Consider the following 57,671-nt stretch of genomic DNA (forward strand, 5'->3'; position numbering starts at 1 on the left):
GTGCCCCGGAGACACCCGGTCGTACTTCCGATCCGGCTAAGTCGTGCACGCATTCGAACGTGCCACAAGCGACTTCTCGGGAGCCACGGGGCTAAGCAAGCATGTGCGCCACAGCAGCAGCTCACTGTCGCGTCCGAACCGGCGAGGCCACCCAAGCCCCCCGCGCACTACCTGTCCTGCCCGGAATATAAGGGTCCCACTCACCACTCCCCTACCGTCTGGCCGCTGATGCCGGCGTCCGGGCAGATCGTTCAGACCCGGCCGGCGGAACGGCACGCTCACCTGGCACTGAAAGTCGTGGCTGGCAGGCTTGCGTCCCCGACACCGCTATTGCCCCTGAACGCACGGACTGCAGAAGGTGACGGAATTTCCTCAGAGCGAACGGCAGTAATGAAATCAATAGAACCATTGGATCCGGCTATCCGTCGCGGAAAAATGGAACCATTGAAGGCAATACGGGCAAAGCTGGGAATGATTCGGGCGTCTTAGACCCTTGGCAGCATCCGCCACAACCGCTGGCGCCAGTGGCAGTAATGGTTCCATTATCTTCGTTGGAAGCGGGCCCGCCGTCCGACGGCCTGGACGCGTGCACTCCTGAAACGGAATCACACAACAGTCGGGTCGGGTAGGAACCAGCCAAGGAAGTAATGGTGCCATTACTGGCTTTTGGTTCTTGGCCGGCCGCTACACGCGCGCCTATGGGTGGAGGCCTTGGAAGAATAGCTGTTAATGCTGGAATGCTGTCATTACCGGTTTTGCCTCCAATGGTTCCATTGCGTCCGCGAGGCAGCCCCGAGGTGCCACGCCTGGCTGGTAATGGAAGTATTGACTCCATTGCTTCCAGGGATGACGATACAGCGTGACGTTTACGCCTTACCCCAAGGTCACAAAATAGATCCATTGATTCCTTGAGACGCAAAGCCAGTAAGGGAACCGTTAGTTTCAATTCAGGTAATGCATGCCACGGGGTCGGCCGACAGCAGTGGATCGGGCAGGGAGGAACTTAAGGAACCTTTACCTCCAGAGCCCGCAACCGAGCCGAGTAGCTGAACCCAGGTGACTTGCGCGGCCGGGCTTGTGTTGGCGGAACGGACACCATGGAAACAATGACAGCATTGGAGGTGTTGCCTTAAAAGCTTCCTTTAATGGACTTACTGCCATATCGGTCTGCGTTGTCCTTGCTCCTCTTCGCCGAGGCGTCGCTGGCAATGTCCCTAATGCTTCCATTGCTTCCATCCATAAGTCTTTGGAGTTTCTGCGGTCACAACGGCAATGGAAGCATTTACTCCTTTGCTTCTTCGCGGCAGTTGATTCGGTCGGACGAACTGGATGCCCACATGATCCTAGGCCTGGAAATTGATCCGTTAGTTCCAATACGCGCAGTGCGGGCATTGGAGCCATTGCTTCCAATGCCCGCAATGCATCCTATACCGTTGCCCGACAGCGAGCCGGCCGGGCGGGAAGCAAAGGAACCGTTGCCGCCATTGCCGGCAACGACACTGGAGCCGGTCGGGCCCTCGGCACAACCAGACGCGAGCTGCTGTCGATGCAGTCCGAGCCAAGGATGCATCACCGAGCTGGGCTGTGTTGCCTCCAATGGTTCCTTTAATGGCTTTGCTGCCCCGTCCGCCGGGACCACCGGCGTCAATGGTTCCATTTCTTCCAACGCATTCACCAGAGGGTTGGGAAGTAATGGAGGAAACGGAGGCAATGGAGCCACAGGCGGTTCGCCGCCAGAGGCGACGGGCGACATGCCCGCCTTGTCGCCAGCCCATGTGTGGAAGCAACACCGCCAATGGATGTAATGCCATTAAAGGAAGCATTTACACCATTGGAAGAAAAGGGGTGTGTCGCAGGCGTGTCTTCCGGGCATGCGCGGGGAGCACAGCTAGGGTTAAGGGCAGTCGGTGCTGGCTCGACGCTCTCTCGGCAGAGGTGAGCTTTCCGCACCCTGAAACCAGAATTTGGCTATGGAAGGTACTGAAACCATGCCGGCAAAAATCGTCGCCATCTGCAACCAGAAGGGCGGGGTCGGGAAGACCACGCTAGTGACCGGACTGGCCGAAATGTTCTCCCAAGTGCTCGAGCTGCGCGTCCTGGTGGTCGATGCTGATCCGCAGTACAACGTAACCTCGGCCTTGGGGGTCGAGCAGCCGGAGTTCACCCTGAACGATGTCCTGGCGGGCGACCCGGACAACAACCAGAAGATCATGCCCGGAGTGGCCGCTGAGGCCGTCATGCTTGCCGGCGACGCCTGGCAGCCCCGGTTGGCCCGGGATGAGTCCTTCCCGGCCCTGCACCTGATCGCCGCGGAACGAAACCTCGCAACGCGCGAACGGGATTCGATGATCGCCCGAGAGCGGCGCCTGCGCACTGCGCTGAAGGGCATGGTTGACGAATTCGACATTGTCCTGATCGACTGCCCGCCGTCGCTGGGCCTGTTGACCGTGAACGCCCTGACCGCAGCCACGCACGCGCTGCTGGTGACCGAACCTCGCGTGTCCTCCGTGGAAGGCCTCAACGAAATCGCGACCACCATCGGCGAGGTCCAGGAGAACCTGAACGAGGACCTGGTCCCCGCCGGTGTGGTCATTAACAAGGTGCGCAGGGGCCGCAGCGACCAGATGCACTGGATCGAACAGGTCCACGAAAAGTGGGGCGATTTGGTATTGGACCCGCCACTGCCGGACAGGGAGTTGTTCTCCAAGGCACAGGCGGCCGCAGTACCGCTGAGCAGCTACGGCTTTGCAGCCAATGCGTTGCGTAACGACCTGGAGAAGCTGGCCCGGACGATCTGGGATGGAGTCCAGCTGTGAGCCCGGCCCAACCGCCTGTGGCCCGCGGCGGCAGTGACAACCCGCTGGCCAAGTTCAAACGCGGCGGCCTGAAGAAGGCTGCCGGATCCAGCGTGGTCGCCGAGATGATCAGCTCCCCGCAGCCCGAGCAGCCTGCCGCCGTCGTACCTGCCCCGCAGCCGCCCGTCCAGGCCGCCGACGCGGCACCCGCTGCGGCACCGGCATCCAATGCTGCCCCTGCCTCCGAACCGGCGCCCTCCGTCTCCGCTACGGTCCTTGCCGAGAGCCCACCGGTCCCGGGCCCAGAGGCGCTGCGTCCGGGACCGGAAACCCCCCAGGCCCGCGAGGAACAGGCTCCAACGCGACCGTCGCCGCAGCCGGTCCAGGCCCCGCCGCACTCCCAGGTCGACGTCCCGGCCAAAGTGTCTCCGAGCGGACAGTACGACGCTGCGGCAATTGCCGGAGCACACCTGCCGCCGGCCCAGCCCATCCAGCCAGCGGCTGCGGGATACCTGCAGCCGGTCCAGGCCCCGGTCCCGCAGTATGCCCCGCCCGTGGCCGCGCCGGTTCAGCAGCCCTTCCCGGCAGCTGTCCCGCAGTACGAACAGCCGGTGACCGCCCAGGCGCCGGCGGCCGTCCCGGAACAGCCGGCACCCCCGAAGTCGAAGAAGACCAGCTTCCACCAGCCCGTGGGCTCCGGGGACAGGATGCGCTCGACCTACAACGCCACACGGCACCTGACGAAGTACCTGACCATGTCGGAGTTCATCTGCGCCGCCGTGGACAAGATGTGCGCCGAGCTGGAAGAGAAGTACAACGACGGCGAACGCTTCGACGCGGACCCCGGCGCTGTCCCCAAGGGACGTCCGGTCGGTTCTTGAGACGGACTCCGAATGCAGCAGGCCCCGGCAGCCGTCATGGTTGCAGGGGCCTGCTTATCGGTTCCGACAATACGCTTGCGGCAGGAGAGCGGATCGACACCTGCACCGGATCCCGGGTGGTATGCATGACCGGATGATGCTAGAAGTCCATTTACTCGGCGGCCAGGCCGGCAAGCTCGGCCCACTGCAAGATACCGGGCTTCGGAATACGAAACCGTTCCTGTTCATTTTTGAAGACGGCAACTTATCTACGACAATCGGCGGTCGGTCCCGGCCCTTCCGTGTTGGCGGGCTCAGGCGGTGGGAGACACCCCCTGTTTCCGTCCACAAGCGTAGGTCAGGAGTCCGAGGATGCGGACTGCGTCCGAGCGTGTACACATGTGTAGCAGATCAAATAGATCGAGCCCGACAGCGTGCCAGTGGTGCATCGAAGACACGGCCAAGAATCACCCGCGTGGTGGGACGCCTAAGCATCTGTCTCCCTGAACAGCCCCTGGCCGCTGTGGACGCGCAGTTGGGAATTTCGGCCGCGATGGGTTCAACGGCCTCCGGATGGATTTATCTGCATTGCGGGGAACCATCTTTCCGGAGATGAGATGAGCAGGCAGAGCCTGTTAGGAGCGTTGGTGACACATATGGAAGTGTTCTGCATGGCTGGAAGCATGAGCCCGGTCAGCGCGTGGCCGTTGTCCCGGAGGAGTCGGAGTGGGCAGACAATGAGTGGATTTTTCGTGGATTTCCTGTTCCGCGGCGCGTAGGGTGGAGATGACGGAGAAGGGGAGCGTGAGGACCGTGAGTATTTCCACCGGGATCGGTGCCGCCCATGCGGGCACCGCGCGGTTGGGCATCCGGGAGATCGTCCGCCAGCTGAACGGTGCCCTTGGTGCCACCCTGGTTGCGGCCCTGGCCGGGGCCAGGGACCCGAAGATCAGCTACAAGTGGGCCCGGACCGACGGGCCCGAACCCAAGCCCGAGGCCCAGGCGCGCCTGATGCTTGCCCACCGGGCCTGGACTGCGGTCTCGAGCGTGGAGGGGGAGCACGTGGCCCGTTTGTGGTTTGTCGGGGCCAACCCGTGGCTGGGGGAGATCTCCCCGATCGAGGCCATCAGCCGGCTCGAGGCCAAAAAGGTCATGGACGCCGCCGCGGCCATGACCGATGACCGGTTCGCCGGTTGAGGCGCACCTGCACCGCGACGGGACTGGCCCTGGTCGACACCCGGCTGGAGGGGTACCGGATCGCCAAGAGCTCCTACGGGCCGGTCAGCCCGCGGCCGAGGCCCGCTTCCCCGGGCGCCGACCGGTCCGGCTGGTCGCGCTTCGACACCCCGGGCAGCACCATCTATCTGGCTGGGGATAGGCGCACCGCGTATGCCGAGACCCTGTCCATCACCCGGGTCGGGAACCGGTTCCGCTCCGCGGTATCCTTCGCCGCCGCCCAGTTCGGCATCCCCGAGGCCGAGGCGCAGGCGCTGGTCGAGGAGGACTGGACCCGCAACGGCAACATGGTGCCTGGCTGGCTGCCGGCCAGCTGGCGCGAGGGGCGGCTGATGTACCGGCTGCGCATGGACGGCCCCGCTTCCTGGGTTGACCTGACGGCGGCCGAGTCCGTCGCGGCCCTGAACCGCCACCTCGGACCGGCCTTCGACGAGGAACTGAACATCCCGCAGATCACCCTGGGTGCCCTGACCGGGGAGAACCGTGAAGCCACCACGCTCATCGCCCAATGGATCCGCGAACAGGTCCTGGACGACGGCAGCTATGCCGCCGGCGTCCGGTTCCACTCCAAATTCGGCGGCGGCACCTGCTGGGCCTGGTGGATGCGCCGCACCGACGACGGCCTCGGCCCCGAACTCGTGGAGATCATCGCCGAGGACGAAATCCACCCCCGCGACCCGGATCTGGACTACGTCCTCAAGCTCTACGGCGCCTCCTGCCGCTGACCGCGCATTGTCGAGGGCCAAGGCGTCCGGTCCCGACGCAGACGGTCTTTCTGTGCCCGTCCGGGGCTGAGGACCGTAGGGTCTACCGGGCTGTGGTCGAGACCGGGGTGAGGGAGAACCAGCACTGGCCGGGGCTATACTCGCCGACTTCAGCGGTCACCCGGAATTTGTCGCCTGCGCCCACGTAGGACGGGATGTTCTTGCCGGTGAAGTTGAGGTCGAACATGCTCACGTCCTCGTACCTGAACGCTGGGCCCACGGCGGTTTCCGGCCCCGCGTTGCCCGGGCCGAGAAGGATGTCATACCGGGTCTTGTATTCCGCGTGATTTTGCATGTTCACGATGGAACCGTCGAACTTGATTTCCCGGCCCTCGTACTTAGCCGCGAAATCCGCCATCGAGGGATCGCAGGAGTCGGCCTTCAAGAGCGCCGCGAACTCCTTGCTGTTCTTGGCGGTGATGACCTGGTCGGTTCCTTCAGACGGGGTCGGAGTAGGCGACGGGGCGGGTGCCTCGTCCACGGTCACCGCCTCGGTCGACTTAGCCTCGGCCGACTCAGTAGCGGTGCTCTCGGCACTGGTCTCGCCCCTGTTCTGGGCGGCGGCGATTCCGATGCCGCCGGCAGCCAAGAGCAAGAGAACGGCCGCCGCTCCCGCGAGGGTCCGTTGCTTCGCGGGGGCGAGACCCCGGAACACGTACCATGCCTTCGACAGGAACGTCTCGGGCTTTACGCGCCGGAAGTTCAGCGTGGTCTGCAGAGTGCCCTGGGCCTGGTCTACGAGTTCCCAGCCGCTCTCTTTCTGCGCCTTGGCAATCGCGCGGTTCTCCATGCCGCGCACTGCCCGGACGGACATGTACTCGTATTTAATGTCGCCCGACATCCGGCTCCCCGACCCCTTAACTGAATTCACTGAAGCGCCCTGGGCCTGATGGAGACTCTCGCTATGTGGTTCCTACCTCCAGGTCGCAGTTGGCTTGATCAGCATAGAACGTGTTCCCGACCTCTCCAGGCAAGACCCGTCGAGGTAGCCGAAGAGCCGCAAACGGCAAAAGCCGGCAGGAAACCTCGGGAATACTTGTCATATGCGCTGTTATCGGCGTTCCAGGTCTGATCGCATGTCCGGGCGGTGTTCAGATGGGATAGTCGTGGGCGGGCGCGGTGACAACAGGGCTCAGGCAGAGGGCTTCGCTGCTCCGGACTGGCTTCGGAAGCAGGGCGGCTGCATGTGGCAAAGCCCGGTCAGGAGGTTGGTGAGCCGGGAGCGGAGGGGATGTCTTGTGACAGGACCTGGACCAGGGTCGGATAGGAGGTCTGGGTGCCTTCACGGGTTGCGGCGAGGGCGGCGGCCCTGACGGCGAAGACGGCGGCCTCCTGCAGTGTCGTGCCGGCGGCGAGCCGGCTGGCGATTGCTCCGAAAAATGCGTCTCCGCAGCCTGTGGTATCGATGGCTTCGACGGGTACCGGTTCGACGATGACCGGTCGGCCTTCTCCGGTGGAATCAAGCACGGCGGCACCTTGGGGGCCGAGGGTGACGATGGCCCGGGGCAGGCCCAGCCGGCGGAATTCCTGCTGCACGGTGTTCCAGTCGGGGTGTTCGGGGAGCGGATGTTTGAGCAGGTTGGATGCCTCGTGGCGGTTCACGAGCAGGATGTCGGTGTCCCGGAGCAGATCCTGCGGGACTTCGGTGTAGGGCGAGAGGTTCAGGATGACCGTTGTGCCCTGGGTTTTGCCCGTCCGGGCCGCTGCCTGGACGGTGGGCATGGGAATCTCCAGGGACAGGCACAGCACTGCCGCATCCGCGAAGAGGTCTTCGGCCTTGAGGACATGGGAGGGGAGCAGCCGGGCGTTGGCGCCCGGGGAGACAATGATGGTGTTTTCGCCGCGGTCATCGATGGCGATCAGCGCGGATCCGGTGGCGGTTTCCGGCATGATGCTCACATGGGAGGTATCGATACCGTGCCTTTGGGCTGCGGCGGTCAGGGATGCCCCGTGGTCGTCGTCCCCGACTGCTCCGACAATTGAGACCGGGCAGCCCAGGAGCCGGGCGGCGGTTGCCTGGTTTGCGCCCTTTCCGCCCGGGGCCATCCTCAGCTGCCCGCCCTGCACTGTCTCACCCGGGCTGGGGAGCCTGGACGTACGGACCGACAGGTCCATGTTGAGGGATCCGATGACCAGCACGGCTGGCGGGATGGCTGCCTCGTGCATTTGTACTCCGTATTCGTCGTGGGGCGGTGGTTTCCGGTCAGGAGGAGCGGAGCGCGGGCTGTTCCGGGGCGTGTTCTTGCATTCCGCCGTCCCGGGGCCTGTCGGGGAAAGGTACTGTTTTTGTATTTCCGATGGTTTGGGCGGTGAGCCGCCGGGCGGACAGGAACTGCCAGATGCCCGCGGCCATCATGGCGGCCAGCGCCAGGGCCGTGAAGATGCCTCCGGCGGCTGCCACGGTCGGCGTTACGTTGAACGTGAGGCCTTCCCACATCTGCACCGGAAGGGTCTTGAGCCGGACGTCGCTCATGAAGAAGGCGAAGACGAATTCGGTGAACGAGGTCAGGAACGAGAACAGGAAGGCCGAAAACATGGCGGGCCTGAGCAGCGGGATGTAGATGTCGATGATCCGCCGGCCCAGGGACGCCCCACTCATCCGTGCCGCAAGGTCAAGGCGCCAGTCGAATCCCCGCAGTGCGGTGCTGATGACCAGGGTGCTGTAGGGCAGGGCGAGCACGACGTGGCCGATGGAGATTCCCGCGTAGGTAAAGGCCACGCCCAGCGACACGCTTTCGAAGTACAGGCCCAGGGCCGGGACGATCCAGGGAATGACCAGCGGCGCGATGAGCAGCGCGAACAGTGCGCCCTTGCCTTTGAACTTTCCGCGGGTGAGGGCCGCCGCGGCGAGGGCGCCGAACACTACCGACACGACTGCGCTGATGAGCGCGATGAGCAGGCTGTTCAGGGCGCTGGTGGTCCACACCTGGTCGGAGAGGAAGGTCTTGTACCAGCGCAGGGAGAAGCCCTGCGGCGGGAACGTCAGCAGTTCGGTGGTGGTGAAGCTGGCCCCCAGGGAGATCACGAGCGGGATGGTGAGGAACACCAGCAGCAGCACGACGGTGGTGCGGGAGAGCACGTAGCCGGCCCAGGTGAAGGCCCTGGTGCCGCTGATGAACGAGGTTACCCGCTGAACGGGGGAGGAACAGACCAGCGTGCACCAGTACAGGCTCAGGCGGGACTGGCCGGTCCTGGCGGCATCCCGGTGGGCGGGAGCGCCGTAGAGGCTTTGCATGACGCCGAGTCTGTTCAGGGCGAAGAGGAACAGCAGGATCACTCCCAGCAGCAGCATGCCCAGCGCGGCGGCCTGGCCGTAATCTCCCAGCAGCTTGATCTGGTTGGCAATCAGCACCGGCAGCACCGTGTCCTGGGGGTTTCCCAGCAGGGCGGGCGTGGCGTAGTAGCCCAGTGTCATCATGAACGCGAGCAGCATGCCCGCCAGAATCCCCGGCACCGCGGCCGGCAGAACGGCGTAGAGGAATGCCTGGAACCGGTTGGCGCCCATGAGCACGGCGGCCTGTTCGATCCTGGCATCGGAGCCCCGGGTGGTCGAATACACGACGAACACGAAGAATGGCAGGAGTATGTGGACCAGGCCGAGCACCACGGCCCCCAGACCGGGGGCCAGTCCCTGGCCCGGGTCAAGGAAGCCGAGGAATCTGGCGCCGGCGGTGATGGGGCCGGTCGGGCTGAGGCCGATCATCCAGGCCAGGACCCTGACCAGTTCGCCGTTGGTGACCAGTGGAATGAGCAGGAAGATGCTGATCACGGCCTGCCATTTCTTTCCCCAGCGGTCCATGGCATAGACCAGGAACAGGCCCAGCACGGTCGTGTAGAGCGTGGCGTACAGGGCGAGCACGAGGGAGTTCTTCAACCCGCCGGTGTAGGCGGGGTTGGTGACGGACTCGGCGTATTTTTCGGCGGTGAGCTCCGGCAGCCACAGGCTCTGCCGGACCATGTAGAACAGCGGCAGGATGAAGAACAGGAGCAGGAAGAGCGTCGGTGGGATGGCCGCCCATCCCACCGACGGCTTTTTGGGTGTGCGCATCACTTGGCCGAGTACCACTTCTGCCAGCGGTCATAGACGGCGTCATAGTTTGCTGCCCACCACTGGGCATCCATGTTGCCGGCCACTACGTCTTTATTGGCCGGGTTTGATTCCAGGTTCTTCGCGATGTTTTCCGGGATCATCGGGTAGGCCTTGTCATTGGCCGGCGACATGCCGGGGAAGGCCTCGGCCAGGGCGGCCCCGGCCTGGGCGCTGGCGGCGTAGTTCATGAACTTCATGGCATTTTCCTGGTTCGGTGCCGTCTTCAGCACCGCCCAGGCCGTTCCGCCCGAGAGGGCTCCCTTGATGGTGTAGTCCACCGGCTGGCCCTGCTTCCGGGAGGAGGCGATGCGTCCGTTCCATCCCTCGCCGATGACGGAGGTGCCGCTGGAGAAGTTCTGGGTCTGCTGGGCGCCGGAGTCGTACCAGACGATGTTGGTCTTTGCCTTGAGTTCGTCGAGTTTTTTGAAGGCACGGTCCACGTCCAGCGGGTACATCTTGTCCCAGCTGACCCCGTCGGCCAGCAGGGCGATCTCCAGCACGGACTGGGGGCTGTTCCACAGGCCGCGGGGACCGGGGAACTTCGCGGTGTCCCAGAGATCGGCCCATGAGGTGGGGGCGGTCTTGATCGACTCGGTGTTCCAGGCCAGCACGTTGGCGGAGTACACCGACCAGAGGAAGTATTTGGAGGCGTCGGCCTCGGAGAAGCCGTTCTTGTCCACGACGGTGTAGTCGATCGGCTGGTAGAGATCGGCGGCTGCATTATCGGCCAGTGCGGTGGAGGTCGAGACGACGTCCCACTGCTTGGCTCCCTGGACCTGGGCCTTGATGGCGCCCTGGGAGTAGTCGTAGCTCTGGGAAACGACCTTGATGCCGGTTTCCTTCTCAAAGGGTTCGTACACGGCCTTGGCCATGGCGTCGTGGTAGGCGCCGCCGCCGTCGACCACGGTGACCGTCTGGGTCTCGGTGGAGCCGCTGCCGGAGGCGGGGGCGCCGCATCCGGCCAGGACCAGGCCGGCGGAGGCGGCGATGGCGATGCTCGCCCATGTCATTCGTTTCATAACCATTCCTTCTGTGAGGGAACCGGAGCCTAGGCGGCTACGAGTCGCAGTGAATCAAGGTCAAGGGTCAGTCCGATCTCCTGCCCGGGCCGGTAGCCCAGGGCCCTTCCGGAGGGGGCCGTGGCGATGAGGGTTTCGTCCCCGATGCGTACCTCGCACCGCCAGATGCCGCCCATGAACGCGACTGCCGTGAGCGAGCCGAGCAGGTGCCGATGCGGATCGTCCGGGCCGGTGACGGCGGCCATTTCCGGCCGGACGGCCAGGAAACCGTCACCGTCGGTGCAGGTGTGGTCGGGCGTGGCGGGCAGGCGCAGGGCCTGTCCGCCGTGCGCCAGCTTCGCCTCGAGCCAGCCGGCCCCGGGGAGCACGGTGCATTCGAGCAGGCTGGTTTCACCGAACGCGGCGGCCACGTAGGCGTTGCGGGGATTGCGGTACAGCTCCGGCGGGGCGGCCACCTGCACGATCCTGCCGCCGTTGAGCAGCGCCACCTTGTCGCTCATGGACAGGGCCTCGTCATGGTCGTGGGTGACGTAGATGACCGTTGACCCGGCTTCGAGCTGCAGCTTGCGGATTTCGAACTGCAGGGCTTGGCGCAGGTTCCGGTCCAGGGCGCCGAGGGGTTCGTCCATCAGCAGGACACGGGGTTCGAAGACCATGGCCCGGGCCAGGGAGACCCGCTGCTGCTGTCCGCCGCTGAGCTGGGACGGCAGCCGGTCGGCCACATGGTCCAGGGCGACCAGCTGCAGGTACTTCTCGACCCGGGCGCGCCGGTTCCGGGTGTTCAGGTGCCGGATCCGCAGCGGATAGCCCACGTTTTCGGCCACCGTGAGGTGGGGGAAGAGGGCGTAGGACTGGAAGACCATGCCAAAGCCCCGCCGGTGGGCGGGCACGTGGGTGAGGTCCCGGCCGTCGACCTCGATGGTGCCGCCGGTGAGGTTCTCCAGCCCGGCGATCGCGTTGAGCAGGGTTGATTTTCCGGATCCGCTGGGACCGAGCAGGGTGACGAACTCGCCGGCCTCGATGTCCAGATCCAGGTGCTCCAGCACGGTTGTCGTGCCGTAGCTTTTCCGGGCATTCCGGATCCGGATGGAGGCACCGGCGGGTCGCCGGGAGGTGGCTGCCCGTTCGGCCATGACCTGGGCCATCACAGGACCTGCTTATCGATCGGCAGGTCGATCAGGGGTTCGCACCCGTCCCCGGTGATGGCCACGGCCATGCTGCGGTTGACGAATCCGACGTCGGGGACGCACAGGCACGGGACGATGTGGAAGGTCATGCCGGGTTCAAGGACCAGGTCGCTGCCCGGGCGTATCTGGGCGATCTCGTTCTCCCACCAGCCCGGCGGGTAGGCGATGCCGATGGAATAGCCGAGCCGGCAGACCCGGTACTGTTCCAGGCCCCGGGCCTCGTAGAGCTTTTTGGCAAAGTGGTCCGCCTCGGAGGAGACGACGCCCGGCTTCAGGAAGCCCAGGATCTCCGACTGGACCTCAACCACGGCATCAATCACGCCCTGGGACCGGCCGCGGTCCTGCCCGTAGACGAAGGTCCGTTCCACCGGGCACTGGTAGCGCCCGTAGCTGCCGGCCATGAAGAAGGTGACCACGTCGCCGTCGGCCGGCTGCTTGCCGTCCCAGTGGCTGTGGGCCCGGGCCGACCCGGGTCCCACCGGCAGCGACGGGGGGTCGGCCAGCAGGGACGCGCCGGCCTCGAGCATGGCCGCAAACGCTGCCGACACCGCCTGGGTGTCCGTGGCCCCGTTCCGGACGGCGTCGGCCTGGGCGTAGACGCCGGACGCGGCGATCTTCCCGGCTTCCTTCATGAACCCGATCTCGGTGGCGGATTTGATCCGGCGCATGCCCTCGATGGTCTCGGTAATCGAGTCAAAGGCCTCGGGCCTGATGGCCGAGAGCAGTTTCTGCACGGTGTCATAGCTCATGGTGGGCCGGTTCAGCTCCAGCCCGAGCCGGCGCACCCCGGTTCCGATCAGCCGTTTGGCCGTTTCGCCGATGATCAGGTGGGCATCCTGGTCGTCCCGGTAGGAGGACCAGGCCTTGCACCAGGACCGCTGCGCCCAGTGCTCCTGCCAGGTCATTTCGATTTCCCGCACGACCAGGACCGGTTCCTTTTCGGCACAGAAGATCAGCGCCTGCGGCGAGAGGAAGCCGCCCAGATCCACCCCGGTCAGGTAGTGGATGCTCAGGGGCGAGGAGATGATCGCCGCGTCAAAGCCGGCCCGAAGCATGCGCTCCCGGAACCGGTCCCTGCGCCCGGCCAGTTCCGAAACCGCGGTGATGGCCTCATACATGGGAGGTCTCCTTCTGTGCCGCAGCCTCCCGGACCGGCGTGCCGTGGCCGCCGGCCAGCCAGGTGATCAGCGAGGTGAAGATCGTGCGGTAACCGTGCCAGTCGGAAAAGTCCTGAGGACACCAGTGCGGTGAAATATCGCTGGTCCATGCCGCCGAGCGCCCCCGCCCGGCCCCGCCGACGACCAGCAGCGGGTCTCCGTCAATTTCGGCCAGCACCTCGGTCCCGGCCTTGGCGGCCACCTTGTTGTACCCGAGCAGATGCGGCCACGGGCCTGCGGGCAGCACGGACAGATCCAGGCCCAGCGCCTGTTCCCGGAGCAGGACCGGACGGACCCCGGCAGGGCGTTCGGCCCGGTCATCGAACCGCGAGATTTCCACTGGAAGGACCCGCTCAACCGCCGATCCGGCGTAGAAGGCCTTGGCCTCGATGCCCTGAAAGCTGAGGTACCCGCCCATCATGGCCAGCCCGCCGCCGTTGAGGGTCCAGTCCGCCAGCAGCTCCAGCCGGTCCGGATGCCGCTGCGATGACAGCCAGGTATTCAGGGGAAGGAGCAGGCTGTTGGCGCCGATATCCGAAAGAATCACGACATCGAACCGGTTCAGGGCGTCCATGTCCCGGGGAAAGCTTTCGGGCACCTCGTGGCCGGGCATGAACGTCAGGTCAATGTCCGATCCTTCCAGGGCCTTCGCCAGCGGCGCATGCCCGGTGTGATAGGTGACGCTGGTAAACGAATCGAAGCCTTTGTAGTGGGTCGAATTGCTGATCCACGACTCACCGGCCAGCAGAGCTTTAATCATCATCATCCTTGAATCGTTGCGGTGTTCCGGGGAGAACCCGGAGGTCTTGCAGGTCGTTGGGGGCTACGCTACGTTTATGCAAAGCGCTTTGGCAAGAGGTTTTGCAAAGCGGTTTGCAAACAGCCTGCAACCGAAAGGAGGGGGACCCGGATGGTGTCGATTGCCGATGTTGCCTCCTTGGCCGGAGTGAGCCCCACCACGGTTTCCCATGCCATCAGCGGCAAGCGGAAGGTCAGCGACAAGGTCCGCCGGCGTGTGGAAGCTGCCATGGCAGAGCTGGGCTACCTGCCGCACCGTGCCGCGCAGAACCTCGCCCTGGGCACCACGCGCATCATTGCGCTGCTCGTGCCCGATATCGGCAACGAGTTTTTCGCGGTGCTCGCCAAGGGAGCCGAAGAGATAGCCAGTTCGCGCGGCTACAACATCCTGCTGTGCAACACCGGATTTAACCACGAACGCGAGGTCCTCTACCTGGAGATGCTCCGGGGCAGGGCCGTGGACGGGGTTATCTACGCCGCCGGGGCCGAGATGACGGGCCGGGAACTGACGCGCCTGCTCGGAGCCATCCCGCTGGTCCATGTGGACGAGGAGATCGAGGACTCCCAGACCGTCGCGGTCGTCTCGGACAACACCGCCGGCGGACGCCTCGTGGCCGACCATCTGCTGGCTCACGGTCACCGCCGGGCCCTGATCCTGGCCGGGGAAGCCCATTTGATCAGCAGCACCCAGCGGGTGGAGGGTTTCCTGTCCGTCTGGAACCGGGCCGGCGGGTCGGCAGAAATCAGCCGCGGCACGATGACCATCGAGGGAGGAACCGCAGCCTTCCGGCAGCATAGCCGCGACATCCTGGACAAGGACATGACGGCTGTTTTCGCCATCAACGACCTGATGGCCCACGCAGCCATCCAGGAACTGCGCTCCCTCGGTCTGCGCGTCCCCGAGGACGTATCCGTTGTCGGGTTCGACGACATCTCCCTGGCCGCGCGTTCGCATCCGTCCATCACCTCCGTCCGTCAGGACATCACGGGACTGGGAGCGGCCGCAGTCGAAGTCCTCCTGGATTCGCTCGAGCACAAATCAGCGATGGAGCCCCACCGGGAAGTCCTGCCCGTCACGCTGGTCATGCGGGAATCGTCCGGCCGGTCACGCACCGGGCCCGGCACCGTGGCAGCGGCCGCCGGAACCGCCGACGCCTGAGCGTCATCCCCGGCGGTCCGCAGTCCGCCGTTCACCGCCGCCAACCATAGGAGAAAACCCGTGAGTGTAAAGATCCAGCACATCGTGACCGGGGAGCTGGAAAGCTCCCTGCCCGTGTCCCTGCTCAACGCGGGAGCGCACCCGGACCTGCCCGTGGAGGAACGGCGCCCCTTCGGCTGGCGCACCGACATCCGGCGCCGCAACGGCGACATCACCGAAGGCGTCATGGTGCCCGTTCCCGTCTGGCTGATCCAGGGAACCGACCAGGTGATCCTCGTCGATACCGGACTCGGGGACATCGACGAGGTCTCCGAGATGCAGAGCCGCTACGGCGTCGACTTCGTCGCCTCCCGCAGTGACGGCCAGGACCTCGTCCAGGGACTGTCCCGGCACGGGGTTACACCGGAGGACGTCGACACCGTCATCCTCACCCACCTGCACTTCGACCACGTCGGCAACAACGAACTGTTCCCCAACGCCACCTTCATCGTCCAAAAGGACGAACTGCCCCAGGCCGAGGAACCCCCGTCCTTCTGCATGTTCTACTACCCCGAATACAGCTACAAGATCGACGCGGTCCGCGACCGGCTGCAGATCGTCGACGGAGACCACCGCATCAACAATTCGGTCCGGCTGGTCAAGATCGGCGGCCACACCCCCGGCTGCATGGTCGTGATGGTCGAAACCGACGCCGGGACCGTGTGCCTGACCAGCGACGTCATGTACAACTACCGGAACCTGGAACTCAACTGGCCCATGGGATCATTCTGGGACCTGCCCGAACTCATGAACGGATACGACCGCATCCGCAAAGAAGCGGACATCATCATCCCGGAACACGACTGGAAATTCCGCGAACTTTACCCCACCGGCGAAATCGGATAGCAGCCGCTCCACCCCGCGGATTACTGGGACTGCCCGCAATAGTATGCGCATGCGAATGCGGGCAGGTCCAGACCCCGGGGAATTACTGTCATATGCGCCGTTATCGTTTGAGAGCCGCTGCCGTTGTTCTGACCTGCGTTGACCACGAGCCCCATCCCCAGCGCTGTTCCTAAGCGGTAATGCTATGGAAGGTGATTGGCAGGCAGCCGAGGTGCAATGATGCCTGTTTAGTGCCGGGCGGGTCGAGCATGGATGGAAATGCCTGTAGCGGTACTAATGTCCGCCAGCTTCTTCCGGGTCCTCGCCGAAAGCTTCTCCCCTTCCCTTTTTCAGTCGAAGTTTGCCGGCGCTGATCGCCCGGTGAATCTGGTTTGCAGTCCGGTATTTGGCGGCATCGAATTGGCCTTCCACCAGGTCTCTCATGAACCGGAACCGGGTGCGGGACCAGAGCGTGATGACCTGTTCGAAGCCAAACGCCGGGAAACCGGATTCGTCGGTGGGATCGGGGGATCCGCTGGGGTCTCCTCCGAGCGATTGCAGAAGTCCCCGAAGCTCCCGCATATCCTGGGCCGAAGAGCGAAGACGCCGGACCGCGCGTTCTGCTTCCTTGGCTTGATCGGGGGCTGCTTTCGACACTTTCACTACGAACCCCTCAAGGGCACTAGCGGATTCGATATCCGTCAGGTCGCGCACTTCGTCCATGAGACGCAGGTGCTCACTGGAGCTCGGTTCCCAGCCGAAGTGCCCGGTCCTGACATACCAGGCGAAGTCGCGGGTCAATTGGGCATGCTTTTCGGTTGCGGTCCGAAGCTGGCGCCCTACGGTCAGGAGCCTGACGGCATCCCATCCGCTTTCACCGTACGTGGCTTCCAGGATCATTCCGGTCATTGGCATGACCGCCGGCCCGTTCTCGGCAAGCTCAGCCTCCATGCTTGCCCGGTCATCACTCCATTGGCTCGGCGCATCCAGCCCGGCTACCCAGTCAATAACATCAATGGCTCGGGGGCGAAGCACCTGCTCCTCCCCGGTGTTGGAGGCAGGAACCGGGGACATCGGCTTGGTGACGTCGAAAAGGATCGCGACGGGTGGGACACGCAGCGCCCGGGAAATGGCCAGAAGCTCGGTAACAGTGAGGTCATCACGGCGGCCGTTCTCGATGTTCGCAATGACCGACCGGGACATCCCCGTATCCTCTGCCAGTTCTTGCGCCGACAGCCCTTCCCGCTTGCGGAATGCAGCAATCCGGCGCCCTACACCCTGCACTTTTTGTGTCATGAAAACACAATATACCAGCTTTTGTGTCTAAATATACACAATATGCTAGAGTGCTCCAGTGAAGTGCTGGGAAGCAGGAAGGGCAAGGATCGTGCACGGCGAAGGTCCGCACGTATCGCATCGTGCAGGTAAGTGGAGGGCATGAAGGACAGGATTGCCGCCCCCGGGGCCATAGGTGCCTGGGGAGATGAAAGCATGCGGACCAGCAAAGTCTCTGAGCCCATGTACCTGCTGGGAGCAGCTCTGGCAGATGAGGCAACGGCCGCCGAAGCCCGCGAGGCTATGCGCATGATCCATAGGTCCGGCCCGAAACTGCACTGGAGGGACCTCGACCACAAGGCCAAGCTTCAGTCCGTCGAGACCATAGCCTCGTTGAGTCTGGACCACCTCGTGGTCGTCGCCACTCCCTTGGACCCAAAACGGCAGGAGCGCGCTCGTGCCAAGTGCATCGAACGGCTTTGCTGGGAGGTCGAAGACCTGGGAGGATCACAGGTGATCCTCGAGGCTCGCACACCATCCCTAAATGCCCGCGATCGCAATCTGATTCCGAAACTGCGCGGCAAGAGTGCCTTGCCGGTGAATCTGCGCGTTGACTGGCTGCGCGGGTCGGAGGATCCCATGCTTTGGGTCGCTGACCAGGTGCTCGGCGCTTACGGAGATGCCGAGACAGGAGATGAGCGGTACATGTCAGTCATCATCCAGGATGTCCTGGTGTCACGCATAAAGCTCTAGGCAGCGCGAAGGCCAGGTCCCGTCATTACCGCGCGGGGGTCCTGGCCTCACTTCTTCCATCCCGCAGGAAGGAAGCTCGGTAGTAAGCATAGATGTCTGCCATCCAAATAGCAATCCTTCCGGTAACAGGCCCTGCTTGAGGCCGTTCCGTAAAGCCGCATTTCTACACCGGACGTTGATGGACGGCCGCCCGTCCATAATCGGATACCCAACTCGATGGAATAGCTTCGAGCCCCCGGGTGGTGGAGGGCACCTGGTGCGCCTTCCACGGGCAACTGGGGGAACGAGCGCCAGACATATGCGCGGTTACCAGCGAGGCTGCAGGCTTACACTGTAGCTTTTCTGTCCAGCAGACATGAGCTACGGGAGTTCGCTGCAGCATCTGGACGGCGCCGGCGCCTTGTCCTGCCAGCCTAACCCGATGGCACGGCGCTTCGGATGCCGTAGCGGCATGATCCGCCATCCCACCGCCGGTCGAGTTGGCCTGACCGATGTGCTTTTGCGGCAGGTTACGCGGCGGACCGGAGCCTGCTGCGGCACCCGATAACCTGACAGGAACGGCCGGAGGGCCGGGGTGAAGGAGACGGGGAATGAACAGGCAGGGCCTGCCGGACCGGGTGGTGATGGGGCTGCCGGTCCTGGTGTGCGGGGACTACCCGGATGGTGCGAGCCTGGAGGCGGGCCACTACTACGCCGACGGCGGCAACAGGTTCTGGGACCTGCTCTACGATTCGGGCCTGACCACCGAGGCGCTGGGCTGGGAGGATGACGGGGTTCTTCCGGAGCTGGGGATCGGCCTGACCGACCTGAACAAAGCCGACGCACACGGCGCCGGCCACGTGCGCCTGGCTGCCCTGGTACGGGCGGGCCGGCCCGGGTGCGTGGCCTTCAACGGCAGGAACGTTGCCGAAGACTTCATCCGCCAGGCAGGCACCGGCCGGCGGGTCGAGATGGGCCTGCAGGACTGGGGCATTGCCGGGGCCAGGGTGTACGTTCTGCCCGGCAGCTCGGGTGCGGACACCCACACGCGCCTGGTCGGCAGGGACGGGCTGGTGCTGGACCGGCCCGGGTGGTGGGCCCGGCTGGCAGAGCATCTGGGCAGGCGCAGCGACGGACAACGGGAGTAATCCGCCCGGCATCGACAGCAACGGCCGGCCGCGGGAGGCGGCCTGGAAAACCCGGCTGGCCGGTTCCTGCCGTCAGGGTGCAAAAACGGTCAGGAGCACGGTGGCTGCTGCCGGGATCAGTGTGGCCAGCAAGGCGGCCAGGGCGCCCAGAGCCCAGGCGATGCGCCGGCGCCGGGCCGAATCCACCAGCTGCTGCAGTCCGGCGAAGCCGCGGTGCAGGGCGGCGGTTTCGGCAGGGACAGGCGGGTTCCGGTGCCAGGTTCCCGGCAGGCAGGCCGCCGCACCGATCCGGGCCACCTGTACGGGGTCGAGGACGGGTTTGCGCCGGGTGAGCCAGCGCAGCAATTGCCGGTCCGTCACCACGGCCACCCCGGCCGGCTGTTCGCGGACCGTTAGGGTCTTGGCCCCAACAATGACCAGCACCCCGGTAACCGCAACCGGTTCACCGGCGGCGGCAGTCAGGAGCCTGGCTGCGCGGCTGGCCTCGTGTGCGGCGTTGGGGATGTGGCGCTGGCGGTGGCCGGCCACCATTAGCGTGTTGCCGGCGACCCAGACGGACTGGTTGGCATGGTTTTTGGTATTGAGGGTAAACACCCCGGCCGGACCGATCACTACATGGTCGATATCGGAGGTGCCGGCACCGACCGGCACGGCGTGCAGCACCGTCCAGTCCGGACCCAGCCGGGCCAGGATTTTGCCGACCCGGATTTCTCCCAGCGCGCCCAGGTACCAGGGGCGGCTGTCCGGGCCAAGCGGATCAGCGCCGAAGACCCGTCCCAGCCGGGACTGGGGCCGGTCCCGTTCGTGGACGGCCAGCAGCTCGCTGATGACCGACTGCCCGGGTATCCGCTCCTGCAGCGGCGTACTCCCTCCGCTGGCATCCGCTTGAGGTCCTCCATCTCGACCCGCAAAGGCCGGGTCATCTCCCGGGGCAGGGTTGAAGGTCATCGATTGCCGCCTGATCGCTGATGCACACGACCGATCCTAGGCCAGCCTCAAGCACACCCCGCCGAACACGGTGCCGAAACCGAATCTCCGGCAGCGTTAGAGCCTTGGCGTTGGCATTCACCTGCCGGATCGGCAGACTAATCGGCGAGGGACATATGTGCTGTTATCAGCGTTCCTTACATCCTCCCGTACCTTCAATGGCGTGAGGGGCGGGAATAGAGGGGGCGTACAAGTGGCGGGGATTGCCTAGTTTGGTGACGACCGATTCATGGTCAACGCTTCCGAGGCTGGCGTTTTTTCCTCTTGCCGCCGGGAGCTCGTGAAGTTGGCCTCCGTGCCGATGGTGGTACTGCCCTGGTTCTGCCTTCAGCCCGCCTCAGGCCTAAGGCGGTCACAGCTTCATCGAGTGCTGGGTCATCCTGCTCAGGCCCGTTCAGATAAAACACGCCCATGACGTCGCCGTTCTCGTCGAGGTGGACGCCCAACGCTCGGTCTGCCTTGAGCTGATATTTCTTCAGACGCATGTACACGTCGAGACGCTCCAAGGACTCGTCGTGGCCGCCGGCCGATGCGCTGACAAAGAGTAGGGCGTGTCCCCAGTGGCCGACGAATTCCTGGACAACCGAGTGAAACCTACGATCCTGTCTGGCGTCGTTCACTATCTTGGAAACGTTTGCAGTGAGGGTTGCCTGTCCCTCGCCGGAGAGGTTGAGCAAATCGGCGCCGAACCGAAGCCAACCGGGTTTATGGTCCTCATCCAGAAACTCAACCAGCTCCTGAACTTGGGAAGCGTCGCGGCGCTGAGGCTTGGGAGCCGGCGTAGTCGAAGTACCGTCAGTGTAGTAAGCCCAGGCATCGAGAGGGTCCGTAAAAGTTCCTACGCGGCTTGGCTTCTGGCTACGGTAGCGCGCCCGGTCCTTGCCGGAGGGGCGTCCGGACAACGGGTATCGGGCGTGGATCTCGTCCGGGTCGGGTTCAAAGTACAAGCCGCCTTGGAGGAACCACATCAACAGGTCGAGTTCGTCTGACGCAACGAACAAGCGTGCGGTGGCGGGATCAGTTCGACGCCGCAGGTAGAGCAGGAACTGCGCGGGGAAATCCAGCAGTTCGCGGATGAGGATCAAATCATGCATGGATACAATCCACGGCATTGTCGGGCCTGTGAGGATTCCGCCCCGGACGAGGGTATCGGCAGCGATGGCCAAGGGCCCGAAGTCTTCCAAGCAGACAACGACTGTATGAACTTCCCGGACCGTCGATAAATCCAGCCACTTGCCGTTGGCCCGCCATATTCCGCCGTTGGTAAGGATCAGCTCCTCAAGCCGCTGGGCCTGTTCCGTTGCGGCACCGATTGTTTTCCTGATGTCTTCGGTAACGCGCTGGACATTTCCGGTTCGCGCTTTCTCGGACAAGGCCCCGGCTTTGACCTCCAGGCACACTGCCACATCGTCGAGGACCAGAAGCCCGTCGCTTTCCACGAGCTGCCCTGCATTTTTGGGGTCGGTAGCATCTGCGGACAAGGTGCTGACGTCCGAGCCGGCAGGTGCGGTCAGGTACTTCAGGGATTCATAGGTGGGTGAGGCCAGCCCGAATAACTGTGCCAACTCTCTGGCTGCCAGTTTCTCGACCAGATTGTCCCGCTGCCGGCCGTAGCTCTGCCAAGAGTTTTGCTTGGTCCTGAGGCCCGCCTCGAGACGAGGCCTTACCATCTCGGCGCTGATGCCGGACTGGAGTATCGTGTGGTTCCCGTCGGCGTCTCGCAAAGCGGCGATCTGGCTTAAACTCGTCACCCCGTGGATCAGCTTAAGGATCTCTTGCGCGGGATCGGCAGTGGCAAAGGGCCTGCTAAACGTGCGGAGGATCTTGTCGATCTTCTCCACGGGTACGCTGCAGTAGTGGGTCAGGTCTCCGGCTGTGAAAGTTGATGATTCAGCGGGGCTGTTCAGGGCAGCGTGGAGTGATTTTGCAAGTTCCTCGCGTTCTTGTTCGGTCGGATCGGTCTTCGATTCCATCAGATCGTGGATCCGACCCAGCGAATGGCGCAACGGGTCAAGTGATTTCTGGTAACACTGCTGAATCGCTTCGGCCACCTGCTCGACGTCCGATAGATCGAAGCCAAACTCCCGGTTGAGAAGTATTTGGATGCCGCTTGCTCCGAGAATCTCTCGGTTGATTACCCGGCTGACTCTTTCATAATGTCGCCCCCGGACGACGAGGTCATGGGATACCAACTGGCCGGCGAGATCGCGCAACGGTCCAAGCTCAGGCTTATCTCGCATCGCCTTCGACAGCATTATTCCAACGAGCACTATGTCGCGGGCATGACGGGCCAGTTGGGAAACCAGCGCCTCCGTGGGCTTCTCCGGCTTGGTGTCCGGACTGAGACGCTGGCCCAGGCTGAGGGCCACTATGGCCACAACGTCAATCACAGCCGGAAGCTGTTCCGACTCACTTTCTCTGTAGTCATCAACTGTCATCGGAATTTCATGCCTGCGGACAAGCTCAATGACATTCAGCAGGTCCTGTCCGGCCAGTAGCCGGACCATTGCCTCTACAGATTCCCCAACCACTATCGGTGCTTGGGCTATAAACTCCTCCCAAGAATCGGCGGGGGTGAAGTGTCCGGCCAACCTCTCCACCCGGGCCATGAATGCATCCGCACCGGCAGGTCCCGGGACAACGACCTGCCGTGGTTGTCTGGGTCCGTCTTGTGTCATTTGGTGACACCTAGCGGTGGCAAGTCAGCGATGATCCGGGTGGTCTCCATACTTACTGTGACGACTTTCCTGAGTAAATCGATGATGTACCGGGGATTGCCCACCTCATCACGCCAGTCGTTCGGGTCGTTGACGATGCCCGAGGCCTTGTCCGTTTTAACCTGATAGCGTTCCATGATCCATTCGATGGCTGACCGAGATCCGAGCATGTACCTGTAAGCCTCCTCAGGGATGCCGGAAAGGGTGATGTGCTCGTTGTAGACGATCCGGCTGCGGTCTTTGCCCCTGCCGAAGCTCATCTTCCTGACACGATACGGGTCCTGCACCTTGGCCCCTACCGGCGTTTCGTCTAGTGGATACGGTTCAGCCTCTTCGTAGCCGATGTGCAGGGCTGCAAGCTCGCGACCGGCAGCGGTGAAAGCTTTGAAATCAGTGTTCGTGCCGACTTTGGGGATGCGGGGTAACATTTTCTTCAGATCTGCGGCGAAGTTGCTTCGATAGTCCGGGGAATGCAGGATTCCATAGACGTAGTAGAAGATGTCGTCCTTGGTGACAGCAGAGCCATAGCTTTCGCGGTAATCGGTGAGTGCCCAATCGGAAATATTATCCAGTCGCCGGTATCCGCGGTGGAAACCCTCGGAGCCTGACAGTTCGCTCAATAGATCGTGTTCGTCTACTGGCACCGCGATGTATGTATAGCGTGAGAAGAGCTGTGCCGCATCCATGAACATACCAACATCCGGGAGTGCGTCCACGGCGATGACTGAAAACGGCGTCCTTGGTGTAGGAGCAATGACGTAAAGTCCAATGTTCTCTAGGTCGGAAACGGGAAAATTGCTGGGCAATTTGTATACCATGTCGTTGAATTGCCGGTCGAAGTAGACGCGCTGCTTGTTGAATGGGCGGTACATCGAGGTCCGCATGGCGTCCTGCCGGAACTCGTATCGGGTGCCGCGGCCGATCTGTACCTTGTCCGCCCGGTTCCAACTGAAGTTGGCGGGGTCGAGGTTGATGAACGCGTCAACGGTGAGCGAGGGATCCGCGGCCCGGGCGGACTGGTAGTCACGAGACTGGGTATTGAAGAACTCGATGGACTGGCGGACGTTCTCTTCGAGCTTTGATTTGGAAGAGTTGTAGACCCAGGCATCACGCGCCGTTGCCAGACCGCGCGAGTAGGTAGCAAAGATGCCGCTGTTGCCTGCTGTCTTATCCCCAATCGGGGTGAAGGTTTCAAAGGAGGTGTTGCGCTGGTTGATCCAATCGCCGTCGGCGTTGGGTGCAATGGTCTGCCAGTCGATGGAGGCGATGGTGCTGTTGTCGATCATGGCGAGCTTGTCTTCGCGGGTGAGGTAGTCGCCGATGTCCCTGTAGCGGATGGCTGCTCCGGTGCTGGTGCCAGGTTTCTTCACGAGCAGCATGATGGCGACGGTGTTGCGGCTGCCCGAGGCGAAGATCTTGCCGCCTTCTTTACGGGAGAGTTCGCCGGCGGTGCGCTGGTTGCCGCGGAGATTGTAGATGTAGATGGAATGGAATTCGTCGGCGAGGGTTTTGCGGAGGCCGTCGGCGGTGTTGGAGTCGATGTAGCCGCCGTTGGAGACGTAGCAGATGATGCCGCCGTGTTCGGAGCCTTCGATCCGGTTGGAGGCCCAGCGGATGGCGCGGATGTAGGAGTCGTAGAGCGAGTTTTTGTTGACCGCCGTCGACCGGGCGGCGTAGGTGCGGCTGATGGATTCGTCCAGACTCGGGTATTTCAGGTTGGCGTTCCCGTCATTGCCGCTGGTCTGTCCCACGGAGTAGGGCGGATTGCCCATAATCACGCGGATGTCGAGGGCTTTCTGGTGGGCGGCGCGTTCGTTGTTCTGCGGGAAGATGGCCTCGTCCATGGTGTCACCGTCTTCGGACATCTGGAACGTGTCGGTCAGGACGATCCCTTGGAAGGGGACGTAGCCGGCGTCGGGGTCTTGTTCGCGGGTGATGCCGTGGAAGGTGGCTTCGATGTTGATTGCGGCGATGTAGTAGGCCAGCAGCAGGATTTCGTTGGCGTGCAGTTCGTTGGTGTACTTGTACAGCAGGTCTTCGGGCCGGATCAGGCCGGACTGCAGGAGCCGGACGATGAAGGTGCCGGTGCCGGTGAACGGGTCCAGCACGTGCACGCCCTTATCGGACAGGGAGGCGCCGAATTCGGCACGGAGCACGTCGTCGACGGACCGGATGATGAAGTCCACGACCTCGACCGGGGTGTAGACGATGCCCAGGGACTCGGCGGCGCGGGGGAAGGCGTACTTGAAGAACTTCTCGTAAAGTTCGGTGATGATCTGCTGCTTGCCCTCGGCGTTGTCGATGCCCTCGGCCCGCATCCTCACCGAGGCGTAGAACTTCTCCAGGGACCCGGTCTCGGTCTCCAGGGACCTGCCCCGGAGCACGTCGAGCATCCGTTCCATCACCTGCGAGACCGGGTTGTGGGCCGCGAAGGAGTAGTCCTGGAAGAGGGCGTCGAAGACCGGCTTGGTGATCAGATGCTGCGAGAGCATGTCGACCGCGTCATTGCGGGTGATGCCGTCGTTGAGGTTCCCGCGCAGGCCTTCGAGGAACTTCTCGAACTCGTCCTGGACTCCGGAGCCGGGATCGTCGAGGATGCCGCGGATGCGCAGGGTGTGGCGTTCGGCAATGTCCTTGACGTCTTTGGCCCAGTCTTCCCAGTAGCGGCGGTCGCCGACCTTCTGGACGATGCGGGCGTAGATGGCGTTGCGCCAGTCTTCCAGGTTCGGGAAATTCAGGCGCGTCTGCTCGCCGGACTGCAGGTCTGTCTTGCCCGGCTCGTCCCCGGCGTCTCCAGTGCCGCCGACGCCGATGATCTGGAGCTTGTCGTCTTTGGCCTTGTTCAGTTCGAGCTTGTTGACCATGGCGTTGAAGCGGTCATCGTGGGCGCGCAGCGCCTGCAGAACGTCCCAGACGACCTTGTACTTCCGGTTGTCCTTCAGCGCCTCCTCCGGCGCTATGTCGGTGGGCACCGCGATGGGCAGGATGATGTAGCCGTACTCTTTGCCGGGGGCCTTGCGCATAACGCGGCCGACGGACTGGACGACGTCGACCTGGGAGTTGCGCGGGTTCAGGAACAGCACTGCGTCCAGGGCTGGCACGTCCACGCCTTCGGAGAGGCAGCGGGCGTTGGAGAGGATCCGGCAGACTTCGCCGTCTTCGGCGGTGTCGGACTTGAGCCAGTCGAGCTTTTCGTTGCGTTCGAGCACGTTGTAGGTGCCGTCGACGTGTTCGCCCTCGCAGCGCAGTGAGCCTTCGTGTTCGCGGGCGAGCTGGTCGGTGACGTCGGCGAACATGCCGGCGATCTTTTTGGATTCTTTGATGTTCTGGGCGAAGGCGACGGCCCGGCGCATGGGGGCGCCGGTGACCTCGAGCCGGTTTTGGTCGATGCCGCGTTTGGCGAGCCCGTTCCAGCAGCCGACGATCTTGGCCACATCGTCCAGGGTCAGTTCGTTGTTTTCGTCGGTGAGCAGTTGCTGGAAGGTCTTGTTGACCGATTCCTCGTTCACGGCCAGGACGAGGACCTTGTAGTCGGCCAGCAGGTTCTTCTCGACGGCCTCGCCGAAGCCGAGGTGGTGGAACTCGGGGCCGTAGGTGGCTTCGTCGTCCATGGAGAAGACCTTCACGTCGTTCTCCGCGGCCTTGGCCTTGGAGTCCTGGACGTAGATCCGCGGGGTGGCGGTCATGTAGAGGCGCTTCCGGGCCTTGATGAAGTCTTGGTCGTGGACCCGGACGAACGCCGAGTCATCGTCGTCGCCCTGGGTGAGGCCGGTGGTGCGGTGCGCCTCGTCGCAGATGATCAGGTCGAACTCGGGCAGCCCCAGAGCCTGGGCCTGGGCGACGACGTCGATGGACTGGTAGGTGGAGAAGACCACGGTGACCGCGTCCTGGCCGGAGCTGATCCGGGAACGGGCATAGAGCTTCTGCGGATCGGTGGAGGCAGGGAACGCCAGGTCGTGGACACTCAGGTCCTCATGTTTTTTCCCGACCTTGGTGTCCGAGCAGACGGCCAACGGGCGCAGCGGCAACTCGGCCTCGGCCGTCCACTCGCTCAGGGTCTGCTGCAGCAGGGAAATGGAGGGAACCAGGAACAGCACGCTGCCGCCGACCGGGACCTGGTCCTCGACGATCCGCAGGGAGGTATAGGTCTTGCCGGTGCCGCAGGCCATGATCAGTTTGCCCCGGTCCCGGGTTCGGAAGCCGTCGCGGACCTTCTCGATGGCGGTGCGCTGGTGCGGGCGGGGCCGCTTCTTGTCCTTGCGCTCCATCTCCTCGGGCTGGTCCGGATCAAAGGTGGACCAGTCCACGACCGAGTTCTCCAGGTCCTGGAACCGCAGCCGGGTCACCGGCTTGGACTGGTTCCGCAGCGCGTCCTCGGCGTGCTTGCTCCAGTTATCCGTGGTCGAAATGATCATGCCGTAGCTGAAATCGGCCTTGCCGGCGGCCGTGAAGAAGGAGTCGATCTGTTTCTTCTCCAGCCTGCGGGCCGGATCGTAGAACTTGCATTGGATCGCCACGAGATCACCGGTGCCGCGTTCCCGGGCCACCAGGTCGATTCCGGTATCGACCTGCCCGTTGCGGCCGGGCCACTCGCGCCACAGCCACACGTCGCTGTACTGGTCCGCGTACTGCGGATCCAGCTTCAGGTAGGACTGAATCAGGCGCTCAAACTTGCTTCCCTTGTCATGCTCATCGGATGCGGCGAAGTACAGCTTGTCCAAAAGAGCAGCAAAAGAAGATGAGGCCATGCATTTATCTTGCCGCACCTTGAGAGCTGTTCCGTTTACGGCCACCCGGGCGAGCGTGTCACCTGACTTGTGTTTGCTTTCTGCGAGGGGCTGGACAAAAGGATGGCCGGCCGGGAAGTGTCCAAACCTTGAACCTCGGCGCTGCCGCTGCGTTGCCGCCACCCGTTATGCGTTCGTCGGTGGCGGCTTCTGGCCAGGGGATGCATCATGTTCGAGTGTCTTACGATAGTGTTATACTGTATTGCAGGTATGACCGTATTATCTCTCGATGGGTATGGGCCCAGAAAGGACGACTTCAATGGCAACGGTAACTATTAGGCTGGAGGATGAGGCGCGGGATCGGATCGCCGAAGCCGCAGAGGAACGCGGTGTCACGCTCAGCAATTACATTCGCGAAGCGCTCGAACTGCACCTGGCGGTCGAGCAGCCGGATGAATTGGGGAGCTCCCGTCCCGGTGGCGAAGAGGCGGTGTCTTTGACGTTGTTCCAGCGCAAGGTACTCCAGCTGCTTCACCGCAACCTTCTCGCCACTCAGGGCGGCCTCACGGAGTCTTACTACGACCACGATCAGGAAGTGCGGTCGCTAAAGGTCCTCGAGAACGGTTTCGCAGGAGAGTATGCCGAGGAATTTGCAGATATCAGCGAGCCGATGACACGGGCCGAATGCGAGCTGGTCTGGGACATTCTGGATATGTTCCGCATCATCCAGGGCAGCGTGTACGAGCTTGGTGAGGGCGGCTGGGACCATATCGGCGTGGAGAACGCTGAGCGTTACGGGACATTCCGCGGATTCGACCTCAATGATTCCCTGGAATCCCGCCTTCTCGCTTATGCCAAGTACCTGATCAAGACGGACCGGTGGACCGAACAGAGTAGCGCTTTCAGCCGCGAGAACAAGGGGGGCAACTCCCACACGCCAAGGCTTCCCACCTACCGCGCCATGCTGCGGGTCTTCAAACCTCTTTGGCGTCAGGCCGTCCGGGGCGGCAGCCGTTTTCACCTCTCCGCAGAGGATCTCCGGCAGGTCCTGCTGGCGGCCCCCGGCGCGCAGCCGACAGGGGAGTAGGCATGCACGAAGGCAGTATCAACTGGAAGCACATCAGCGAAGAGGACTTTAACCGCGTGGTTGAAGCGTTGCTGTTGCGCATGTATCACCGGCCGCCTGAATCTACAGCCGCGGCGCTGGACGGGCGGGGCGGAGACGGGGGCATTGATGTTGCCGTCTACGACGAAACCGGCAAGATCAAGCACATCTTCCAGCTCAAGCACTTTCCCGAGGGTTTTTCCGGTGGATTCCGGGACACCCGGCGGCGGCAGATCAAGGAATCGTTTGACGCCGCATGGACGAACCACGCACCGCCCGTGTGGACGTTGGTAGTGCCATGCAATCCGACGGACAAGGAAAGCATTTATGTGAGTGGCTTGGGCAAGGGCAAGGAGGTGACTCCGGCCATCTGGGGAGAACGGCTTCTGGACATCCATCTTGCCCGGCGTGAGAACCGCGACATCCTGGACGCGGCCACGCGAAATCCCTTGCTGGACGCCCTGAAGTTCATTGGGCAGGAGAATGCCGCCCTGGCTGGAGCTGGAGACCTATCGACCAGGCTTTCCAACCTTCACGGGCTGGCTGCGGGGCGCAGCTTGTACTGGGACACGGATTTCCACGTGTCCAGGGACGGGGTAACCGAAGCGTATCGGGCGAAGCATCCGCGCGCCGGGGAGCTGGAACCGCTCGGATTCAAATTCGCAGTGAAGAAGAACGCCTTTGGTGTCGAAGACATCCAGCGCGTGCTCGACTACGGAGTCCGTAGACGGGTCACGATTCCGGGAGCAGCCGTCGAGGGGTTCAAAACGGTTGGCCCGGAATGGTTCCAGCACGAAGGTACCGTTGACCGGATCGAGATCAGTCCGGCCCATCCGCTGCCGGCAGATCAGCGGATTTCAGTGACGCTGGAGTTCCTGGATGAGGACGGTTTTACCCGTGCCAGCCACCAGGGCATGATGCACGCTAAGAGTGACGGTGGCCGCGGAGTGGCATTCGTTGCGCGTTTCTACGGAATTTTGGAGCTTGACGCCGAGATTCCATACGCCCTGTCGGCTCCGGGGAACTTTGGCTTGAACATGGAGTTCGCCAATGCCCGTGTAACCGATGCCCAGGGCGTTTTGCGGCTTCTTCGGGACTTCGACTCCGGATCCGTCATCCAGGTGCTGTTCGAAGACAAGAAGCTACTGAAGGGGTTCACCAACGGGGGTGCGCAGTTGATGGACCCTGCCACAGAGCTGTTGGTCGAGGACCTTGCAGTGCTCGAGGATAAAATGAACGCCACGTTCAGATTTCCTGTTTCGCTGACTAACCGACAACGCGTGATGATACGTGTCGCTCGCCTGTTGGCGGAAGGCCAGGCTACCTGGATGCCGCCCGAAACCTCGCTCACAGGCATTCTCTCCGGGGAACCCTACGCAGGCCTGAACACCTTGCTCTCAGGGTCATGCGCGATCACTATGCCCATCCCGGCCTTTCCCGTCGAGATTCAGGGCAGTCGGTTCAACCTCGGGCCTGCCGTCCTCTATCATCCCCATACGGCAGTACGCGACGTCGACGACCTGAAGAAGGCGTTCCGAAAAGGTACGGCGGCCGGCCGGGAAGTAATCTTTGCTCCGCAGGGAGAAAAACTCATTTGGGTCATGCCGGGGAAATATGAGGGCGGGGAGAGGGTCCCTGATACCGTGCCGTGGGATTTGCCCGGTATCCCGATGCCCGATTTCGGAGATCAGGAGTTGCCGTCAGGTCCGTCAGCCCTGAAGGGGCTTTCTTAGCCAAGACCTTCCTGGAGTAGTGGAACCGCTGCGTCTCGCTAATTGGACTCGACCATGACCGCTGCCTCCTAAGCGTCGGTCCTTGCCTCGTTCGATGCAGAGACTCCCGGGCCAGCGGGCAGTCTGAAAAGATGTCGCATCAAGGACCGTCTCTTGAGGCAGCAGGTGCTCCCGGGTTCCCGTCGCCCGGAGTGTAAATCGAAGCGGTAAGCGGAGGTGTTTTCGTAGCGCTAAACGTCACCCCTGGTGCCCGTAAGCCGATCGCCTTCCGTCACACCGTCCGCCTGGACAGGTTTCCGCTCTGACCTCGCCCCTGCGTCCGTCAGGGCCGGGCGTCGCTGACGGCGCTCACCCCTTATTGGTCAGCAGGACGGCAAAATCCGCTCGGAGACTCGGGAGCGCCTCACTCGCATCCTCGTCGAGGAGGTCGTCCAGGGTCCAGGCCGCGAAGTAGGGCTGTCTGGGGAGCAGGATGCCGACCCTGCGGATGCCCAGCGAATCGTCGAGGTCGAGGAGTGCGTAGCCAAGCAGCTGGAATAGAGTGTCCCTGATCCAGGAGCTGGTGATCTCTTCCCTCGTCTTTAGGTCCACGAGCATGTCTCCGACAGCCCAATCAGCGTCTGCCCCTCCTACTGCCACGCTTCCAAGGAAGCGCGGGTTGGGCACGTAGTCACCGCCTGCCTCGATGCCCCGGTTCCACGCATCCAGGAGCGGCTCAACCGCGTCTCGCATGACGGCGATGTCGACGAGCAGCGAGTCGTCGATACTCAGCATGAGATCGACGGCGTCTTTCGCTTGTTTGATCCGTCGGCCCAGTTCACCCGAGAGCGCCTCGTACGGTCCTGTCCGCGCGATACTCTCGCACCATGCGAGAGGAACCGACGCCCTGGCGAGGTTCAGCGGGTGGCTGTCCCGCTTCTGCAAGGTGAGATAGGCGAAGTTGAAGGCATCATTCAGCACCTTGTGAATGTGCTTTCCCCTGTGAACCACGCCCGGATCCGCGGCAAGGATGTCGAGTCCTCTCTGTGCCACCGTCTCCACGAAGTTGAAGCCGGGCAGGTCCATCCGGAGGCGATAGTCGAGAGCCATGCCCGCCACAACGGCGTGGCTCTTGCGATCCTTCACCTCTTCAGGGATGGGGAGCTGCGTTCTAAGCGCAAGGAGCTCGTCGAAGCCGAAAGACGAGGCCACCACGTGGCCCCGGCGACCACGGGTTCCAGCCAGTGCGAGCTGCGGAGCGCACTCGTAGATGAATTGCCGAATCGGCGATTCCTTGCTGCTGAGGTGGTTCGTGAGGGACATGGTGCGACCCTACCGCGGACGTCCGACAGGCGATTCTTCACCGGGCGCTTCCGGGAACGAGCCGCAGTCAAGCAGCAAGCGTCGCCCAAATGAGACCAGCAGTGCATACGACCAAGGCGACTGTCGCGGCGACTAGGGCCCAAGAGGTGATGCGGATTCGCTCGGACATCCGCTGATCGAGTCTGGCACGCTGCTCTATTACCCAGACGTCAAGGGATTCCTTTGCACCCCAAATCACTTGCTGTCCGCCGATGTGACGCAATAGTTTGCCAATTCTTTCCAGGTCCTCGACCGTGGGCTCGGGAATCTGGTGATCTATCTGTGGTCGTCGCACATGCTCAAGGATCGCATTAAACCGATGTTCACATTTCACATAACCATCGGTCTAACGCTTCGTTGCTGCACCGACAGTCATGCCCGATCGGCTTTGGCCTGGTCGATCCAACAGGCAAGCAAGTTGAAGGCTGCTAGGCGACATCCCAACCGAGGCTCCACAACAGACCATTCCGTTCCCGGGCGGATGTCGGCGGTGACCGATGCACAGCCTTCGTCGCAGCAGAACCGGCAGAACAGCAGGCATGCCCGGTTCCGGTACTGGTGGGGGAGGCGACCGAGCAGTCGCTCGATCTGCTCGACGGCCAGGTCCGGGCAGTCCGAGGCGAGAAAGAAGACCTCCCCGGGAGGGGTGTCCGTGACTTCCCACTCCTGGATCCAGTCCTGTGGGGGGCCTGCCGTCGATGACGAAATCGAGGTGGACGTCATCGGTCTGCACCATGCGCTGGAAGAAGAGCCGATGCCGCTTCCAAGCTGTGGAGATCACATGCTGCTCAACGAGGGCCAGCACATTGGCCGGGGTCATGCAGCCATTATCCCGAGGAACACCGCCGACTTTGGCAATGCACCTTAGGTGGTAGGCGTGCGCTGCACGATGCGGTACACCGTGGAGCGGGCGACGTTGAACAGGGAAGCGATCTCGGTTGTGGTGTGCTGGCCTCCCTTATATAGGGAGACGAGGTGGGCTTCCTGGGCCTTGGTGAGCTTGGGCTGCTTGCCGCGCAGCCTTCCCTTGGCCTTGGCCACCTGCATGCCTTCCCGGGTGCGGGCGCGGATGAGGTCGGCTTCGAACTCGGCGACCATGGCCAGGACGTTGAAGAGCAGCCGGCCGACCGGGTCGGTCGGGTCGTGGACGGATCCGCCGATGCTCAGCTTCACATTCTTCTTTGTCAGTTCTTCGACGATGTTGCGGGCGTCGGGCAGGGACCGGGCGAGCCGGTCGAGCTTGGTGACCACCAGGGTGTCGCCGGCGCGGACGGCGGCCAGGGCCTCGCGCAGGCCGGGCCGGTCGCGGCTGGTACCGGTGAGCCCGTGGTCGGTATAGATCCTGTCGTCGGGCACTCCGAGGGCGGCCAGCCCGTTCCGTTGCGCGGTGAGGTCCTGGTCATTGGTCGAGACGCGGGCGTAGCCGACGATGTGGGCCGTCATAGCTTCAACTGTAGCGTTTAGGGTACCTTCACCGGGCTTTTTTGCGGGCGGGGTATACGCGAATCTGACAAGCCCGAAAATCCGCTCCTTATTAACTGTCGGCAACTGACGGGGGAGTGGTGCGCTGAAGGACCGGCTTGTGCGACAGTGGGGGTCTGTCAGGAAGCACGCCTTAGTTGAGGGAATGGTTTGGCCGGTGCCGGATCCGGACCTGGCAGGGGATGAGGTCCGGACCCGGCACGGCCGCCGGCAGTAACCGGCCGAACGGACGCCCGGGGAGCACCGTCAGGCCTCAGGGAGGTGTGGCGCCTGGCAGGGCGGGTATTCCTTAGGGCATTCCCCGGTCTTCCCGTTCATGGGTCATGCCGTAGGGGACCTCGGCACTGACGGTGACGGTATACGTATCGTGGCTGTGCCGGGTGACGAGTAGTCCGTGTCGTCGGCCGGTTATGGCCAGGGACCGGACTTCTTCATGTGCGGTGTCCAGCTGCTCCTGGAGGGCCTTCCAGCCGGTTCCGGCAGCTACTTTGAGGGTGACTTTGTGTGTCATGGATCGATATTTCCGGGTCAGAGGGGCTGGGGGACCGGATGAGGTCCCGTGAAGTGCTTTGGTGCCGTTGACCGCGTGCCGGTAAACAGCGATATGAAATTCAGGCTCATATTTCAATCACAGCCGTACCGAGCATTGTGCGAATCTTGACCGCGAGGGGTCGGATCGGAGTGCCGTGCCGGAGGACCGGCTTATGCAGCAACGTGACGACTCCTGCGGGAGCCGGCTCTTCGTGGGAAACAGTGCTTTAGCCAGAGCCGGATCCGGACCCTATAGGGGAGTCCGGATCCGGCGCGCCTACCGGTAGTAACCGGCGGAACGGATGCCCGGGGAGCACCGGCAGGGGTTAATCTGCGCGTTGCCCTTAGCGGCGGCATCCGTCTCCGACGGCGCTGTTCCAAGCGCCGCCAAGTCTCGGTGAGGTGCGGGCTGTGGCAGGGGCAGCGGTCCTTATGGCGTTTCCGGTATTTCCGCTCATAGGTCGTGTGATAGGGAGTGCTTGCAGGGACCAGGCATCGTGGCGGTGCCGGGTGATGACTACTCCGCGTCGTCCGTCGGGCACGGCCAAAGGCAGGGCTTCTTCACGGGCGATGTCCAGCTGTTCCTGGCAGACCTTTAACCGGTTCCGGCGGTTGCTTTGTATTTGTCTAAGGATGCATCAGGCTGCGAGCTCTACGTGCGTTCCGAGGCCCGCATTATGTGCGGCGTCGACCATGATTCCTCCTATGGCGAGGTCAAGCATGCCGATGCCCACGGAATTGAACAGCGTGATTTCCTGAGGGCTCGTCCGACCTAACGCTTTTCCAACTATGACGTGTCCGAGTTCTGCACGGATAGCAGAGGCGTCTATGTATCTTTCGGATACTGCGCAGAGAAAGTCGCCGGATTTGGTTGACGCCGTCTCAAGACTGTCGACGAATACGGCTGCCTTTTGCATGGCGTGTCCGTCCACTTCCCGGTGCGTGGGTCTGGGACGCGCACCGACGACATTTAGGTGCTGTCCCTCCCTTAGCCATTCTCCCCGCACTATAGGGTCCTCCGAGGGGGTGAGTGTGCACACCACGTCGCTGGCGTCAACAATGTCCCTGGGGTTTGCAGCGATGGACACCGCGACGGGCAGGTGGCTGACCTGTTCCCGGAACTTCCGCAGGGTTGATGCTGTTCTTGACCATACGACCACGTTTTTGATGGGGAGTACATGGCTGATTGATTCGACGTGTGCCACAGCCAACGCCCCCGCTCCGACAAGGCCGAGTGTTGCGGCGTCCTTTCTTGCCAGATAGCGGCTGGCAACCGCAGATGCTGCCGCAGTGCGGATGCGGGTCGGTACACGGCCGTCAAGCAGGGCTCGCAGTTCGCCGGTAACACGATCCACAAGAACGATGGCCGAACGCTGGGATGGCAGGCCGGCTGAGGCATTAGCCGGCAGATCGGCCAAGAGCTTGGTCACGGCCAGTTCGGGGCCTGTGGCGAGACCGGCCATGACGATGAAGCAGGCGTCATCGCCGGATAATTGCATGGAGGTGGGCTGTGGTTGGACGGCGGTTCCGGAGCCAATCGCTTTGAAAGCCTTCTCGACCGCCGCGATGGTTTTGGGCATGTCCGAGATGGTTTCCAGTTCGGACGCGGTCAGGATCAGGGTCATCAACACTCCTTGAGATATTGGTTGCTGGGAATCAGCCGGTTAAGCGGCCATCAGCGCGGGCTGACTGGCCCGTAGTTCGAGTGTGCTTTGGTCCTAATAGGCCGGGAGGGAACGCGGTGACAGGCGACATGAAGGTCCCAGGCAAGAGGTTAGGGACGAAGACTGCGCCCTACCGAATGACCGTGCTGCGGCTGGCCAAGTAGGCGTCGAGGAAGGCCATGGTCCGCTCCCAAGCTAACTTGGTGGCCAGACTGTCGAACGAGTCCCTTTCATAGGTGGCGAAGGCGTGTCCCATGCCCGGATACAAATACATTTCGGTATTGCGCCTTCCCCTGAACGCCTGCCTGATCAGTTCCCGCGCCGGTTCCGGGCAGTAGTGGTCGTGCTCGGCGAAATGGAACAGCACCGGTATGTCGATATGCTCCGCAAGCCCGATTCGGTCCTGGACGCCCACGCCGTAGTAGCTCACCGCGCAGTCGAGGTCCAGTTCCCTGGCGGCCATGAAGGCCAGCCCGCCGCCGAGGCAGTAGCCTAGGGCGCCGGTGCGGCCGGTGGAACGTTCTCCGGCATGGGTCCAGCCGATCGCGGCGGCAATGTCCTCGAGCACCAGGGCGAAGTCCAGATTGTCGCGCAACTCGATGGCATGGTCGAAGTCCGCTCCGGTGTAGGCCAGTTCCACGTCCTTTTCCTGCCGGGCGAACAGGTCCGGAACGATCGCCAGGTAGCCGGCCTCGGCGAATTCGCGGGCCATGGTCCGCATGTACTTGTTGATGCCGAAAATCTCGTGCAGCAGCACGATGGCGTCCACCGGTTCCGCGCCGTCTGGGGCGGACGTGTAGGCGCGGAACGTGTGCCCGTCGGTGGCGGTGAGGGTGACGAACTGTTCGTGGGTCATGAGGGATCCTTCCGGCAGTCAAGGTGGACTTCCCTGGCGGCGGCCAGGGGCACATACTCCGAGACGGTCAGCCCGTCTCCGGCTTGCAGGGCGGCGTCGAGGGAGAATGGGAGCATCCGCACGCCGGGGTTGGGGCCGGAGAGCCGGTCCAGCTCCGCGGACCGTAGGGCGTAGACCACCCGGCTGATCCCGGCGAGGTACAGGGCACCGGTGCACATGATGCACGGTTCGGTGCTGGAGTAGAGGGTGTGGCCGGCCAGCGGGATTCCGGTCGCCGGGGTGCCGGCTTGGGCGAGGGCGGCCCGCACGGCGTTGGTCTCGGAGTGCCCGGTGACGTCGCCGCTGGTCACCGCCGTGTTCAGGCCGGTGGCGACCAGGGTTCCGGCCGGATCGACGACGGCGGAGCCGAACGGCCGGTTCCCGGCGCGCCGGGCCTGCCAGGCCAGGTCGACGGCGAGCTCGAGGAAGACGGTGTCGCTCATCCAAGCACCTCCACCACGTCGTCGTAGCCGAGCCGCGGCAGCCGCGGCTCGCGCCATGCACCGGGAAGCGGGTGGCCGAGGTTCACCACCAGGAAGCTCTCCCGCGTGCCTGCGGGGAAGAACTCCCGGTCCACCCCGGCCCGGTCGAAGCCGCCCATCGGGCCCACCGCCAGCCCGGCGGCCCGGGCGGCCAGCAGGTAGTAACCGGCCTGCACGTGCGCGTTCTCCCAGCCGGTGCGCCGCCGTTCCGCCGGGTCGGCGGCGAGGCGATCGCGCACCGCGGGGGCATGGGCGAAGACCTCGGCCAGCCGCTCGTGCCAGGCCGTGTCCACGGACAGGATGGCGGTCAGCGGCGCGGCCAGCGCCTTGTCCCGGTTACGCTCGGTCAGGTGGCCGGCCAAGCGTTCCCGTGCCGCACCCTGGCGCAGGTAGCTCACCCGCAGCGGCTGGCCGTTGAACGCCGTCGGGCCGAAGCGCGCCAGCTCGTGCAGCCGGCGCAGCTGCGCCTCGGTGACCGGCCCGTCGCCGAAGGCCAACGCGGTGCGTGCCTCGATGAAGACCGCGGCGAGCGGCGCCGCCAGGCCGGTTTCAGTCCGGGCTACCAGGCTCATGCTGTCTCCTCCGGCTTCCGGATCAGGCCCATCACGTGGGTGCGCAGGGCGGCGAAGGCCGGGGTGGACTTGGTGTGCACCTGGTCGCGCGGGTAGGGCAGGTCCACCGGCACGATTTCCGAGACGCTGGTCGGGGTGCCGGACAGGACGATGACCCGGTCCGCCAGGTACACCGATTCCTCGATGTCGTGGGTCACCAGCAGGATCGTCATGTTGTAACGCTCCTTAATGGTGTGGGTGAGGTCTTCCAGGTCGGCGCGGGTCTGCGCGTCCACGGAGGCGAAGGGCTCGTCCATCAGCAGCACCGCGGGTTCGTAGGCCAGCGCCCGGGCGATCGCCACACGCTGCTGCATGCCGCCGGAGAGCTGCCACGGGTACTGGTGGCCGCAGCCGTCCAGCCCCACGCTGGCCAGCGCCGTCAACGCCCGCTCCCGGCGGCCGGCCTTGGACAGCCCGGGCGTCCCGCGCAGCGGCAGTTCCACGTTGGCGCGCACCGTCATCCAGGGCATCAGCGAGCGGCTGTAGTCCTGGAAGACGACGGCGAGCCCGGCCGGCGGCTCGGTGACCGTCTCGTCCCGCAGCCGCACGGTGCCGCCGGAGGCCGGCATGAGGCCGGAGAGGCAGCGCAGCAGCGTGGTCTTGCCGGCGCCGGACGGGCCGACGATGCACACCGTTTCGCCGTCGTACACCTCGAAGGAGATGTCGCCGAGCACTTGGCGGGCCGCCTGTCCGGTGCCGTAGGTCTTGGCCAGGCCGTTGGCGGACAGCACCGGGGTGCCCAGGCCCGCCTGCTGGGTTTGGATGGTGGATTCGGTCATGACCGGCCTCCTTGGTTGTTGCCCCGGGCCCCGCGGTGCCAGCGCAGGACCACGTGTTCGACGTAGCGGAAAAGAATATTGACGAGGTAACCCAGCACGCCCAGCAGCAGCAGCGCCGCCCACATCAGATCCATCTGGAACAGCCGCGCGGACTGCAGCTGGACGTAGCCGATGCCCTCGGTGGAGGCGATGTATTCGCTGGCCACGATGAGTACGACTGCCAGCGAGACGCTGATCCGGATGCCCGAGATGATCTGGGGCGAGGCCGCCGGCAGCACCACCCGCCACAGGTAGTCCGCCAGGCGCAGGCGGTAGCTGCGGGAGACCTCCCGCACCAGCCCATCCACGCTCCGCACGCCGTCGACGGTGTTCAGCAGCACCGGCCACAGCGCGCCGAAGGCGATCACCGCCACCTTCATTTCGGTACCGATGCCGAAGATGAATAGCATCACCGGCAGGATCGCCACGCCGGGGATGGCCCGCAGGAATTCCAGCAGGGGCTGCAGCGGCCGATACAGGGCCGGGACCAGGCCCAGCAGCATCCCGAGGCCAATGCCCAGGACGACGGCGATGAGCAGTCCCAGCCCGAAGTTCTGCAGGCTGGGCAACACGTCGGAGGCGAAGCGCGAGGCCAGCAGCTCGCCCAACTGGCTGACGATGCGTGGCAGCGGCGGGAAGTATAGCGACTGGCTGCCGGCGCTGGCCGCCCACCACAGGGCGAACACGAGCACGGGCATCCAGATTTCGATCAGCAGCGTCCGGCTGCGGGCGAGCACGGCGTTCATGCTGCATCACCGCGCACCGAGGCATGCCAGAACAGGACTCTTCGTGACGAAGCGTTCAGCACCAGGTTCAAGGCGACTCCCAACAGTCCGATGAAGACGATGTAGGCGTAGGTCAGGCTCAGGTCGCCGCCGGTCTGCGCCAGGGCGAGCTCCAGGCCCAGGCCGGGCGCCGAGCCGAGGATCTCGCTGGAGATCGTCAGCAGCAGGCCCGTCACCGCCGCGATCCGCAGGCCGGTGACCGCGAACGGCAGCGCGGACGGGGAGAACACGTACCACGCCGCGCGGCCGGTGGAGAGCCGGAATGAGCGGACCGTGTCCACGAGCACCTTGTCGGTGTCCTGCACCCCGTAGGCGACTTGGAGCATAAACGGCCAGAACGAGCCGAAGGCCACGAGCATGACCTTCATCTCCAGGGTCGCCCCGAAGAGCAGGGTGACCAGCGGAATGACGGCCACCGACGGGATGGTGCGCAGGAAGTCGACCATCAGGCGGGAGGAGCGGTAGAGCAGACCGATCCGTCCCAGCAGCATCCCCACCGGCAGGCCGAGGCCGACGGCGATCAGCACGCCGAGGATCCAGCCGGCCATAGTCTGCCCGAACGCGGCCCAGAATCCCGCCTCGCCCAGCAGCTGCCCGAGCCGGGCAAATGTCTGGGACATGGCGGGGAACACGCTTGCCGGCAGCAACCCGGTCCGGATCCCGGCTTCCCAGCACACGAGCGCACCGGCTACCGCGGCGGCGCCCTTCCACCAGCCGGCGCCGGTTCCCCGGTTCCTGGGGCGGGCCCCGGCCGTCCCCGCGGGAGCGGCCGGGCGGCCCGGCCTGGGCACTACCGGAGGTGCGGCGTGCGGGGACGCCGCAGACTCAGCCACGCTACCGGACCTCTGCCACAAGCTCATCGACGTTCACTTCCTTCTTGACGAAGCCGTACCTGAGCATCAGGTCGGACCAGATCCTGACCCGCTCCACCGTCAGGTCCGGGTCGAAGACCGGCAGCTGCATGGTGTCGGCCACCTTCTGCGGCGTCTTGCTGAAGGTCGGCAGGATCTTGCGCACGGCCTGGGGATTCTCGGCCGCATACTCGGTGGCTTCCGCCATGGCGTCGACGAAGTCCTTGGCCGCCTCCGGGTCCTTGCCCAGGTAGTCCTGCGTGGTCACCAGGATCTGCTGGGTGGCACCGGGCACGGCCAGGGCGCCCGGGGACATGATCTCGCGCGCCCCGCTGGCCTTCGCGGCGTCGGTGAACGGGGCGACGGTGCTGATTGCATCCACCTGCCCGGTTTCCAGGGAGTTGAGCATGCTGTCGAACGGCACCTCCAGGAATTTCACCTTGGAGCTGTCCGCGCCCGCCTCGTCCAGGGCCGCGCGCAGCGAGAGCTCGCCGCCGCCGCCCAGCCCGCCGACGGCAACGGCGCGCCCGTTCAGGTCGGCAGGGTCCTTCACGTCGCTGTCGGCGGCGACGAAGACCTTGCCGGTGTCCCGGGCCGGATCCTTGGTGGTCACCGAGGTGGTGCCCACGGCGCGCAGCGGGATGCCGGCGGAGGCGGCCTGCAGCACGTCGGCCGATCCCACCAGGCCGAACTGGGCGGCCCCGGAGACCAGGGCCGGGATGCGCGCCCCGGCGGTCGGGGCCACGCTGATGGTCACCTCTAGGTTCTTCTTCTTGAACAGCCCCTGCTGCTGCGCGAGGTAGACGGGGCTGGTATCTACCACGGGGGCCACTGTCACATTGATCTTCCGGGTTTCCCCGGCGTCGGCACTATTGGACGTGGAGGCGGCCGTCCCGCCGCAGGCGGTCAGGGCGAGCAGGCCGGCTCCGAGCAGGCCCGCTGTGAGGAGGTTCCGGGTCTTGGTCATGGTGATTCCTTTGTTCGGGGCCGCAGCGCGGCCTGCGCGCCCGGTGACCGGACGCGTGGTAGAGGACAAATGGTGCTTAGTGGTGGTGCAGGTTCTGTTGCCGGGACGCCGGAACTGTGCCGCCGATGGCTGCAGTGATGGCCGCCGCGGCCCGGCGCAGCCCGGCCAGCCGGCAGGGGTGCCCGGCCGAGTCCTGGCCGTCCAGTGAGTTCAGGGTCAGCAGCAGTGCCACCTGGCCGTCCGGGCCGAAGACCGGCACGGTCAGCGAATGCAGTGGGCCCGCCAACGGATCCGCTTCCACGGGGTGGCTGTGCGGCAGGCCACCGAGCAGCTGCGTCAGTTCCCGTTCGGCCGCCGGCAGCGGGCCGTGCGCCGCGAGCCGGTCCACGATCCCTTCCACGACCTGCCGCCGTTCGTCCGCCGGGACCGCCAGCCAGCCGCGCTCCCGGATACCGGCGAGCATCCGCGCCAAGGCTGCCCGGCTGCTGGCCGTGCCGTCTGTTCCGGCTTGGTGCTCCCCGCCGGCCATCCAGCGCTCGACCGCCGGCGGGTCCGCCCAGGCCACGAACCCTGCGCCCATCGGCGGCAGGAAGGGCAGCCGCAGTCCCACCTTGGTGACGTGGGCCGACGGGCCGCTGAAGGCCAGCTGGATCAGGTTCCCGCCGGCCCTGCCGGTGGCATGGCACTCGACGCCGAAGCGCCGGGACAGCTCCTCGATGTGCGGCCGGGCCAGGTCGGCCAGCAGCAGGTTCCCGGCCAGGACGTCCTCGCCGCCGGCGGTCAGCGTCAGGTTGCTGAAGCGGCCGTAGCCGCCTTGGAAGAACAGCAGAGGGACCCCTCCTCCGCCGTCGGCGTCAAGTCCGTCGACGGCGCCGACGGCGATGTAGTGGTCCCCGGCCGGGTGCACGTCGGTGAGCGTGCAGTCGATCCAGGCCAGCGAACCGTCGATCACCGGTGCACCCGACGGCGCGGGGTGCCAGGCCAGGTCGGCGAAGCGTTCGCCGTCGTGCCGGGCGAACCGGCGGCAGGTTTCGGCCTGCCCTGCGGACAGGACGTTGACGCAGAACCGGCCCAGGCTGCGGATCCGCTCGAAGGTGCCAGAGTTCCGCATCGGCATAAAGGACACCAGCGGCGGGTCCAGCGACACCGAGGCGAAGGAGCCCACTGTCATCCCGATGGGACCGCGCTCCGGGTCCAGCGCCGTGACGATGCAGACCCCGGTGGGATAGTTGCCCAGCACGCGCCGGAAGTGCAGCGGATCGGCAGTCGGCGGCGCGGCGGTGTGTTGTTCGGTGATCATGGCCCCTCCGCTAGATCATCCGGCGGTTCTCGGGCGTCTGCAGCCCCAGGATGAATTCGCCGTGGAGCTCGAAGCCGACCTCGCCGAGCACCCCGTGGGCCAGGATCGTGTTGATGTCGCGCAGTAGGCGGGGCAGCACGCCGGTTTCCATGATGGCCTCCGCGCCGGCATGCCGGAAGGCCCGGGTGATCACCCGCTGGGCCGTCTGACCGGCGTGGGAGGAGGCGGTCTGCATGTAGTCCTGCAGCTCCAGGTCCATGGCACCGCCGGCGGCGAGCTGGTCTCGGACCCGCCCAGTGGCCTCCAGCCCGAGGGCGCGGGCCGCGCGCAGGGCGGCATCCAGCTCCCCCAGTTCGCGCTGGAACCAGGACGAGTCGGCCAGGCTGGTGGCCGCGCCGATGTTAATGCGGCTGCCGCGGCGCTTGGTCGGTGCCATCCGGGTGATTTCGTCCAGGGCCCGGCGTCCGGCTCCCAGGACCATGCCCATGTGCATCTGCAGTACGTAGGGCACCATGCCCAGGCGCGCCAGCGGGGTGTCGCTGCGCTTGACCGGACCCAGCGGGTTGAACACCATCGCATCGGAGACGAAGACCTCGTCGGCACGGAAGGTCGTGGATCCGGTGGCCTTCATGCCCAGGACGTGCCAGGTGTCCAGCACCTCGACCTCGGCGACGGGGATCAGGGCCATCCGCCGCTCAGTGCCGCCGTCCGCGTCGTCGACCAGGAACGACGCCGAAACGAAGTCGGCGTGATGGATGCCGCTGACGAAGTCCCACTGGCCGGCCACCCGGTAGCCGCCGTCGACGCGCTGCGCAGAGCCGGGGCGGAGGGAACCTGCCTTCAGCGGCAGCCGGTCGCGGAAGACGACGGCGGCCTGGGCCGGCTCCAGCTGGGTGGCCAGCTGGCCGGCGCCCTCGAGCAGGATCGTGGTGGTCCAGGCGGTGCTCGGATCGATGTAGCCGATGGCCTCGATGATTTCGAACGCCGTGGGCGGATCGACCACGTTGCCGCCCAGGTCATCCGGGGTCATGATGCCCAGGATGCCGCTCTCCCGCAGGGCGGCGACAGCGTCGTCGGCCAGCCGGCCCTCCCGCTGGCCCTGCTCCACGCCCGCCGCGAGGCGTTCGCTGATCTTCTGCACCTGGGCCAGGGCGTGGGCCCGCCGTTCCAGCGGCGCTTGCGGCCAGTTCGATGTCTGCTTCACTGCGACTGTGGTCACGGAACTTCTCCTTGGAAAGGGTGGATCGGGTTACTCCATGGTTCGGCAAATGTGACGCGCTCCACATCACTGGAACTCCGTATCTTTGGCGTACCCCTGCGCAGACACCCATCATGATAGGGACCATGATGGGTGCTGGGCCGCCGGGTGGCCCCGACTGAAGGCGGTGAACGGACATGGAGTGGCCCGTGCGGGGACGTGGCGTGGAGGCGGACGAGGTTCTGGCCCTGCTGGAGTCGGCGCGGCTGGTGACCGTGACAGGTCCGGCCGGCGTGGGTAAGACGGTGCTGGCCCGCCGGGTGCTCTCCCGCGCCGGCGGGACCGAACAGGACTGGTTCACGCCCGACGGCGTGCCCGGGGACGCGCTGCGCGAACGCATTGGTGTGCGCCTGGACGCGCAGGGTGCCGGGGCGCGGCCGCTGATCGTCCTGGACACGGCCCCCGGGGATGCCGCCGTGCCCGCGCTGGTGTCCGCGCTGCTGGATGACCGGCCGGCCCTGCGGATCCTGGCCACCTCCCGCGGCCGCCTGGCCCTGCCGACCGAACGCCAGTTCTGCCTGCGTCCGTTCGACGTGCCGGAGCTTCCGCGCCACGGCATGCCGGACGACGAGTGGTTCGAGCGCGCGCCTGCCGTGGCCCTGTACCTGGACCGCGCGGCCTCCGCCGCCCGCAGCCTCACCCCGGACAGGGAAACCTGCGCGGCCGCCATCGCCGTCTGCCGCCGGCTCGGCGGCCTGCCCCTGGCCATCCACCTCGCCGCGCTGCGCGCCAATGTGCTCTCCGCCGAGGCACAGCTGCGGGAGCTGGAACGGCCGCTGGACTTCCTCACGGTCCGGGGTCCTGCCTCCGCAGATCCCGAGGGTTCCTCCCGCCACAGTTCGCTGCGGCGGAGCCTGGAGGCCGGGCTGGACGGACTGCCGGCCGGCGCCCTTGAGGTGCTCTCCGTGCTGGCCCGCTTCCCCGAGGGCTGCTCGCTGCGGACCCTGCGCTGCGCACAGCTACCCGGCGGCGGGGACCCGCTGGACGAGCTTTCCGTCCTGGCCGACGCGGCCCTCGTGACCCCCGAAGCCGAGCCCGCGGGCGGGACCCGCTTCCGCACGGACCTCTTCTACCAGGAGCTGTTCCGGGAGGCGGCAGCATCCGAGAGGGTCTGTGCCGCCGTACAGCGGATCCGGCAGGCGGTGCTCGCTAGGTGTAGCACCGCCGCTGCTGCCCGCGGCCCCGCCTGGGAAGAGGCCTCGCGCTGGTTCACCGCAGAATACGGGAACCTCCTGGAGCACTTCGCGGACTGCCTGCGCCGGCAGGACATCGTCGAGGCGATCGGGATCGTGGACCTGCTCTGCCGGTTCTGGGTCCATTCCGGCCGGATCGAGGAGGGCATACACACCGTGGAAGCTCTCGGGGAGCCGGACGGCCTGGATTTCCCCGCCCGGGCCAAGCTGGCAGGCACCCGCGGCCGGCTCCTGGCCCACCACGCCTCGTATACCAGTGCCTATTCGGACCTGGCCGACGCCGTCGCCTTCTGGCGGCAGGCGGGGGACGCACCCAGGATTGCCGAGGCGCTGGCGGCCTTCGCCGCGGCGGCGCTGGAGGTCGACGGCTGGCCCGCCGCCCGGCAGGCCGCCGAAGAGGCGGTGCGGCTGTTCCGCGGACTGGGCGACGAGTGGTCGGTGGCCCGCACCCTCGGCCAGCTCGGCGCCTTCGCCGCGGACGTGCCCGGCGAGGAGGAGTTCGCCCGGCGCTGCCTGGAATCCTCGGCCGCGGACCTGCAGACGCTGGGCGACGCCGGGGCGGCGAGCCTGCCGCTGGAACAGCTGGGCCGGCTGCTGCTCGACGACGGCAACTACCAGCAGGCACAGCTGGTGCTTGAGCACGGGCTGCGGGAAATGCGCACCGTCGCCGACCACTTCCGGGTCTCGGCGCACCTGAACCTGTTAGCCCTGGTGGACATGGCCTCCGGCCGCGCGACCGATGCCACCGGCAGGTACTTCGAGAGCCTGCAGCTCACCGTGGAGCTGGGCCTCAAGGGCAGGGCGGTCTGGTGCCTGGAGGGACTGCACGACTCCCTGACGGCCCTGGGCTGTACGGAGGCGGCGGCCGCTGCCGCGGCGTGTGCGGTCTCGTTGCGGGAGGAACTGGACCTGCACGATTGGGTGGAGGCCTGTTCCCCGAAACGGTCCACGGCACACGGCGGGCCGGACCTGCCACGGGCGGTACGGATGGTGCTCACGGGCCGGACGGTGTGGCCGCCGGCGGCGGTCCTGGACCAGGTCCCGGCGGTGTTGTCCGGGCTGGCGGAAGCGGCCGCCGCGGAGGAGGCGCCCATCCGCTCCGGGCCGCGCCCGGACGGCCTGACCCCGCGGGAGATCGAAATCCTCGGGCTGATCGGCAGCGGCATGACCAGCCGGGCCATCGCGGCCCGGCTGGTCATCAGCATCGACACCGTCGGCCGGCACATCACCAACCTGTACCGGAAGATCGGCGCCCGTGGCCGGGCCGACGCCACCGCCTACGCCCTGCACATGGGGCTGGTGCCCGAACCCACTGGCGGACCCAGACCTTAGGCCTTGGGCCGGGCGAACACCTGCCGGGACTCCCGGGCCGCGATCCGCCACACGCCGTCCTCGCGGCGGTAGGTGTCGATGTACTCGCCCACTGCGGCGGGATCCGCCGGCTTGGGCCCTTCCTGCGGCCCCATGAACAGGATGTAGTCGAGCCTGCCGGTGATCTCATCGGCCGAGACCAACTGGAGCCGGTGGATGCCCAGGATGGTCCGGGAGACCTTGTCCTGCGCGGTCCGGTTGTCTGCGAAACACTGCAACTGCTCGGTGCCCTGATGGGTTTTGCCTGCTGCGGTAAAGCTGCCGTCCCGCGTAAACAGGCTGGCGAACCCCTCTGGAATCCCGTGGTCCAGCCGCCAGTTGAACTCGCCCACGAGATCCTCGATGCTGGTCCGGGTCTCTGTGTTGATGCCGGCGCCAAAGGCCATGGTTCCTCCTCCTTCGATACTTCGGACGCCCCGGCGGCGCCCAGCATCAAACTACGCCCAATGGAAGGCGCGCCGCTTCACAGGAAATCGGGATTCTTTTGGCCAATGGCTGCTCCCTTTCGGCAGATCCTGTCCAACAGAAGTCCCTTCCCGGAAAAGCGGGCGTGTCCTTGCTGTTGCGGTACGGACGCAGCTCGAAGTGCTTGGGCCGGGGACGCCCGCAGCGGCGTCCGCTGAGCAGGCCCGAGCGCCAGCGGCTGTTTGGGCACACGGACGACGAGGTGGTCAGGCTGCGGCAGAAAGGAAAGGGCTGGTTGTCCCGGCGCCGGTCCGTGCCCACCGCCATTCCCCTGTAGTCAGTTCGATAAACGGGCGGGGAAACGCGTCCTGGCCTAGCTAGGAGGCTTCCTGCGTTTCGGCGAGGGATTCGACGAGCCCGGATTCCAGCACCACGCGTACCGTTGCCTCGTAGTGCGACCGTAGCAGTTCGGCAAGCTTCCCGGCATCGCGTGCCAGGGCTGCGTTGAGGATGTCCCGGTGTTCGCCCTCCACGTCGCGGGCATTCGGCTTCACGTACGGTGCGGCCCAGCAGCGGTAGAGCTCAGTCGAGTCGGCTAGATCGGAGGCCAGCTTGACCATGGGCGGGCACCCGCAGGCCTCGAGCAGCTTGAGGTGGAATGCCTTGTGTGCCTTCTGCCAGTCTGCGTCGACGTGAGCCGGATCCTCGGGGCTGCGGCGCGGCGTGCGGGCCAGCTGGTGGTGGGCTGCAGTGAGCTCGGACTCCCAGACGACGTCCCCCCGTTCCAGCGCCAGCCGGGTGGCGAGCTCCTCGGTGACGCAACGCAGTTCGGTGAGGTCGGCCAACTCACGGAGATTCAGCTCGCGGACAAAAAACCCGCGGTTCGGCCTTGTGACGACCAGCCCGTCGCCGGCCAGCCGGGTCAGGGCCTCGCGCACCACGGTGCTGCTGGTGCCCAGGCGCTCCGCCATCGCCACCGGCTGGAGCTTCTCGCCCGGCCGCCAGTCACCTCGAAGGATTCCGGCGCGGATCTTATCCACGATCCGCGGTCCCGCTTTCACCATCGGTCCTCCCTCTGTGCCGTTCTTTTCCTGGGCGCTTCCCTCTATAGTCTACAAAATTACAAATAGTATTTTTTTCCTTGACTAGTATTCTATTTTGAGTTTAGGGTTGTGGCCAGCCCCACAGCGTAGGCAATCGTGCCGGCGCAGCTGGCAAACCCAATCCCGGTCCTGCAGCGGGCATCCGCCGTGACGAAAGGAAACACCATCATGAAATACGCATCTTTCACTGCCGCGGACGGGTCCGCCACCTGGGGCGTCATCGAGGAGGGGCGGGCGTTTGACCTCGGCCCGTCGGGCGCCGGCCTGGCCCCGAGCCTGCGGGCGGCCGTGGAGCAGGGCCTGTTCGGCGCCGTCACCGCCGGGCAGTACCAGGCCGCCCCGGCGCGGCCGGAGGACGGGATCGGGTTCCTGCCGGCGATCACCGATCCGGGCAAGATCATCTGCATCGGGGTGAACTACAGGACCCACCAGGAGGAGTCGGGCAAGACCGGGCAGACCGCGCCCACGGTCTTCACCCGGTTTGCCGATACCCAGATGGGCCACCGGGCCCCGGCGGTGATGCCGGCCAGCACCACGAAGTTCGACTACGAGGGCGAAATGGCCCTGGTCATCGGCCGGGAGGCCTGGCACGTGGCCGAGGAGGAGGCCTGGGACTACATCGCCGGCTACGGGGCCTACAACGACTTCTCGGTCCGGGACTGGCAGAAGGCCGCCAGCCAGTGGATCCCGGGCAAGAACTTCCCCTCCACCGGCGCCTTCGGCCCCTACCTGGTCCCGGCCGCGGACCTGGGCGGCGTTAACAGGCTCACCCTGGAGACCCGGGTCAACGGCGAAACCCGGCAGAAGGCCTCGGTGGCCGACCTGTACTTCCCCATCCCGCAGCTGATCGCCTACGTCACCGGCTTCACCCGGCTCTCCCCGGGCGACGTGATCGTCACCGGCACCCCCGGCGGCGTGGGCCTGTTCTGGGGCGAGGGCGGCCTGCTGGCCGACGGCGACGTCGTCGAGGTCGAAATCACCGGCCTGGGCACCCTGGCCAACACCGTCGAACGCGAACGCTAAGCGCGGCCGGAAGAGCCCAGGAAGGACTGGTTGATGGACAACCTCATCGAGACCGACGTACTGGTGGTCGGGGCCGGGCCCGTCGGCCTGGCCGCGGCCTGCCTGCTGGCCGACCAGGGCGTGCGCGTCACCGTGGTCGAGAAGCGCGCCGGCACCTCCGACGAACCGCGCGCGATCAGCATCACCGACGAATCGCTGCGGATCCTGGCCCAGATCGGCATCCTGGAGGAGTTCCTCCAGGACGTGCTGCCGGACACCGGCGCCCGCTACTACGGGCGCCGCGGCCAGCTGCTGGCCCAGGTCCGCCCCGGCGGCCGGCGGCTGGGCCAGCCCGGCAAGTCCCAGTTCGACCAGCCGGTCCTCGAAGCCCTGCTGCTGGCAGCGGCCCGGGAACGGGACCTGATCGACCTCCGCTTCAACACCGAGGCCTTCGGCATCAGCGACGCACCCGAGCACGCGGACACCGTGGTCATCGACGCAGCCGGCCGGCACACGGTCCGCGCCCGGTGGGTGATCGCCTGCGACGGCGGGCGCAGCCCGGTCCGGGCCCAGCTGGGCATCCCGATGGAAGGCTCCACCCAGGTGCAGAAGTGGATCGTGGTGGACATTGTCAACACGCCGGGCGAGCCGGAAAAGTTCGCCGAGTTCCACTGCAACGCCACCCGCCCGGCGGTCGTGGTGCCCGGGGTCAAGGGCCGGCGCCGCTACGAGTTCATGCTGCTGCCCGGCGAGGACGCCCGCACCGTCACCGCCCCGGACTCGATCATCGCCCTGACCGCCCCGTTCCAGAGGATCACCGCCGCCGACATCCGCCGCTCCGCGGTCTACGTGGCCCACCAGCGGGTGGCACTGAACTACCGGGCCGGGCACGTGCTGCTGGCCGGGGACGCCGCGCACATGATGCCCCCGTTCGCCGGCCAGGCCCTGAACGCCGGGATGCGCGACGTGGCCAACCTGGCCTGGAAAATCGCCGCCAACGTCAATGGCACCGGCACCGAGGCCCTGGTGGACACCTACCAGGCCGAACGGCGCCCGCACGCGGTGGACATGGTGCGCCTGTCCCAGCGCATCGGCACCGTCGTCATGGGCACCAACCCGACCCTGACCGCCCTGCGCGACACCGCGGTCACCGCCCTGGGCATCATGCCCGCGGCCAAGAACTGGCTCACCGCCATGAAATTCCTCAAACAGCCCCACTACACCCACGGCTGCGTGCTCAAACCTGCAGCCAGTGTCCCTGCGGCTGCCGCCGGCCTCGTCGGCGCTTCGCTGCCGCAGCCGAACGTCCGGACCGGCGACGGCGGTGTCCTGCCGCTGGACCGGATCCTGGGCGCGGGTTGGGCGATGCTACGGTTCCAGGCAGGGGGACGGTTGAGCATCGTTCCCTTCGGCTCCGCCCCCGATTCCGGCGGCCAGGTCCACGTGACGGACGCCGACGGAGCCTTCGCGGCGATCCCGCCAGGCAGCTCCCTGGTGGTACGTCCGGACCGATACGTCGCCGCCGCGGCGGACACCACGGACGAGCACGCTGTGCTGGCCCGGTTGGGGACGCTGCTGCCCGACCTTCCGCGGCAGGCGGCCGCCCAGCTCGTGGGGGCCTGAGCATGCGCGCCGTACGCTTCCGCCACGCCGGCGGCCCGGAGACCCTGGCCGTTGAAGAACTACCCGATCCCGTCGCCGGACCCGGTGAAGTGCTCATCGACGTCACGGCGGCCGGACTGAACCGTGCCGACGCCCTGCAACGCCGGGGACGGTACAACCTCCCGCCCGGTGCCAGCGACATTTTCGGCATGGAGGTCTCCGGGACGGTAGCGCAGCTTGGACCAGGGACCGGCGGCTTCACCATCGGTGATAAGGTCGTGGCGCTGTTGGCTTCCGGCGGATACGCGACGAAAGTCGCGGTACCTGCCGGGCAGGTCCTGCCCGCACCGCAGGCCACCGGCCTTCTCGAAGCCGGGGGGATCCCCGAGGTCGCGGCGACCTTGGTCGCCAACATCTGCATGCTCGGGCAGTTCCGTCCGGGAGAAACCGTCCTTATCCACGGCGCGACCGGAGGAATCGGAACCTTCGGCATCCAGTTAATCAAGGCCCTGGGCGGCCGGGTCGCGGTCACCGCCTCCACGCCGGAGAAACTCGACACCGCGCGGCAGCTGGGCGCGGACATCCTGATCAACTACCGGGAGCAGGACTTCGGGGAAATCCTGGAGGCCGCCGGGGGAGCCGACATCGTCCTGGACACGGTGGCGGGCCCCTACCTGCCGGCCAACCTCCGGGCACTGGCACCGTTCGGACGGATCATCACCATCGGCCGGCAGGGCGGAGCCGAAGGCACACTGGACTTTGCCGCCCTCATGAAGAAGAAGGCCACGATCACGGGCACGCTGCTCCGCGACCGGCCAGCCGGGCAGAAGGCGGAGATCATGCACGAAACGCACACCACCGTCTGGCCGCTGCTCGAAGCCGGGGCCATCAGAACACCCACCGACCGGGTCTTCGGGCTCTCCGACGTGGCCGCGGCCCACGAGTACTTCGAGGCCGGGGGACACATCGGCAAGATCCTGCTCGACTGCCGGACCTGACCCGCCATCCACCACAACACCCGCTAAACAGCACACGACGACGAACAGGAGACTCCCATGTCTTGGGGACTGATCAGCGAAATGGGCCATGTCGGCCTCCAGACCACCAACCTCCAGGGCTCGGTGTTCGACGCCACCCAAATCCTGGGCCTGCGCGAAACAGAACGCACCGACGGAACGGTCTACCTGTCCGCCGGCGACGTGCACCACGAACTGGTGTACGTGGAATCGGACATCGACGGCGTCGACAGCTTCGGCCTCGTGGCCCGGGACGGCGATGCCCTGCGGGAAATCCGCAGGCGCGTCGACGCCGAAGGATTCCACATCGTCAGCAACACCCCGCGCGGGGCCGGAATCCAGGACGGATTCTCCTTTGTCGGCCCCGAGGACTTCGTCTTCGAAATCTACATTGGCATGCAGACCGACACCGCCGCACTGAAGTCCTTCGGCCCGGACCGCTACGGCCACATCAACATCCACCCCCGCGACGTGACCGGGATGATGAAGTTCCTCCACCGGGTGCTGGACTTCCGGCTCTCGGACGTGATCGGGGACGACTTCGCCTACTTCATGCGCTGCAACCCTGACCACCACGGCATCGCCCTGGTCAAGGGCCGAGGCACGCTGCACCACCACGCCTGGCAGGCCCAGTCCATCGCGGACCTGGGCAAGCTCGGCGACCGACTGCACAAGCTGGGGCGCGACCTGATCTGGGGCCCGGTACGCCACGGGGCCGGCCACAACATCGCCGCCTACTACGTCGAGACCTCCGGCGCGGTCGTTGAGCTCTACACCGACCTGGAGCAGATCTACGACGACAACCGCGACCCGGTCATCTGGGGTGCCGACGAGAACTGGTGGAACATGTGGAGCTCCTACCGCCCCGAGGAATTCCGCCAGCACGGCATCGCCCCCGTGGTGCGCCGGCCGCAAAACCTGCTCCGCTGATTCCTGAAGGTGTTGCCTGCCGGCTGTCCGCCGGCAGCAACACCTTCAGGAAGGCACCGCGGAATCCCGCCAAGGAAAACTTTTACGGCCCCGAGGACTGAATCCGCCAAGCTGTCGTCCCAGGCTGCACCGGCGGTGACGGATGACCGCCCGCCCGGCCGGCGACTAGTAAGCCCCCCGGACTGTCCGGCCCGCAGCTGCCCTCCGGGGCTCGGGCCTTTCAGCCTCGGGCAGGAGTCCGGCGTCAAGAATCAGTTTCACCGAGGCCTCGTAGTGCCTGCGGAGCAAGCCCACGGCGCGGTCCGCATCCTTGGCCACCACGGCCTGGACAATCCCGTCGTGCTCGTCAGCCAGGTTGCGGGTAACCGTATCGGCCGATTCCCTCGACCAGAGCCTGTAGAGCGATGTGGCGTCCTCCAAGGCATCGGCAAGATCGGTCAGGATGGTTACGCCGCAGGCCGAAATCAGGGTCCGGTGAAAATCCTTAGCCCCTTCCAGCCAGGCATCCGATATGCCACGGTGGTCGCCCGCACCCCACCGCGGGGTCTGCTGCAGCCGGTGGTGTGCGGCGACAACGTCGGATTCCCACATCAGATCGCCGCGTTCGAAAGACATGCGCAGCGCAAGGTCCTCGCAATGACAGCGCACCCTGTTCAGGTCCGCCAGGTTCCCGATCGAGAGGTAGGGGACCGAAAAACCATGATTGGCCTCGTTGGCCACCAGATACTTGCTCGACATCTGCATGAGGGACTCCCGTACGACAGTGGTGCTGGTGTCGTACTTTTTCGCCAAGGGGACCAACGGCAGCCGTTCCCCGGGCTTCCAGATGCCCACCAGAATGTCGTGGCGGATCGCTGCAATGGCCTGCGAAACCCGGGATTCGTCATTGTGATGGGGCATAGCAGTGAGCATACCGCTCAAAACATTGTATTGTTTCGTTGACGTTGTAACGTTTGTCGTTTATTGTGTTGAACATGTCACAAAGCAATGACGCGTACAGGCTGCGATGGATGGACGGGGTTTCTCCCGCGCAAAACCTCTCCCGGCCGGCGGTCTCTACTGAAGCCAATCCATTTGCCTCCACCCGTGGAATCGGGGCAGGGAAATGAGCCGGCGTTTGGAAGGGCGGACCATTATCGTGACCGGGGCCGGCTCCGGTATTGGGGCCTGTTTCGCCGCAGGATTCGCGGCCGAAGGGGCTTCGGTTGGAGTCCTGGACCGGGACCTTGAACCAGCACAACAGGTCGCCTCCGACATAGCTGAAGCTGGCGGCTCCTGCATCGCGGTGCCGGCTGACGTGACCGACCAATTGGCGGTCAGGGATGCGTTTTCGACAGTGCGCGATTCCTTCGGCCGGTTGGATGCCGTGTTCAATAACGCCGGAATCACGTTCAACAGCCCGTTCTTGGAAACCAGCGCCGAGGATTTCCGCAGGCTGCACGAAGTGAACGTGCTGGGAGTCGTCATCGGCATGCAGGAGGCGGCCCGGATATTCATGCAGGACGGGCGGAGCGGCAAGATCGTCAATACGTGCTCTGTTGCTTCCCGTCGGGCAAATGCGAACTTCGCAGCGTACGCTGCCTCCAAGTTCGCCGTCCACGCGCTCGTCCAATCAGGGGCGCGGTCCTTGGCAGAACATCGCATCACGGTCAATGGATTCGCTCCCGGCATCGTGGATACCGCCTTGTGGGACGCCCAGGCATCCACCCGGGCCGCACGTAGTGCGCTGTTTGACAAGTACGGCGAAACCATCCCCATAGGCCGCACCGCGGTGCCGGCCGATCTCTTGCCCACCGGGATTTACCTCGCCGGCAATGATTCCGACTACATGACCGGGCAGGTCGTCATGATCGACGGCGGGATCGAGATGGTCTAACTCCCACGCAGCCCCGCTCCCATTCCCGCCGGCAGATTTCGAAGGGTTCCATCGGCAATCTCCGTACTGCAGACAGCCGCAGAGCGGCAATAAGTCCCAAAGGTAAACGCCCATGAACCGGAACTTATCAGCGAGACGGAACACCGCAGAGGCCGCGGGTCTGGGAACGCTGTCAATCATCGCCGAGCGGAAAAGGCGTAGGTGCGGCCAATTGCCGCTGGCCGCCGCAACCAAACTACGAAGCCGATTTGGGACCAGTGGCTGGTCACAAATCAGAGCCCCTCGTCCCTTCCCTCCTACACCGGCTTCCAACGCCAACCTCATCACGTCACGAAGGAGTGATCATGGCTAGAACAAGTGAAGCACTAACCACACAGGCCGTATCATCGGCCTCACCGCGGAGCAAGGCCCGCCGCACCGCACTCGGCAGCCTCGTCGGCACCACGATCGAGTATTACGATTTCATGCTTTACGGGCTGACCGCGGCGCTCGTTTTCCCGAAAGTCTTCTTCCCGGCCCAAACCCCCCTGGTCGCGGCACTGCTGGCCTTTGCGACCTTCGGCATCGGGTTTCTGGCCCGCCCGCTGGGAGGCATCGTCTTCGGCCACTTCGGGGACAGAGTAGGGCGAAAGAAGATGCTCGTCATCACCCTGATCGGCATGGGATCCTGCACTTTCCTGATGGGCCTGCTGCCCGGGTACAGCCTGCTCGGCGAGACGGCAGTCGTGCTGCTGGTCGTCCTGCGCTTCATCCAGGGATTCATGGTCGGCGGCGAATGGGGCGGGGCTACGCTGATGAGCGTCGAGCACGCACCGCCCGGCCGCAAGGGGCTGTATGGAACATTCGCGCAGATGGGCGCACCGTCCGGAGTGACCCTCGCGGCAGTGGTGTTCATGGCCACGTCATCCCTGCCCGATGCAGACTACTTCTCGTGGGGCTGGCGGGTGCCGTTCCTGCTTAGCATCCTGCTGGTAGGCGTCGGACTCATCGTGCGGACCACACTCGACGAGAGCCCTGAATTCGCTGCCGCAGTCAAGAAGGAAGCTGTTGTCAAGGTGCCATTCATTGAAGCATGGCGGACTCATTGGAAGCAGATCCTGCTGGTCGCAGGAACCTACCTAAGCCAGGGTGTCATGGCTTACGTGGCCCTCACCTATCTGGTCAGCTACGGCGCGAACACTGCCCACCTCGACCGCACAATGACGCTGCTGGGCGTCGCGATAGCTTCTGCGATCTGCGCCGCAGTCCACCCCGTTTTTGGCCTGCTCTCCGACTACATCGGACGCAAGACGGTATATATGATCGGCGCGGTCCTGCTGCTCGTCATGATTGTCCCGGCCTTCCTGCTCGTCAACACGGGCATGAGCGTGGCCTTCATTATTGCGATCGTCCTCATCCAGGGCATCGCCATGCCGCTCACCTCGGCCGTGACCGGCCCATTGTTCACGACGCTCTTCCCGGAACGCATCCGCTACACCGGCAGCTCTGTCGGATACACCATCGCACAGATCGCCGGCCCGGCGTTCGCCCCAATGATTGCGACGGCTATCTATGGTGCGACCGGCCAGTGGACGAGCGTCGCAGGCTACTTGGCCGTTATCTGCCTGATCTCGATCGTCTGCGTAACCTTGCTCGGAGGAGCCTGGGGCAAGAAGGAAGCGGAACTGCAACGGCGAAACGGCTGAGCCGACTTCCGTCTGCCTAATCCGAAAATGAGGTGACCTGCCGGTTGGTGGGCAGGGGTGGATGGCCGGCGGGGTGGGTTGGTGTGCCGGTCGGGATGCCTATGGGATTAGGCGGCCGGGGTGAGGGTGACGGCGTAGCCGAGGGCTTCGAGCTGGCGCACGTGGTTGCGTTTTTTGGTGTCGGGGTCGGTGCTGCGGGTGAAGTGGTCGGGACCGAGGTCGCGGTAGCGGGTTTCGGGATTGGCCAGCAGGTGCCAGACGATGACGAGGATGGAGCGTCCCACGGCCACGATGGCGCGTTGTTTGCCCCGCCGTCTGGCCAGGCGCCGGGAGCGTTCGCCGAGGAAGGTATTGGTTTTGCCGGCCCCGGCCGCGGCTTCGCCCAGGGTTCGGGCCAGGTAGCGGTTGCCGTGCCCGGTGGAGCCGTTGCCCTTGTTCCGCCCGGCGGAGGACTTGATCCCCGGGGAGAACTTCGCCCAGGAGCATAGGTGTCCGGGGCTCGGGAACCGGGACATGTCGGTGCCGACCTCGGCGATGATGGCCGCGGCGGCGACCGGCCCGATGCCGGGTATCTCATCCAGGCGTGCCGCCGCTGCCGAGAAAGGGGCCAGCTGGGCCCCGATCCGGTCGCCCACGGCGGCGATGTCGGCGTCGATGCCGTCGATCCGGGCCAGCATGCGCCCCAGCAGGAACGCGTGGTGGTCATCGAAGTGCCCGGTGAAGGCTTCCTCCAGGGCACCGATCCTGGTGCGCATCCTCGACCTGGCCAGCTGTGCGAGCACCGTCGGGTTCCTCTCCCCGGCGATCAGCGCGGCCATCATCTCCCGTCCGGAGACTCCGAAGATGTCCGAGGCCACGGATGAGAGCTTGATGCAGGCGTCCTCGAGCAGCTTTTCGACCCGGTTCTTCTCCGCGGTGCGTTCCCCGACCAGGTCGGCCCGGTAGCGGGTCAGGTCCCGCAGCCGGCGGACCGGGGCCGGCGGGACGAAGCTGGGCCGGAGCATCTGCCGCTCGGCGACCTTGCAGAGCCAGACCGCGTCCAGCACGTCGGTCTTGGGCCGGCCCGGCAGGTGCTTCACGTCCCGGGCGTTGACCAGCCAGGGCTGCAGCCCGTGGGCCTCCAGCAGGTAGAACACCGGCTTCCAGTAGTCGCTGGTCGCCTCCATCACCACCCGCTCGATGCCCAGGTCCACCAAATGGTTGGCCAGTTCCGCCAGGGACCGGGTCATCGTCGAGTGCGTGCTCACCTCCTGCAAACGTCGTCGCGTGTTCCCCGGGCCGGGAATCCGGACGCAGCACACCAGTTCGGCCTTGCCGATATCGATGGCGGCGACCCGGGCGATGAGCCGTTCCTCATCCTGGGATTCGGCCAGCATGGTCCTGTCCCTCTCCTCACTGCCTGCATCATGGGTTTACGGCGTGGCCGCCCCAGGGGGCCGGAGGGGAAAACGGAATCTAATCCGCGTGCTCGGCAACGGGTGCCGCAACAATGAAGGGCCCGCAGGCGGCTCCCGGCGCCCGGCTAGATGACGGCCTCAGGAAGACCATAGGTGGACGGCGTCGGCAGGCGGCCACAGGCACATTTTCAACCCGGAACGGGCGTCCGACAAGGACAAATAGGCTAGATGTAAAGACCACCGGACTGGTACCGCACAGGGTCCTCCGGGATGAACGAACGATTTACGGTGTGCCCCCGACGTTTACGCGTCGGGGCACGCCAATGTCCGGCATCAAACGGGTGCGTCGACCGCTTGTCACGCCTTCACCGGAGTTCACGATGCCTCGTGCCATCCGTGGACCACGGCCCTGAGGCCGGTGGGAACGCCCACCGGGGCCGAACCCGGCGCTGACTGGGCACAACTACCGCTGGCTAGTGCGGTGACCGCGAAGGTTCACAGGGTTTGAGGCCGGTGCCACGCTGGTGGCATGGCTGAACGTGTGAAGGTCCGGCGCCTGACGCCGGAGGAAGGCCGGCGGCTGCAGCGGATCGTGCGCCGCGGCGGCCCGGGCCAGGGCGGGAACGTGGTGCGGTGGCGGCGGGCCACGATGATCCTGGCCTCGGCCGGCGGGAACACGGTGCCGGTGATCGCCCGACTGCTGGCCGCCGACGAGGACACGGTGCGCCAGGTGATCCGCCGCTTCAACGAGAT

At 65.1% G+C, this 57,671-nt stretch carries 47 protein-coding genes (1 of these 47 running past the window's edge); 19 read left to right on the top strand and 28 right to left on the bottom strand.

Annotation, left to right across the window (positions count from 1 at the left end; genetic code table 11):
* Positions 1-1,970: 1,970 nt before the first annotated feature.
* From LVY72_RS14010 to LVY72_RS14025, 4 genes are all read left to right on the top strand, one after another.
* On the top strand, positions 1,971-2,816 hold the full coding sequence (locus LVY72_RS14010; protein WP_237821897.1) for a ParA family protein: 846 nt from the start codon (positions 1,971-1,973) through the stop codon (positions 2,814-2,816).
* Positions 2,813-3,676: a ParB family protein gene (locus tag LVY72_RS24730; protein WP_237821899.1), complete on the top strand. Its 864-nt coding sequence runs from the start codon at positions 2,813-2,815 to the stop codon at positions 3,674-3,676. Before LVY72_RS14010 ends, LVY72_RS24730 begins: the two co-directional genes overlap by 4 nt.
* Before the next feature lie 792 nt (positions 3,677-4,468).
* Positions 4,469-4,852 carry a hypothetical protein gene (locus tag LVY72_RS14020; protein ID WP_237821901.1) on the top strand — a complete coding sequence of 128 codons (384 nt, stop codon included), beginning with the start codon at positions 4,469-4,471 and terminating at the stop codon, positions 4,850-4,852.
* Complete coding sequence (locus LVY72_RS14025) at positions 4,849-5,616, top strand: RES domain-containing protein (protein ID WP_237821903.1); 768 nt, start codon at positions 4,849-4,851, stop codon at positions 5,614-5,616. Before LVY72_RS14020 ends, LVY72_RS14025 begins: the two co-directional genes overlap by 4 nt.
* A gap of 82 nt (positions 5,617-5,698) precedes the next feature.
* Here LVY72_RS14025 and LVY72_RS14030 read toward each other — a convergent pair whose 3' ends face one another.
* The 7 genes from LVY72_RS14030 to LVY72_RS14060 all read right to left on the bottom strand — a co-directional run bounded on the left by LVY72_RS14030 (position 5,699) and on the right by LVY72_RS14060 (position 13,874).
* Complete coding sequence (locus LVY72_RS14030) at positions 5,699-6,496, bottom strand: DUF4839 domain-containing protein (RefSeq protein WP_237821905.1); 798 nt, start codon at positions 6,494-6,496, stop codon at positions 5,699-5,701.
* 359 nt (positions 6,497-6,855) lie between these two features.
* Positions 6,856-7,821 (bottom strand): ribokinase, encoded by a 966-nt coding sequence (locus tag LVY72_RS14035; RefSeq protein WP_237821907.1) that lies wholly within the window; start codon positions 7,819-7,821, stop codon positions 6,856-6,858.
* 37 nt (positions 7,822-7,858) lie between these two features.
* Complete coding sequence (locus tag LVY72_RS14040) at positions 7,859-9,703, bottom strand: ABC transporter permease subunit (protein WP_237821909.1); 1,845 nt, start codon at positions 9,701-9,703, stop codon at positions 7,859-7,861.
* Entirely contained in the window at positions 9,703-10,764 is a 1,062-nt protein-coding gene (locus LVY72_RS14045) for an ABC transporter substrate-binding protein (RefSeq protein ID WP_237821911.1), read from the bottom strand. The genes LVY72_RS14040 and LVY72_RS14045 overlap by 1 nt, the downstream gene beginning before the upstream one ends.
* Before the next feature lie 29 nt (positions 10,765-10,793).
* The gene (locus LVY72_RS14050) at positions 10,794-11,909 is read right to left on the bottom strand and encodes an ABC transporter ATP-binding protein (protein WP_237821913.1); all 1,116 of its coding nucleotides are present in this window, start codon (positions 11,907-11,909) and stop codon (positions 10,794-10,796) included.
* Positions 11,909-13,069: a M24 family metallopeptidase gene (locus LVY72_RS14055; RefSeq protein ID WP_237821916.1), complete on the bottom strand. Its 1,161-nt coding sequence runs from the start codon at positions 13,067-13,069 to the stop codon at positions 11,909-11,911. Before LVY72_RS14055 ends, LVY72_RS14050 begins: the two co-directional genes overlap by 1 nt.
* Positions 13,062-13,874: a glutamine amidotransferase gene (locus LVY72_RS14060; protein WP_237821918.1), complete on the bottom strand. Its 813-nt coding sequence runs from the start codon at positions 13,872-13,874 to the stop codon at positions 13,062-13,064. The genes LVY72_RS14055 and LVY72_RS14060 overlap by 8 nt, the downstream gene beginning before the upstream one ends.
* A gap of 144 nt (positions 13,875-14,018) precedes the next feature.
* Here LVY72_RS14060 and LVY72_RS14065 point away from each other — a divergent pair, with 144 nt between their 5' ends.
* Together LVY72_RS14065 and LVY72_RS14070 are read left to right on the top strand one after the other, a co-directional pair.
* Positions 14,019-15,065 carry a LacI family DNA-binding transcriptional regulator gene (locus tag LVY72_RS14065; protein WP_237821920.1) on the top strand — a complete coding sequence of 349 codons (1,047 nt, stop codon included), beginning with the start codon at positions 14,019-14,021 and terminating at the stop codon, positions 15,063-15,065.
* A 60-nt stretch (positions 15,066-15,125) separates the two neighbouring features.
* Positions 15,126-15,950, top strand: a complete 825-nt coding sequence (locus tag LVY72_RS14070; protein ID WP_237821922.1) for an N-acyl homoserine lactonase family protein — start codon at positions 15,126-15,128, stop codon at positions 15,948-15,950.
* A gap of 273 nt (positions 15,951-16,223) precedes the next feature.
* Here the strand turns inward: LVY72_RS14070 and LVY72_RS14075 are convergent, their stop codons facing one another.
* Positions 16,224-17,225 (bottom strand): helix-turn-helix domain-containing protein, encoded by a 1,002-nt coding sequence (locus LVY72_RS14075; RefSeq protein WP_237821924.1) that lies wholly within the window; start codon positions 17,223-17,225, stop codon positions 16,224-16,226.
* 141 nt (positions 17,226-17,366) lie between these two features.
* Here LVY72_RS14075 and LVY72_RS14080 point away from each other — a divergent pair, with 141 nt between their 5' ends.
* Together LVY72_RS14080 and LVY72_RS14085 are read left to right on the top strand one after the other, a co-directional pair.
* Positions 17,367-17,957: a hypothetical protein gene (locus LVY72_RS14080; protein ID WP_237821926.1), complete on the top strand. Its 591-nt coding sequence runs from the start codon at positions 17,367-17,369 to the stop codon at positions 17,955-17,957.
* A 590-nt stretch (positions 17,958-18,547) separates the two neighbouring features.
* The gene (locus LVY72_RS14085) at positions 18,548-19,084 is read left to right on the top strand and encodes a mismatch-specific DNA-glycosylase (protein WP_237821928.1); all 537 of its coding nucleotides are present in this window, start codon (positions 18,548-18,550) and stop codon (positions 19,082-19,084) included.
* A 72-nt stretch (positions 19,085-19,156) separates the two neighbouring features.
* On the opposite strand, the gene LVY72_RS14090 is transcribed toward LVY72_RS14085, so the two are convergent.
* The 3 genes from LVY72_RS14090 to LVY72_RS14100 all read right to left on the bottom strand — a co-directional run bounded on the left by LVY72_RS14090 (position 19,157) and on the right by LVY72_RS14100 (position 27,536).
* Positions 19,157-20,032: a nuclease-related domain-containing protein gene (locus tag LVY72_RS14090; protein ID WP_237821930.1), complete on the bottom strand. Its 876-nt coding sequence runs from the start codon at positions 20,030-20,032 to the stop codon at positions 19,157-19,159.
* Positions 20,033-20,304: 272 nt separating this feature from the next.
* A complete protein-coding gene (locus LVY72_RS14095; protein WP_237821932.1) occupies positions 20,305-22,680 on the bottom strand; it encodes a hypothetical protein in 2,376 nt (791 codons plus the stop codon).
* Positions 22,681-22,745: 65 nt separating this feature from the next.
* The gene (locus LVY72_RS14100) at positions 22,746-27,536 is read right to left on the bottom strand and encodes a DEAD/DEAH box helicase (RefSeq protein ID WP_237821934.1); all 4,791 of its coding nucleotides are present in this window, start codon (positions 27,534-27,536) and stop codon (positions 22,746-22,748) included.
* A 298-nt stretch (positions 27,537-27,834) separates the two neighbouring features.
* Between LVY72_RS14100 and LVY72_RS14105 the strand changes: the two genes are divergently transcribed.
* Positions 27,835-28,602, top strand: coding sequence for a YfbU family protein (locus LVY72_RS14105; RefSeq protein WP_237821936.1), 768 nt, complete (start codon positions 27,835-27,837; stop codon positions 28,600-28,602).
* Between the two features lie 2 nt (positions 28,603-28,604).
* On the top strand, positions 28,605-30,353 hold the full coding sequence (locus tag LVY72_RS14110; RefSeq protein WP_237821938.1) for a hypothetical protein: 1,749 nt from the start codon (positions 28,605-28,607) through the stop codon (positions 30,351-30,353).
* 348 nt (positions 30,354-30,701) lie between these two features.
* Here the strand turns inward: LVY72_RS14110 and LVY72_RS14115 are convergent, their stop codons facing one another.
* Positions 30,702-31,655 carry a hypothetical protein gene (locus LVY72_RS14115; RefSeq protein ID WP_237821940.1) on the bottom strand — a complete coding sequence of 318 codons (954 nt, stop codon included), beginning with the start codon at positions 31,653-31,655 and terminating at the stop codon, positions 30,702-30,704.
* Positions 31,656-32,346: 691 nt separating this feature from the next.
* Here LVY72_RS14115 and LVY72_RS14120 point away from each other — a divergent pair.
* Positions 32,347-32,562 carry a hypothetical protein gene (locus LVY72_RS14120; protein WP_237821942.1) on the top strand — a complete coding sequence of 72 codons (216 nt, stop codon included), beginning with the start codon at positions 32,347-32,349 and terminating at the stop codon, positions 32,560-32,562.
* Here LVY72_RS14120 and LVY72_RS14125 read toward each other — a convergent pair.
* The 12 genes from LVY72_RS14125 to LVY72_RS24735 all read right to left on the bottom strand — a co-directional run bounded on the left by LVY72_RS14125 (position 32,559) and on the right by LVY72_RS24735 (position 43,299).
* Positions 32,559-33,137 carry a recombinase family protein gene (locus tag LVY72_RS14125; protein ID WP_237821944.1) on the bottom strand — a complete coding sequence of 193 codons (579 nt, stop codon included), beginning with the start codon at positions 33,135-33,137 and terminating at the stop codon, positions 32,559-32,561. The genes LVY72_RS14120 and LVY72_RS14125 overlap by 4 nt on opposite strands.
* Positions 33,138-33,465: 328 nt before the next feature.
* On the bottom strand, positions 33,466-33,687 hold the full coding sequence (locus LVY72_RS14130; protein WP_237821946.1) for a hypothetical protein: 222 nt from the start codon (positions 33,685-33,687) through the stop codon (positions 33,466-33,468).
* Between the two features lie 658 nt (positions 33,688-34,345).
* A complete protein-coding gene (locus LVY72_RS14135) occupies positions 34,346-35,332 on the bottom strand; it encodes an ornithine cyclodeaminase family protein (RefSeq protein WP_237821947.1) in 987 nt (328 codons plus the stop codon).
* A gap of 169 nt (positions 35,333-35,501) precedes the next feature.
* Complete coding sequence (locus tag LVY72_RS14140) at positions 35,502-36,227, bottom strand: dienelactone hydrolase family protein (protein WP_237821949.1); 726 nt, start codon at positions 36,225-36,227, stop codon at positions 35,502-35,504.
* On the bottom strand, positions 36,224-36,709 hold the full coding sequence (locus LVY72_RS14145) for a nucleoside deaminase (protein ID WP_237821951.1): 486 nt from the start codon (positions 36,707-36,709) through the stop codon (positions 36,224-36,226). The genes LVY72_RS14140 and LVY72_RS14145 overlap by 4 nt, the downstream gene beginning before the upstream one ends.
* A complete protein-coding gene (locus LVY72_RS14150) occupies positions 36,706-37,320 on the bottom strand; it encodes a malonic semialdehyde reductase (protein ID WP_237821953.1) in 615 nt (204 codons plus the stop codon). Before LVY72_RS14150 ends, LVY72_RS14145 begins: the two co-directional genes overlap by 4 nt.
* Entirely contained in the window at positions 37,317-38,138 is an 822-nt protein-coding gene (locus LVY72_RS14155; protein WP_237821955.1) for an ABC transporter ATP-binding protein, read from the bottom strand. Before LVY72_RS14155 ends, LVY72_RS14150 begins: the two co-directional genes overlap by 4 nt.
* Entirely contained in the window at positions 38,135-38,923 is a 789-nt protein-coding gene (locus LVY72_RS14160) for an ABC transporter permease (protein WP_237821957.1), read from the bottom strand. Before LVY72_RS14160 ends, LVY72_RS14155 begins: the two co-directional genes overlap by 4 nt.
* Positions 38,920-39,582, bottom strand: a complete 663-nt coding sequence (locus LVY72_RS14165; RefSeq protein WP_237821959.1) for an ABC transporter permease — start codon at positions 39,580-39,582, stop codon at positions 38,920-38,922. The genes LVY72_RS14160 and LVY72_RS14165 overlap by 4 nt, the downstream gene beginning before the upstream one ends.
* Before the next feature lie 214 nt (positions 39,583-39,796).
* Positions 39,797-40,780, bottom strand: a complete 984-nt coding sequence (locus LVY72_RS14170) for an ABC transporter substrate-binding protein (RefSeq protein ID WP_237821961.1) — start codon at positions 40,778-40,780, stop codon at positions 39,797-39,799.
* A gap of 76 nt (positions 40,781-40,856) precedes the next feature.
* Entirely contained in the window at positions 40,857-42,080 is a 1,224-nt protein-coding gene (locus LVY72_RS14175) for a flavin reductase (protein ID WP_237821963.1), read from the bottom strand.
* A 10-nt stretch (positions 42,081-42,090) separates the two neighbouring features.
* Positions 42,091-43,299 carry an acyl-CoA dehydrogenase family protein gene (locus LVY72_RS24735; protein ID WP_237821965.1) on the bottom strand — a complete coding sequence of 403 codons (1,209 nt, stop codon included), beginning with the start codon at positions 43,297-43,299 and terminating at the stop codon, positions 42,091-42,093.
* Positions 43,300-43,487: 188 nt separating this feature from the next.
* Here LVY72_RS24735 and LVY72_RS24740 point away from each other — a divergent pair, with 188 nt between their 5' ends.
* Entirely contained in the window at positions 43,488-45,863 is a 2,376-nt protein-coding gene (locus tag LVY72_RS24740; RefSeq protein WP_308190805.1) for a LuxR C-terminal-related transcriptional regulator, read from the top strand.
* Here the strand turns inward: LVY72_RS24740 and LVY72_RS14190 are convergent.
* Together LVY72_RS14190 and LVY72_RS14195 are read right to left on the bottom strand one after the other, a co-directional pair.
* Entirely contained in the window at positions 45,860-46,288 is a 429-nt protein-coding gene (locus LVY72_RS14190) for a nuclear transport factor 2 family protein (RefSeq protein WP_237821967.1), read from the bottom strand. The genes LVY72_RS24740 and LVY72_RS14190 overlap by 4 nt on opposite strands.
* Positions 46,289-46,684: 396 nt before the next feature.
* The gene (locus LVY72_RS14195; protein WP_237821969.1) at positions 46,685-47,371 is read right to left on the bottom strand and encodes a GntR family transcriptional regulator; all 687 of its coding nucleotides are present in this window, start codon (positions 47,369-47,371) and stop codon (positions 46,685-46,687) included.
* A gap of 207 nt (positions 47,372-47,578) precedes the next feature.
* Here LVY72_RS14195 and LVY72_RS14200 point away from each other — a divergent pair, with 207 nt between their 5' ends.
* From LVY72_RS14200 to LVY72_RS14215, 4 genes are read left to right on the top strand one after another with little or no spacing between them, the layout of a single operon-like run.
* Positions 47,579-48,433 carry a fumarylacetoacetate hydrolase family protein gene (locus LVY72_RS14200; protein ID WP_237821971.1) on the top strand — a complete coding sequence of 285 codons (855 nt, stop codon included), beginning with the start codon at positions 47,579-47,581 and terminating at the stop codon, positions 48,431-48,433.
* A 33-nt stretch (positions 48,434-48,466) separates the two neighbouring features.
* Complete coding sequence (locus LVY72_RS14205) at positions 48,467-50,035, top strand: bifunctional 3-(3-hydroxy-phenyl)propionate/3-hydroxycinnamic acid hydroxylase (RefSeq protein WP_237821973.1); 1,569 nt, start codon at positions 48,467-48,469, stop codon at positions 50,033-50,035.
* Between the two features lie 2 nt (positions 50,036-50,037).
* Positions 50,038-51,012 (top strand): NAD(P)H-quinone oxidoreductase, encoded by a 975-nt coding sequence (locus LVY72_RS14210; protein ID WP_237821975.1) that lies wholly within the window; start codon positions 50,038-50,040, stop codon positions 51,010-51,012.
* Positions 51,013-51,069: 57 nt separating this feature from the next.
* On the top strand, positions 51,070-51,960 hold the full coding sequence (locus LVY72_RS14215; RefSeq protein ID WP_237821977.1) for a VOC family protein: 891 nt from the start codon (positions 51,070-51,072) through the stop codon (positions 51,958-51,960).
* A gap of 165 nt (positions 51,961-52,125) precedes the next feature.
* Here the strand turns inward: LVY72_RS14215 and LVY72_RS14220 are convergent, their stop codons facing one another.
* A complete protein-coding gene (locus LVY72_RS14220) occupies positions 52,126-52,860 on the bottom strand; it encodes a GntR family transcriptional regulator (protein ID WP_237821979.1) in 735 nt (244 codons plus the stop codon).
* Between the two features lie 205 nt (positions 52,861-53,065).
* On the opposite strand from LVY72_RS14220, the gene LVY72_RS14225 reads away from it, so the two are divergent.
* On the top strand, positions 53,066-53,836 hold the full coding sequence (locus tag LVY72_RS14225; protein WP_237821981.1) for an SDR family NAD(P)-dependent oxidoreductase: 771 nt from the start codon (positions 53,066-53,068) through the stop codon (positions 53,834-53,836).
* Positions 53,837-54,180: 344 nt separating this feature from the next.
* Positions 54,181-55,521 (top strand): MFS transporter, encoded by a 1,341-nt coding sequence (locus LVY72_RS14230; protein ID WP_237821983.1) that lies wholly within the window; start codon positions 54,181-54,183, stop codon positions 55,519-55,521.
* 107 nt (positions 55,522-55,628) lie between these two features.
* Here the strand turns inward: LVY72_RS14230 and LVY72_RS14235 are convergent, their stop codons facing one another.
* Positions 55,629-56,897: an IS110 family RNA-guided transposase gene (locus LVY72_RS14235; protein ID WP_237821986.1), complete on the bottom strand. Its 1,269-nt coding sequence runs from the start codon at positions 56,895-56,897 to the stop codon at positions 55,629-55,631.
* Between the two features lie 550 nt (positions 56,898-57,447).
* On the opposite strand from LVY72_RS14235, the gene LVY72_RS14240 reads away from it, so the two are divergent.
* On the top strand, positions 57,448-57,671 hold the 5' end (the start) of the coding sequence (locus tag LVY72_RS14240) for an IS630 family transposase (protein ID WP_237821987.1). 904 nt of this gene lie beyond the right edge of the window; the window shows 224 of its 1,128 coding nt (coding positions 1-224); its start codon is at positions 57,448-57,450; its stop codon lies off the right edge, out of view.

It is taken from the genome of Arthrobacter hankyongi (assembly GCF_022012395.1).
Lineage (GTDB): Bacteria > Actinomycetota > Actinomycetes > Actinomycetales > Micrococcaceae > Crystallibacter > Crystallibacter hankyongi.

Coding starts and splice junctions, on each gene's coding strand:
- LVY72_RS14090 (WP_237821930.1), bottom strand. CDS start 20,032: ATGACCTTCAACCCTGCCCCGGGAGATGACCCGGCCTTTGCGGGTCGA.
- LVY72_RS14210 (WP_237821975.1), top strand. CDS start 50,038: ATGCGCGCCGTACGCTTCCGCCACGCCGGCGGCCCGGAGACCCTGGCC.
- LVY72_RS14010 (WP_237821897.1), top strand. CDS start 1,971: ATGGAAGGTACTGAAACCATGCCGGCAAAAATCGTCGCCATCTGCAAC.
- LVY72_RS14195 (WP_237821969.1), bottom strand. CDS start 47,371: ATGGTGAAAGCGGGACCGCGGATCGTGGATAAGATCCGCGCCGGAATC.
- LVY72_RS14055 (WP_237821916.1), bottom strand. CDS start 13,069: ATGTATGAGGCCATCACCGCGGTTTCGGAACTGGCCGGGCGCAGGGAC.
- LVY72_RS14035 (WP_237821907.1), bottom strand. CDS start 7,821: ATGCACGAGGCAGCCATCCCGCCAGCCGTGCTGGTCATCGGATCCCTC.
- LVY72_RS14125 (WP_237821944.1), bottom strand. CDS start 33,137: ATGACGGCCCACATCGTCGGCTACGCCCGCGTCTCGACCAATGACCAG.
- LVY72_RS14150 (WP_237821953.1), bottom strand. CDS start 37,320: ATGAGCCTGGTAGCCCGGACTGAAACCGGCCTGGCGGCGCCGCTCGCC.
- LVY72_RS14205 (WP_237821973.1), top strand. CDS start 48,467: ATGGACAACCTCATCGAGACCGACGTACTGGTGGTCGGGGCCGGGCCC.
- LVY72_RS14235 (WP_237821986.1), bottom strand. CDS start 56,897: ATGCTGGCCGAATCCCAGGATGAGGAACGGCTCATCGCCCGGGTCGCC.
- LVY72_RS14230 (WP_237821983.1), top strand. CDS start 54,181: ATGGCTAGAACAAGTGAAGCACTAACCACACAGGCCGTATCATCGGCC.
- LVY72_RS14165 (WP_237821959.1), bottom strand. CDS start 39,582: ATGTCCCAGACATTTGCCCGGCTCGGGCAGCTGCTGGGCGAGGCGGGA.
- LVY72_RS14200 (WP_237821971.1), top strand. CDS start 47,579: ATGAAATACGCATCTTTCACTGCCGCGGACGGGTCCGCCACCTGGGGC.
- LVY72_RS14105 (WP_237821936.1), top strand. CDS start 27,835: ATGGCAACGGTAACTATTAGGCTGGAGGATGAGGCGCGGGATCGGATC.
- LVY72_RS14135 (WP_237821947.1), bottom strand. CDS start 35,332: ATGACCCTGATCCTGACCGCGTCCGAACTGGAAACCATCTCGGACATG.
- LVY72_RS14110 (WP_237821938.1), top strand. CDS start 28,605: ATGCACGAAGGCAGTATCAACTGGAAGCACATCAGCGAAGAGGACTTT.
- LVY72_RS14080 (WP_237821926.1), top strand. CDS start 17,367: ATGAAGGACAGGATTGCCGCCCCCGGGGCCATAGGTGCCTGGGGAGAT.
- LVY72_RS14190 (WP_237821967.1), bottom strand. CDS start 46,288: ATGGCCTTTGGCGCCGGCATCAACACAGAGACCCGGACCAGCATCGAG.
- LVY72_RS14065 (WP_237821920.1), top strand. CDS start 14,019: ATGGTGTCGATTGCCGATGTTGCCTCCTTGGCCGGAGTGAGCCCCACC.
- LVY72_RS14155 (WP_237821955.1), bottom strand. CDS start 38,138: ATGACCGAATCCACCATCCAAACCCAGCAGGCGGGCCTGGGCACCCCG.
- LVY72_RS14095 (WP_237821932.1), bottom strand. CDS start 22,680: ATGGCCCGGGTGGAGAGGTTGGCCGGACACTTCACCCCCGCCGATTCT.
- LVY72_RS14060 (WP_237821918.1), bottom strand. CDS start 13,874: ATGATGATGATTAAAGCTCTGCTGGCCGGTGAGTCGTGGATCAGCAAT.
- LVY72_RS14145 (WP_237821951.1), bottom strand. CDS start 36,709: ATGAGCGACACCGTCTTCCTCGAGCTCGCCGTCGACCTGGCCTGGCAG.
- LVY72_RS14075 (WP_237821924.1), bottom strand. CDS start 17,225: ATGACACAAAAAGTGCAGGGTGTAGGGCGCCGGATTGCTGCATTCCGC.
- LVY72_RS14225 (WP_237821981.1), top strand. CDS start 53,066: ATGAGCCGGCGTTTGGAAGGGCGGACCATTATCGTGACCGGGGCCGGC.
- LVY72_RS14050 (WP_237821913.1), bottom strand. CDS start 11,909: ATGGCCCAGGTCATGGCCGAACGGGCAGCCACCTCCCGGCGACCCGCC.
- LVY72_RS14085 (WP_237821928.1), top strand. CDS start 18,548: ATGAACAGGCAGGGCCTGCCGGACCGGGTGGTGATGGGGCTGCCGGTC.
- LVY72_RS14220 (WP_237821979.1), bottom strand. CDS start 52,860: ATGCCCCATCACAATGACGAATCCCGGGTTTCGCAGGCCATTGCAGCG.
- LVY72_RS14130 (WP_237821946.1), bottom strand. CDS start 33,687: ATGACACACAAAGTCACCCTCAAAGTAGCTGCCGGAACCGGCTGGAAG.
- LVY72_RS14030 (WP_237821905.1), bottom strand. CDS start 6,496: ATGTCGGGCGACATTAAATACGAGTACATGTCCGTCCGGGCAGTGCGC.
- LVY72_RS14175 (WP_237821963.1), bottom strand. CDS start 42,080: ATGATCACCGAACAACACACCGCCGCGCCGCCGACTGCCGATCCGCTG.
- LVY72_RS14045 (WP_237821911.1), bottom strand. CDS start 10,764: ATGAAACGAATGACATGGGCGAGCATCGCCATCGCCGCCTCCGCCGGC.
- LVY72_RS14215 (WP_237821977.1), top strand. CDS start 51,070: ATGTCTTGGGGACTGATCAGCGAAATGGGCCATGTCGGCCTCCAGACC.
- LVY72_RS14170 (WP_237821961.1), bottom strand. CDS start 40,780: ATGACCAAGACCCGGAACCTCCTCACAGCGGGCCTGCTCGGAGCCGGC.
- LVY72_RS14140 (WP_237821949.1), bottom strand. CDS start 36,227: ATGACCCACGAACAGTTCGTCACCCTCACCGCCACCGACGGGCACACG.
- LVY72_RS14100 (WP_237821934.1), bottom strand. CDS start 27,536: ATGGCCTCATCTTCTTTTGCTGCTCTTTTGGACAAGCTGTACTTCGCC.
- LVY72_RS14040 (WP_237821909.1), bottom strand. CDS start 9,703: ATGCGCACACCCAAAAAGCCGTCGGTGGGATGGGCGGCCATCCCACCG.
- LVY72_RS14115 (WP_237821940.1), bottom strand. CDS start 31,655: ATGTCCCTCACGAACCACCTCAGCAGCAAGGAATCGCCGATTCGGCAA.
- LVY72_RS14160 (WP_237821957.1), bottom strand. CDS start 38,923: ATGAACGCCGTGCTCGCCCGCAGCCGGACGCTGCTGATCGAAATCTGG.